The 57,671-nt window shown below is 45.6% G+C and carries 64 protein-coding genes and 8 tRNA genes (1 of these 72 running past the window's edge); 38 read left to right on the forward strand and 34 right to left on the reverse strand.

Annotated features, from left to right (window positions below; translation table 11 throughout):
• Both GF309_07025 and GF309_07030 read right to left on the reverse strand, forming a co-directional pair.
• Positions 1-277: hypothetical protein (locus GF309_07025; protein MBD3158530.1), on the reverse strand; the 277-nt coding region annotated here is incomplete at its 3' end.
• Between the two features lie 67 nt (positions 278-344).
• Positions 345-1,790, reverse strand: coding sequence for a hypothetical protein (locus GF309_07030; GenBank protein ID MBD3158531.1), 1,446 nt, complete (start codon positions 1,788-1,790; stop codon positions 345-347).
• Between the two features lie 376 nt (positions 1,791-2,166).
• Between GF309_07030 and GF309_07035 the strand changes: the two genes are divergently transcribed.
• Together GF309_07035 and GF309_07040 are read left to right on the forward strand one after the other, a co-directional pair.
• Positions 2,167-2,242, forward strand: a tRNA-Phe gene (locus GF309_07035).
• Positions 2,243-2,368: 126 nt separating this feature from the next.
• Complete coding sequence (locus GF309_07040) at positions 2,369-2,791, forward strand: hypothetical protein (GenBank protein ID MBD3158532.1); 423 nt, start codon at positions 2,369-2,371, stop codon at positions 2,789-2,791.
• Between the two features lie 93 nt (positions 2,792-2,884).
• On the opposite strand, the gene GF309_07045 is transcribed toward GF309_07040, so the two are convergent.
• Positions 2,885-4,135 carry a hypothetical protein gene (locus GF309_07045; GenBank protein MBD3158533.1) on the reverse strand — a complete coding sequence of 417 codons (1,251 nt, stop codon included), beginning with the start codon at positions 4,133-4,135 and terminating at the stop codon, positions 2,885-2,887.
• Between the two features lie 212 nt (positions 4,136-4,347).
• Here GF309_07045 and GF309_07050 point away from each other — a divergent pair, with 212 nt between their 5' ends.
• Complete coding sequence (locus GF309_07050) at positions 4,348-4,800, forward strand: dUTP diphosphatase (protein ID MBD3158534.1); 453 nt, start codon at positions 4,348-4,350, stop codon at positions 4,798-4,800.
• Positions 4,801-5,066: 266 nt separating this feature from the next.
• Here the strand turns inward: GF309_07050 and GF309_07055 are convergent, their stop codons facing one another.
• The 3 genes from GF309_07055 to GF309_07065 form a co-directional block, all read right to left on the reverse strand.
• Positions 5,067-5,921 carry a hypothetical protein gene (locus GF309_07055; GenBank protein MBD3158535.1) on the reverse strand — a complete coding sequence of 285 codons (855 nt, stop codon included), beginning with the start codon at positions 5,919-5,921 and terminating at the stop codon, positions 5,067-5,069.
• A 51-nt stretch (positions 5,922-5,972) separates the two neighbouring features.
• Positions 5,973-7,097, reverse strand: coding sequence for a hypothetical protein (locus GF309_07060; protein MBD3158536.1), 1,125 nt, complete (start codon positions 7,095-7,097; stop codon positions 5,973-5,975).
• Between the two features lie 601 nt (positions 7,098-7,698).
• Positions 7,699-8,430, reverse strand: a complete 732-nt coding sequence (locus tag GF309_07065) for a hypothetical protein (GenBank protein MBD3158537.1) — start codon at positions 8,428-8,430, stop codon at positions 7,699-7,701.
• A 131-nt stretch (positions 8,431-8,561) separates the two neighbouring features.
• On the opposite strand from GF309_07065, the gene GF309_07070 reads away from it, so the two are divergent.
• A tRNA-Val gene (locus GF309_07070) sits at positions 8,562-8,637 on the forward strand.
• 126 nt (positions 8,638-8,763) lie between these two features.
• Here GF309_07070 and GF309_07075 read toward each other — a convergent pair.
• From GF309_07075 to GF309_07095, 5 genes are all read right to left on the reverse strand, one after another.
• Positions 8,764-9,291, reverse strand: coding sequence for a hypothetical protein (locus tag GF309_07075; protein MBD3158538.1), 528 nt, complete (start codon positions 9,289-9,291; stop codon positions 8,764-8,766).
• A gap of 84 nt (positions 9,292-9,375) precedes the next feature.
• Positions 9,376-9,759, reverse strand: coding sequence for a hypothetical protein (locus GF309_07080; protein MBD3158539.1), 384 nt, complete (start codon positions 9,757-9,759; stop codon positions 9,376-9,378).
• 239 nt (positions 9,760-9,998) lie between these two features.
• Complete coding sequence (locus tag GF309_07085; GenBank protein MBD3158540.1) at positions 9,999-10,448, reverse strand: hypothetical protein; 450 nt, start codon at positions 10,446-10,448, stop codon at positions 9,999-10,001.
• 68 nt (positions 10,449-10,516) lie between these two features.
• Positions 10,517-11,215 (reverse strand): hypothetical protein, encoded by a 699-nt coding sequence (locus GF309_07090; GenBank protein MBD3158541.1) that lies wholly within the window; start codon positions 11,213-11,215, stop codon positions 10,517-10,519.
• 84 nt (positions 11,216-11,299) lie between these two features.
• Positions 11,300-12,436, reverse strand: coding sequence for an acyltransferase family protein (locus GF309_07095; protein MBD3158542.1), 1,137 nt, complete (start codon positions 12,434-12,436; stop codon positions 11,300-11,302).
• 189 nt (positions 12,437-12,625) lie between these two features.
• On the opposite strand from GF309_07095, the gene GF309_07100 reads away from it, so the two are divergent.
• Positions 12,626-12,700: transfer RNA gene (locus tag GF309_07100), tRNA-Gly, on the forward strand.
• 160 nt (positions 12,701-12,860) lie between these two features.
• The gene (locus GF309_07105; GenBank protein MBD3158543.1) at positions 12,861-13,310 is read left to right on the forward strand and encodes an arsenate reductase ArsC; all 450 of its coding nucleotides are present in this window, start codon (positions 12,861-12,863) and stop codon (positions 13,308-13,310) included.
• A 33-nt stretch (positions 13,311-13,343) separates the two neighbouring features.
• Here GF309_07105 and GF309_07110 read toward each other — a convergent pair whose 3' ends face one another.
• Both GF309_07110 and GF309_07115 read right to left on the reverse strand, forming a co-directional pair.
• The gene (locus GF309_07110; protein MBD3158544.1) at positions 13,344-15,368 is read right to left on the reverse strand and encodes a DNA topoisomerase I; all 2,025 of its coding nucleotides are present in this window, start codon (positions 15,366-15,368) and stop codon (positions 13,344-13,346) included.
• Positions 15,369-15,541: 173 nt separating this feature from the next.
• Positions 15,542-16,942, reverse strand: a complete 1,401-nt coding sequence (locus GF309_07115; protein ID MBD3158545.1) for a hypothetical protein — start codon at positions 16,940-16,942, stop codon at positions 15,542-15,544.
• A 219-nt stretch (positions 16,943-17,161) separates the two neighbouring features.
• On the opposite strand from GF309_07115, the gene GF309_07120 reads away from it, so the two are divergent.
• Positions 17,162-17,236, forward strand: a tRNA-Gly gene (locus tag GF309_07120).
• Between the two features lie 307 nt (positions 17,237-17,543).
• Here the strand turns inward: GF309_07120 and GF309_07125 are convergent.
• From GF309_07125 to GF309_07135, 3 genes are all read right to left on the reverse strand, one after another.
• Positions 17,544-18,347, reverse strand: a complete 804-nt coding sequence (locus tag GF309_07125) for a hypothetical protein (GenBank protein MBD3158546.1) — start codon at positions 18,345-18,347, stop codon at positions 17,544-17,546.
• Positions 18,348-18,446: 99 nt separating this feature from the next.
• Positions 18,447-19,457, reverse strand: a complete 1,011-nt coding sequence (locus tag GF309_07130; GenBank protein MBD3158547.1) for a hypothetical protein — start codon at positions 19,455-19,457, stop codon at positions 18,447-18,449.
• A 71-nt stretch (positions 19,458-19,528) separates the two neighbouring features.
• Positions 19,529-20,827, reverse strand: a complete 1,299-nt coding sequence (locus tag GF309_07135) for a hypothetical protein (GenBank protein ID MBD3158548.1) — start codon at positions 20,825-20,827, stop codon at positions 19,529-19,531.
• Between the two features lie 254 nt (positions 20,828-21,081).
• On the opposite strand from GF309_07135, the gene GF309_07140 reads away from it, so the two are divergent.
• Positions 21,082-21,798: a DNA alkylation repair protein gene (locus GF309_07140; protein ID MBD3158549.1), complete on the forward strand. Its 717-nt coding sequence runs from the start codon at positions 21,082-21,084 to the stop codon at positions 21,796-21,798.
• 170 nt (positions 21,799-21,968) lie between these two features.
• Here GF309_07140 and GF309_07145 read toward each other — a convergent pair whose 3' ends face one another.
• The 6 genes from GF309_07145 to GF309_07170 form a co-directional block, all read right to left on the reverse strand.
• Positions 21,969-23,069 (reverse strand): hypothetical protein, encoded by a 1,101-nt coding sequence (locus GF309_07145; GenBank protein ID MBD3158550.1) that lies wholly within the window; start codon positions 23,067-23,069, stop codon positions 21,969-21,971.
• On the reverse strand, positions 23,069-23,437 hold the full coding sequence (locus tag GF309_07150; protein ID MBD3158551.1) for a PadR family transcriptional regulator: 369 nt from the start codon (positions 23,435-23,437) through the stop codon (positions 23,069-23,071). Before GF309_07150 ends, GF309_07145 begins: the two co-directional genes overlap by 1 nt.
• A gap of 240 nt (positions 23,438-23,677) precedes the next feature.
• Complete coding sequence (locus GF309_07155) at positions 23,678-25,855, reverse strand: PAS domain S-box protein (GenBank protein ID MBD3158552.1); 2,178 nt, start codon at positions 25,853-25,855, stop codon at positions 23,678-23,680.
• Positions 25,856-26,160: 305 nt separating this feature from the next.
• Positions 26,161-26,625: a phosphohistidine phosphatase SixA gene (gene sixA / locus GF309_07160; protein ID MBD3158553.1), complete on the reverse strand. Its 465-nt coding sequence runs from the start codon at positions 26,623-26,625 to the stop codon at positions 26,161-26,163.
• Positions 26,626-26,755: 130 nt separating this feature from the next.
• Complete coding sequence (locus GF309_07165; GenBank protein ID MBD3158554.1) at positions 26,756-27,646, reverse strand: hypothetical protein; 891 nt, start codon at positions 27,644-27,646, stop codon at positions 26,756-26,758.
• A gap of 24 nt (positions 27,647-27,670) precedes the next feature.
• A complete protein-coding gene (locus GF309_07170) occupies positions 27,671-28,828 on the reverse strand; it encodes a hypothetical protein (protein ID MBD3158555.1) in 1,158 nt (385 codons plus the stop codon).
• Between the two features lie 210 nt (positions 28,829-29,038).
• Between GF309_07170 and GF309_07175 the strand changes: the two genes are divergently transcribed.
• Both GF309_07175 and GF309_07180 read left to right on the forward strand, forming a co-directional pair.
• The gene (locus tag GF309_07175; protein MBD3158556.1) at positions 29,039-29,398 is read left to right on the forward strand and encodes a hypothetical protein; all 360 of its coding nucleotides are present in this window, start codon (positions 29,039-29,041) and stop codon (positions 29,396-29,398) included.
• A gap of 27 nt (positions 29,399-29,425) precedes the next feature.
• Positions 29,426-30,436, forward strand: a complete 1,011-nt coding sequence (locus GF309_07180; protein MBD3158557.1) for a hypothetical protein — start codon at positions 29,426-29,428, stop codon at positions 30,434-30,436.
• On the opposite strand, the gene GF309_07185 is transcribed toward GF309_07180, so the two are convergent.
• The 3 genes from GF309_07185 to GF309_07195 form a co-directional block, all read right to left on the reverse strand.
• Complete coding sequence (locus GF309_07185) at positions 30,433-30,729, reverse strand: 4Fe-4S dicluster domain-containing protein (protein ID MBD3158558.1); 297 nt, start codon at positions 30,727-30,729, stop codon at positions 30,433-30,435. The two genes, GF309_07180 and GF309_07185, sit on opposite strands and share 4 nt — an antisense overlap.
• A gap of 6 nt (positions 30,730-30,735) precedes the next feature.
• Entirely contained in the window at positions 30,736-31,599 is an 864-nt protein-coding gene (locus GF309_07190; protein MBD3158559.1) for a 4Fe-4S dicluster domain-containing protein, read from the reverse strand.
• Between the two features lie 125 nt (positions 31,600-31,724).
• Positions 31,725-32,441 (reverse strand): 16S rRNA methyltransferase, encoded by a 717-nt coding sequence (locus GF309_07195; GenBank protein ID MBD3158560.1) that lies wholly within the window; start codon positions 32,439-32,441, stop codon positions 31,725-31,727.
• 75 nt (positions 32,442-32,516) lie between these two features.
• Here GF309_07195 and GF309_07200 point away from each other — a divergent pair, with 75 nt between their 5' ends.
• From GF309_07200 to GF309_07310, 23 genes are all read left to right on the forward strand, one after another.
• Positions 32,517-32,840 (forward strand): ribonuclease P, encoded by a 324-nt coding sequence (locus GF309_07200; GenBank protein ID MBD3158561.1) that lies wholly within the window; start codon positions 32,517-32,519, stop codon positions 32,838-32,840.
• 24 nt (positions 32,841-32,864) lie between these two features.
• A complete protein-coding gene (locus GF309_07205) occupies positions 32,865-33,152 on the forward strand; it encodes a hypothetical protein (GenBank protein ID MBD3158562.1) in 288 nt (95 codons plus the stop codon).
• Between the two features lie 103 nt (positions 33,153-33,255).
• Entirely contained in the window at positions 33,256-33,708 is a 453-nt protein-coding gene (locus GF309_07210) for a 30S ribosomal protein S19e (protein ID MBD3158563.1), read from the forward strand.
• A 24-nt stretch (positions 33,709-33,732) separates the two neighbouring features.
• Entirely contained in the window at positions 33,733-34,062 is a 330-nt protein-coding gene (locus GF309_07215) for a DNA-binding protein (protein MBD3158564.1), read from the forward strand.
• 22 nt (positions 34,063-34,084) lie between these two features.
• Entirely contained in the window at positions 34,085-34,240 is a 156-nt protein-coding gene (locus tag GF309_07220) for a 50S ribosomal protein L39e (GenBank protein ID MBD3158565.1), read from the forward strand.
• Between the two features lie 294 nt (positions 34,241-34,534).
• A complete protein-coding gene (locus tag GF309_07225) occupies positions 34,535-34,789 on the forward strand; it encodes a 50S ribosomal protein L31e (protein MBD3158566.1) in 255 nt (84 codons plus the stop codon).
• Positions 34,790-34,795: 6 nt separating this feature from the next.
• Positions 34,796-35,461 (forward strand): translation initiation factor IF-6, encoded by a 666-nt coding sequence (locus tag GF309_07230; protein ID MBD3158567.1) that lies wholly within the window; start codon positions 34,796-34,798, stop codon positions 35,459-35,461.
• 21 nt (positions 35,462-35,482) lie between these two features.
• Positions 35,483-35,728 (forward strand): 50S ribosomal protein L18a, encoded by a 246-nt coding sequence (locus GF309_07235; GenBank protein MBD3158568.1) that lies wholly within the window; start codon positions 35,483-35,485, stop codon positions 35,726-35,728.
• A complete protein-coding gene (gene pfdA / locus GF309_07240; GenBank protein MBD3158569.1) occupies positions 35,725-36,162 on the forward strand; it encodes a prefoldin subunit alpha in 438 nt (145 codons plus the stop codon). The genes GF309_07235 and pfdA overlap by 4 nt, the downstream gene beginning before the upstream one ends.
• Positions 36,080-37,072, forward strand: coding sequence for a signal recognition particle-docking protein FtsY (gene ftsY / locus GF309_07245; protein MBD3158570.1), 993 nt, complete (start codon positions 36,080-36,082; stop codon positions 37,070-37,072). The genes pfdA and ftsY overlap by 83 nt, the downstream gene beginning before the upstream one ends.
• 136 nt (positions 37,073-37,208) lie before the next feature.
• Entirely contained in the window at positions 37,209-38,138 is a 930-nt protein-coding gene (argF, locus tag GF309_07250; protein MBD3158571.1) for an ornithine carbamoyltransferase, read from the forward strand.
• Positions 38,139-38,150: 12 nt separating this feature from the next.
• Positions 38,151-39,086 carry a hypothetical protein gene (locus GF309_07255; GenBank protein MBD3158572.1) on the forward strand — a complete coding sequence of 312 codons (936 nt, stop codon included), beginning with the start codon at positions 38,151-38,153 and terminating at the stop codon, positions 39,084-39,086.
• 101 nt (positions 39,087-39,187) lie between these two features.
• Positions 39,188-40,321 carry a cell division protein FtsZ gene (gene ftsZ, locus GF309_07260; protein ID MBD3158573.1) on the forward strand — a complete coding sequence of 378 codons (1,134 nt, stop codon included), beginning with the start codon at positions 39,188-39,190 and terminating at the stop codon, positions 40,319-40,321.
• Between the two features lie 97 nt (positions 40,322-40,418).
• On the forward strand, positions 40,419-40,607 hold the full coding sequence (locus tag GF309_07265) for a protein translocase SEC61 complex subunit gamma (protein MBD3158574.1): 189 nt from the start codon (positions 40,419-40,421) through the stop codon (positions 40,605-40,607).
• 36 nt (positions 40,608-40,643) lie between these two features.
• Complete coding sequence (locus GF309_07270; protein ID MBD3158575.1) at positions 40,644-41,282, forward strand: transcription elongation factor Spt5; 639 nt, start codon at positions 40,644-40,646, stop codon at positions 41,280-41,282.
• A 234-nt stretch (positions 41,283-41,516) separates the two neighbouring features.
• The gene (locus GF309_07275) at positions 41,517-42,023 is read left to right on the forward strand and encodes a 50S ribosomal protein L11 (GenBank protein ID MBD3158576.1); all 507 of its coding nucleotides are present in this window, start codon (positions 41,517-41,519) and stop codon (positions 42,021-42,023) included.
• A 3-nt stretch (positions 42,024-42,026) separates the two neighbouring features.
• Complete coding sequence (locus tag GF309_07280; protein MBD3158577.1) at positions 42,027-42,683, forward strand: 50S ribosomal protein L1; 657 nt, start codon at positions 42,027-42,029, stop codon at positions 42,681-42,683.
• Positions 42,684-42,695: 12 nt separating this feature from the next.
• Entirely contained in the window at positions 42,696-43,712 is a 1,017-nt protein-coding gene (locus GF309_07285) for a 50S ribosomal protein L10 (protein MBD3158578.1), read from the forward strand.
• Positions 43,713-43,739: 27 nt separating this feature from the next.
• Positions 43,740-44,045 (forward strand): 50S ribosomal protein P1, encoded by a 306-nt coding sequence (gene rpl12p / locus GF309_07290; GenBank protein MBD3158579.1) that lies wholly within the window; start codon positions 43,740-43,742, stop codon positions 44,043-44,045.
• A gap of 160 nt (positions 44,046-44,205) precedes the next feature.
• A complete protein-coding gene (locus GF309_07295) occupies positions 44,206-44,988 on the forward strand; it encodes a histone deacetylase family protein (GenBank protein MBD3158580.1) in 783 nt (260 codons plus the stop codon).
• A 101-nt stretch (positions 44,989-45,089) separates the two neighbouring features.
• A complete protein-coding gene (locus GF309_07300) occupies positions 45,090-45,275 on the forward strand; it encodes a hypothetical protein (protein ID MBD3158581.1) in 186 nt (61 codons plus the stop codon).
• Positions 45,276-45,379: 104 nt separating this feature from the next.
• Entirely contained in the window at positions 45,380-45,625 is a 246-nt protein-coding gene (locus GF309_07305; GenBank protein ID MBD3158582.1) for a hypothetical protein, read from the forward strand.
• A gap of 122 nt (positions 45,626-45,747) precedes the next feature.
• Positions 45,748-45,879, forward strand: a tRNA-Arg gene (locus tag GF309_07310).
• A 48-nt stretch (positions 45,880-45,927) separates the two neighbouring features.
• Here GF309_07310 and GF309_07315 read toward each other — a convergent pair.
• A complete protein-coding gene (locus tag GF309_07315; protein ID MBD3158583.1) occupies positions 45,928-47,604 on the reverse strand; it encodes a radical SAM protein in 1,677 nt (558 codons plus the stop codon).
• A 53-nt stretch (positions 47,605-47,657) separates the two neighbouring features.
• Positions 47,658-48,647, reverse strand: a complete 990-nt coding sequence (thiL, locus tag GF309_07320; GenBank protein MBD3158584.1) for a thiamine-phosphate kinase — start codon at positions 48,645-48,647, stop codon at positions 47,658-47,660.
• Between the two features lie 79 nt (positions 48,648-48,726).
• Between thiL and GF309_07325 the strand changes: the two genes are divergently transcribed.
• From GF309_07325 to GF309_07335, 3 genes are all read left to right on the forward strand, one after another.
• Positions 48,727-48,832: transfer RNA gene (locus GF309_07325), tRNA-Thr, on the forward strand.
• Between the two features lie 355 nt (positions 48,833-49,187).
• Positions 49,188-49,310 (forward strand) — tRNA-Leu (locus GF309_07330).
• Between the two features lie 98 nt (positions 49,311-49,408).
• On the forward strand, positions 49,409-50,407 hold the full coding sequence (locus tag GF309_07335) for a hypothetical protein (GenBank protein MBD3158585.1): 999 nt from the start codon (positions 49,409-49,411) through the stop codon (positions 50,405-50,407).
• On the opposite strand, the gene GF309_07340 is transcribed toward GF309_07335, so the two are convergent.
• From GF309_07340 to GF309_07360, 5 genes are read right to left on the reverse strand one after another with little or no spacing between them, the layout of a single operon-like run.
• Complete coding sequence (locus GF309_07340) at positions 50,388-51,701, reverse strand: tRNA (N(6)-L-threonylcarbamoyladenosine(37)-C(2))-methylthiotransferase (protein ID MBD3158586.1); 1,314 nt, start codon at positions 51,699-51,701, stop codon at positions 50,388-50,390. The genes GF309_07335 and GF309_07340 overlap by 20 nt on opposite strands.
• Complete coding sequence (locus GF309_07345) at positions 51,686-51,988, reverse strand: MoaD family protein (protein ID MBD3158587.1); 303 nt, start codon at positions 51,986-51,988, stop codon at positions 51,686-51,688. Before GF309_07345 ends, GF309_07340 begins: the two co-directional genes overlap by 16 nt.
• 31 nt (positions 51,989-52,019) lie before the next feature.
• Positions 52,020-52,400 carry a hypothetical protein gene (locus GF309_07350; protein ID MBD3158588.1) on the reverse strand — a complete coding sequence of 127 codons (381 nt, stop codon included), beginning with the start codon at positions 52,398-52,400 and terminating at the stop codon, positions 52,020-52,022.
• Positions 52,401-52,452: 52 nt separating this feature from the next.
• Positions 52,453-54,015, reverse strand: a complete 1,563-nt coding sequence (locus GF309_07355; protein ID MBD3158589.1) for an aminotransferase class V-fold PLP-dependent enzyme — start codon at positions 54,013-54,015, stop codon at positions 52,453-52,455.
• A gap of 2 nt (positions 54,016-54,017) precedes the next feature.
• Positions 54,018-55,415: an aminomethyl-transferring glycine dehydrogenase subunit GcvPA gene (locus GF309_07360; GenBank protein MBD3158590.1), complete on the reverse strand. Its 1,398-nt coding sequence runs from the start codon at positions 55,413-55,415 to the stop codon at positions 54,018-54,020.
• Between the two features lie 146 nt (positions 55,416-55,561).
• On the opposite strand from GF309_07360, the gene GF309_07365 reads away from it, so the two are divergent.
• Together GF309_07365 and GF309_07370 are read left to right on the forward strand one after the other, a co-directional pair.
• Complete coding sequence (locus GF309_07365) at positions 55,562-55,882, forward strand: hypothetical protein (GenBank protein MBD3158591.1); 321 nt, start codon at positions 55,562-55,564, stop codon at positions 55,880-55,882.
• A gap of 179 nt (positions 55,883-56,061) precedes the next feature.
• Positions 56,062-56,137 (forward strand) — tRNA-Gln (locus GF309_07370).
• A 2-nt stretch (positions 56,138-56,139) separates the two neighbouring features.
• Here the strand turns inward: GF309_07370 and GF309_07375 are convergent.
• Together GF309_07375 and GF309_07380 are read right to left on the reverse strand one after the other, a co-directional pair.
• Positions 56,140-56,994, reverse strand: a complete 855-nt coding sequence (locus GF309_07375; protein MBD3158592.1) for an HD domain-containing protein — start codon at positions 56,992-56,994, stop codon at positions 56,140-56,142.
• A 150-nt stretch (positions 56,995-57,144) separates the two neighbouring features.
• On the reverse strand, positions 57,145-57,671 hold the end of the coding sequence (locus GF309_07380; GenBank protein MBD3158593.1) for a hypothetical protein. Its footprint extends 2,848 nt past the window's final position; only the last 527 of its 3,375 coding nucleotides appear in the window; its start codon lies off the right edge, out of view; it ends in the stop codon at positions 57,145-57,147.

Genomic DNA, 57,671 nt, shown 5'->3' on the forward strand with positions numbered 1-57,671 from the left:
GAAGGCCACCACGGTCATCAAGTTGGAGGGCAGTACACTCGTCCCTATAAGAGCCACCAACGAATCTCGATGCATTGAGGGGAGAGGGAATAGTTCGCTGCTTGATGAAAGCATTCTCATCGTTCACGCTACCGTAGAATAGTGATGGTGAAGTATCCTGAGAGGAATGATGCATGATTCTGTCGTAATAGGGAAAAAGGGGAAATGTCACCAGAAGTAGAAGAATAACTGCAGCGAGTGTTTCATTTGCTGTTTCTGAAGAGCGTTCACTACACATTTCCATCATTCACCTCTTCACATGAGAATAAAATGTTCTTCCTCTCCGGATATCTTGATGGTCTTTCTCATAGGGTAACTCCAGTGTCACCCAATATCACACAATCATCCCCTATCTCAGGATATGAGGAGTCAGCATCATTGAAAGCTTGATCGACAGTATCGCCATCTGCAAGCGCATCCCAGAACACTTCAGTGAAGTCAGTACCATCAATTGTATCTACCGCGCTATCGAAACCGATCACTGCATTTTGGTAGTAGGTTCGACCGTCTAATGTGGTCCTTTTGGAATTCCACAGGAACTGATATGACACGCAGTCTTCTTCATGGCCAGGAGATACCAATCCCGAATAGCAGTGGAGCAAATATACCAGATACCTAGATGGCGCATTGGTAATATCACTTGCGTACACGTACCTTTGATAGTCATCGTGTCCTGATATTTCGATCCGGTTCTTTGTTCCATCGACACTTCCATGCCCGGTCGAGAAGAACACGTAACTTGAGGAAGCAGAAAGCCATTCGCTCTTGGAGGGTAGATTCAGCTTGTTTGCACTTACTAGTTCATCATCCATGATTTGAAAAACATAATCCATGATATCATACATCTGATCTCCAGGGTCTTCATTCACGACATCAGTATTAGTGCTCTGTCCTTCGTACTCAACCAAGAATGGTCCAGTTCTTATGAAGGAACCATCAACCGCTGAAATCCAGAACTCACCAAAATCGTTGACAATTATCCAAGCCAAAGTAGCCGGCTTGGAACAATTATCGGAGGAAACCCATTGAAGGCCGATTGATCGTTCGGATTCAAGACTACAGGATGTATATCCGATCTCGTGCAGATTCTCGATAGCCTCACGTTGAGAAACCTCAACGACAGGTTGTGCAAATTCATCTGTCCACCGCCTTGAGAAAGAGAAGACTCTTCCTGTATTGGGATGAACCTTGATACGAATATAGTTATCATGCACATTGTAACCCTGGATCGATCTGCCAAATTCAACAAGCCAGCTATCGAAGCGTTGCTCTACTAACCGAACGCTGGTCGCAGGATGATCATCAAATATATTGTTTAACCAGTCATAGGCATAAGTAATGGCATCAGCCCTTGAAATATCCCAGTTTAACATATCTTGGTGAGATACAATTGGAGAAGTATCCAGATAGTAGACGAGCTTTAACGTAGATGCATCTACTCTAACTTTCCGTACGTAATCACCTTTATCCCATATGAACGACCAAACAAGCTCGCCTGTTCGTACGTCAGGTTTAAGCTTAACCGAGCGAAGATTCCAGAGAGAGTTGATTTCTGCAATGTCATAGGCAATTTCCGCTGCATATAGTCCCTCTGATTCAACGGTAATGCCATTAGAAAGGAGACTTTGCAAGGTGTCTCCGTCAAGTTGACCCTCGTATGTAGTAGTTCTTACATCAGGAGTCGCTGCAAGGACTAATCCTCCTAATATAAGAAAGCACAGAAATATTGAGAATTTCTGTTTGGTTTTCACGTACACGACCTCAAGTTTATGTGTAATTATATCTTTAATAGTTTTATGAAAATTTCAGTCGATTCCAGCTAGATTGGCTTGAAGACCATACCACCCCTAAGAATTCCATCTTGAACAGCTTGCCAAGTGAATCCACCACAAGGAGACCTACATCAGCACACAGTGCAGTGAGTATGTCACGATATCCAATCATATGGTCTTCATTCAGCTGACATTGCGGTTATGTTTGATATTATTACATCAAATTCGATAAATCGAAAGATAGCAGAGCCATGGTTCCAGTATTCGATAATTCTTAGACGAGTGAAAAGTCCTGCCTAGTACACTACTCCGCAATTTTTTTAACTGCGGCATTACCTCAAGAGAATGCGATTCTGCCGCGGTAGATCAGTTGGGAGATCGCACGGCTGAAGACCGTGTTGTCGTCGGTTCAAGTCCGACCCGCGGCACCATTTTCATAGTAGATTAGCCTGGGAAATCGCACGGCTGAAGACCGTGTTTTTCGCTCGTTCAAATCGGGCCCTCGGCACCATCTTCCTTATTTTGAACGAGATGAACCCGGCGAGAGGTGAAAGGCCATTCAGACGTTTCTGCCCTACGAGGATTTCGAGAAGACAGCGAAAGCGCTCGACAGGAAACGCCTTGGGAAGCAGCGGGTGGAGGCGATGCAAATCGTCAACGCGCTCACGACTGGTCGGAGTGGCTGGTACAATCACCCTGCCGTGCAGATGTGGAAGGGATACGTTGAAGCCCTGAAGCACTACTTCAACGCGATATCAAAGGAATGGATCAAGAGGGGGTATGAGCACAACATCGGCTTCTATGATGTTGAAGAGTCCGAGGTCGAGTATCCGCCGTGGTTGGGCGATGAAGAGTTCCACAAATCTCACAGAAGCAACCTGTTACGGAAGGAACCCGAGTATTACCTACAATTCGGATGGGATGTGCCGGACGACCTACCGTATGTGTGGCCCGGGCGAAAATGTGAAAGCGAGGAGTAATCCAACCTCGGATTGGCAGCCCTGCATGAGAGCTATTCCTGAGCGCCACCAAACGGAATCTGTACCTATCACGGTCGATTATCAATTTTTCAATCAATCATTTTGTGGCAGATTGATGCGCCGTAGGACTGCCAGGAGCAAGAGGGATGTAACAAGCGCAATGGCCCCTGCAACCGAGTATACGACTCGGAGACTCGAAGTGAGTTCCCAGACGACTGCTCCAAAAAACTGAGCGGCCATGCCCGTTATGCCCATAAGCAGATCATAGGTCCCCAAAGCCCTTCCCTTGGTTTCTTCTGATACAACTAGGACAAGAATGCTCCGCTCTGCACCGATCCAGAGCACAAAGGGTATTGCCCAGGCGAAATTGATGACATACAGCATCAGTGCTCCACCTCCCACGCTGAACCAGAAAAGGATGAATGCATTCCCAACCACGCCCACCAAGAGTGCTCCCTTCAGATTTCTATCCGCAGCAAGGCTCGCTGGATACATGATTATGGCACTGGTAAGAGAGAACAGACTCCAAGTCAAACCATAGGTGACAGTATCAACAGCCCAGGGGCCAATCGAGAGATTGCCAAGAAAGGGGATGGATGTGTTCCAGGCGAAAAGGAATCCAATCATTGCCGATGTCAAAAGCCAGAAGCCGCGTCCAAGGTCTCGTACAGCAATCTTGGGCCCGGCACGAGCCTTCTCGATGACCTCAGAGCTCAGTGACTCTCTGATGAGAAAGAAGGTGGAAATGCATGCAACAATGGAAGCGATTGCAGCAAGGAAATGGATATCGCCCGACCCATAACCTGAATTGAGAAGGAAAGAACCAATGATTGGTCCGAGGGCATCCACAAACCAAAGCGGCATCATGACCATCATGAGTCGCCGTGCAGGATTGAGACCCTCGTCAGCTGCAATCTCATCAGCCGGTATAGCTCGCGACATGAGCCTTGACGTACTGATGCCGAACCAGACCAGACCATACTGCATGGCAATCAGGGGCCAAAGTGGGAAATAGGACAGTGTGAAAAGGCCGATAATGACAGGCACAAAACCCAGTATGATTGTGTATCGTCTACCGACAAAGTCAGCGATGTAGCCAGAGACGACGCTCGCAATCAGCCCAGCAAATGTCGCTACGGAAAACACGAATCCAATCTGCCACGGCTGTAGGAAACCCTCGAGGAAGATACCAAACTCCCACTTCCACAGAGCTATTGAGAGCTGGGATATGCCCATCACAGCAGCTAAGCGCCACAAGTTTGGGCTCAGACCGAGACGTCCCGGACGTGAATCAGCATCAAGGGCGGCTTGATTGCTGTCAGCAGTCCACTTGTCCTCGGTCATAGGGAGATTCCCATGTGTTGTTACTTATGTTAGTGTCGTTTACTGTACTTGTCAAAGCATGACACAGGGGATTCGACTTGCTGGCTAGAGAAACAATAGAGGAGCACTCTTATCGTTGCCATGATTCTGTAGCAAGTTTTAACAGCGATGTGATTTGACGGGATGTTGAAGCCTGTTGATTTCGCCCTGCACAGGTGAGGATGTTTGTATTGATGAAAAAGGATGCAGATGATCTCGTTACAGTCCGTATCAAACTGATTTCTGAAGACGCCAATCTCCCACAAGCAGCAAAACCTGGGGACGTGGCGTTCGACCTCCATTCGGTTATCGAGACAACACTGGAACCTGGCGAACGACAAGCCATCCCAACAGGGCTTGTTATGGAGATTCCGCGTGGATACGAGGGACAGGTACGTCCACGCAGTGGACTGGCTTTGAGAAACGGGTTGAGCGTGGTCAACAGTCCGGGTACGATAGATAGTGGCTACCGGGGTGAGGTTAAGGTAATCGTCATCAATCACGGCAAGGAACCGTTTACCATCACAAAGGGTATGCGGATATGCCAGCTCGCCATCAGGTCAGTGCCCAGAGTCAGGTTCGAAGCGGCAGAGGAGCTCTCTATCTCGGATCGGGGAGAGGACGGCTTTGGCAGCACAGGACTCTAGCTAGGAAGAGAGAGGCAGAACGTGAGTTTGGTTAGGAATCGGGCGGCATCAAAACTATGGACTCGTCTGGGTATTTTACTCAGAAGAAGTATCTGGCATACCAATAGTCACCTTCAGGTACAATGTTCGGTTGTAACCACAAAACAAGCTGTGAATGCTGAGGACGGAGGTACCCCTTCTCTGAGGCTCCATCTCAAATCCTGGCAGCTCTAAGTGCGCATAATGCAATCAGTCATACCCGTTCGTCTATATGAACGATGAAATACTCACTGTTGCTTTCCTCTATGCCACAGTATGACCAAAGCTGCTACAACTCCTGCTGCGATTCCCACGTAGGGAAGAGCGCGCAACGGACTTGGTGGGATTGCACCACCCAGATCGAGATGTATTTGCGTACCATCTACTTCAGCTTGTCCACCTTCGATTTCCACGTAGTAGGTGCTATCCCAACCATCAGGTGTCCGGGTGAAATTGGCCGCTATCCTGATGATGTCGGGGCCGCACCGTATGGATTGTCCGTTTGCAAGATAGACGGTCAGGTTTTCAATCTCAACAACATCTCCTATCAGACTCAAGTTATCCCAGTCTTCAGGAGGAACCAATGAGCCCCAGCCTTCTCCCCTCGTTTCAGTCCATGCAGCATATGGGCGCCAACTCTTCCAGCCCGGCGTTCCATTCTGCCACTCATTGAACACTGGGATTGAGTCCCTGTAGGCAATTGCATAGTCCCTGAGCATACCGAAACCCAAACCTTCGATCTGTTGTGCCACAGGAGCGTTGACGATTTCGGCACGTAGGAGGCTTATTCCAAAGCCAATCATTGGACCTGATGAAGTGTCTTCAGATTCAGCGTAAATCATGGCACTGGCAGCTATGCTGGATCCAGTTGGACCATCGGTGACAATTACCTCAAACGTCACGTTTCTATGGGATGACAGGGGAAAATCTGGATTGTCCCAATCATCAGCTTCGTTGTGCGCAGGTATGGTGGCGCACTGCGTTTTTTGAGTAAACGGTATAAATATACCCGAGAGCAAGATAAGTGACAGAAAGAGTACCCTTCCCAGAATAAATAGGGGATATTTCATCGGTTTGGTAAATTGACTTGTTGTTATAGTCATTTTCATTACCTGCAATCGGGTATATTCATTTATTGATAGATGACGCTAGTTTCAGCTTCTCAGGTCGAAGGTTAAACCCCAACCATGTTGGGTTCCAGAACTCCAGCCCCAATTATAAACTGCCCATTCATGATATGCATCGTCATTTGAATAGAAGGTATATACGGCTGTGGTCTGCTCATAATGACCTTCCAAGTCCGAAAAACTTGCAAGTTCAATTTCCCCGCCCCAACCATGCCATTGTCCTGTTAACGTCACACCCACATCGAAACCAAAACCAGTCTCGTCGAAGTCCTGATACTTCTTCTGCTTCCATGCATATGCGTGAAGCGTCAGCCAATTATCATGACTACTCTTGGACCTCCCAATGTCTGGATAGGGAGCTCTGTAATCCCCTGATAAATCATAAATAGCATCTGGGTACCATTCTTCATGAGTTGAGTATACAATCCAAGGCCACCAATTATGCTGAAGTTCCCAGTATTCATATTTATACAGGAATTTGTAATAAATGGTCCACGAACCTCCGTTGGAAGCCCAATAGGGACTTATTGAGCTTGTAGAGAAGCCACCACAATCATATTTCTGAATCGGTCCCAATTCAACGCTCAAGGCTCTTTCGGTTCCTGCTGAAAACTCCAGCTCTAGTTTAACATCAAGATAGGTCTCTGAACATATTTCCCCAATCTTAACCCAACGATCAAATTCCCGTTCTTCCTTTTTAACCCAAGAAGCACCAAGCCGGTCTGGCCGAGGTTTAAGATTATTAATAGGATCTCGAGAAAGAGTAATATTTGGATCCTCAAGAGATTTTAAGAAAATACCTGCTCGTTTACAACCCATCTGTTTCTGTAATTGTCTTTGAGTAATGGGTTGGCTACGTATAAGTTTCCCATCTCTATAATAATCAAGCTTGATACCGTTCTCGAAACGCACAATATCTACTTCAGGAAGGTCATGTTCCGAATCATACGATTCATCTAATGGGATAAGTTCCGGTATATGCGGATTGTTTCGGACAGCTCCACTCAGTCTCCCTTTAGAATCATAGTATCGCTTCGCGTCCTGAGGGATTCCTAACCGCTCTTCAGTAGTCTGAGCTGCGTCAGACCGAGGAAGAGGTATTACAAATACTGCTAATAGAATTAACACGAGAATAGTGTATTTATGTCTCAATACTATTACCCCCACCTTACACACTACGTATAAGGCTTGAACTGTTATACGCATTCTCATTATATAAGTATCTTTTTTTTTAATTCAGTAAACATCGTAATAATTTGTCACTAATAGGGCACTAAATGGATAATGAGGAGGGAGACACTGATTCTCTAAGATTCCTTCTCAAATCCTGGCAATTCTAGGTGTTATCCGAGTCATATGTTCGGTCCGTTGGCATCAGACATTAGACATAAAGCAGAAGAAGCTAACGTACCTAGTTCAAGAGCGTAGCTGTTACTGGATAAAAGGCGGCTTCGGGAGTGCCGGAGTCTAGCTGGATATAGAAAGACAGAGAGTCAGAACGTCTTAACCATAGCCCAGTTCAATTCGAGTGAAGGCAGGGTATGCACGCTTTTGAATGTTGATACGGTATGATTCCTCATTATCACGGGTGTATCAAGAATATGAGTGTCCGCCCCTGTCATTCATGGTACGTTGGCTTATTGGTCCATGTCATATGCATTGCACAGAATCTTCTGTATCCTGAGACCGGGTCGGGACTTGATTGTCAGTCACCCTGGACTCCTCACATCCATAGACCTGTGTGTTCTCTGAGCTAGTTCATTAGAGTGACAGTTGCAGGATAGAAAGTAGTTATTCCCAAATCATGTTGGCTTTCATCTTCTGTTGCATACGCACTCTCACTCCGCCATATCCAGCCAACATTTTCTTCAATTGTTACATCCCCCGTATGAAAGAGGAATCCGTCCATTTCTGAAGGTAGATTTACATTCAGATAGGTGTGTGCAGCTGGGTCAATAGTGACACTACCCCGCGGACCTATTCTTACATCCATGTCGCCCCTGACCGTCACGTTCTCGGTGAAGGTGAAGTGCATGGTGCCGTAGTAAACCGAACCCTCGCGGTTGAAGACACACTCCTGCCCGTCGATGATGGCCCCATTGTCGTAGGTCACGTGGGCGGTCACGTTCTTACCAAAGATAACAAATCTACATCGTATAGCTATACCAAGGACTACATCGACCCGCTTAAGCCGGTCCCCTACGATTTCTACCCGGGCACCATCGTACTTCTCTTCGAAGCTGTAGCCGGTGGTGTCCGGATATTTCTCTACATCGATGGAATACAGCAGCGAGCTGTCGTTGACGAAACTGATATTGATGGTCATGTCGTCTGCTTGAGCGAAGATAGTAAAATCATCTTGAGTACTTACCTCTTTCTCGTAGTGTTCATGCATTCGAGGGACAAACAGCATGAAGGTGCCCACACCCACGGCTGCTGCCAGAATCACGACCACGATCATCCCTTTCTTCTGTCTCTCGTCCATGCTCCTTCTCTCCTTGTCCCTGTTGCCAGGCATCATATTTAATCCTATCAGGGGGTCAATACTAGCGATGTCGCAATGTTTTTAATCGACTACAGGGCCAGTCAGTACAGTAAGAACCAGGAGTACGATGTGGGCCGCTGGTCTAGTGGCTATGATTCCGCATTGACAGTGCGGAGATCGCTGGTTCGAATCCGGCGCGGCCCACCATTCTTTTTCGAAACAGCACTGACCGGTACAGAATGCGAGTTGCACTATATGCAGAAGTATGGAATGCAGCGTTTTTCTGAATCTACTTATGAAAGTGGAGACCAGTCATGAAACTACATCCAATAATCAGAAATACATGCCAGCGCGCCTCGGATATCGTTTCTCGAAGGTCTTCCGAGCCTGTTTCTCCAGCCGGCTCTGAACCTTTGAGATACTGTTATCCATGGATTCGAAGTTTGGCCTCCTGAGAACCGGCCCACTTAGAAGGTGTTCTGCTTTCGTCTTTTCCAAGTCAGGAGGAGCGATTGGAGATCGCTTCAATATCGACTCAAGACTTGTCCTAGATCTTTCTGGGTCACGCAGAGACTCGAGAATGTCGCTCATATCGGTTTCCGTGATTGGGCGTAGACCGAACTCCGGAATAGATTCGGCAGGCGGAAGATTCCTGTCGGGATTGGGAATTTCCAGACCTGCTCCGGTGAACTTGTTTGGCCCCAAAGAGATAAGTTTGAGCTGAAAAGCAGTTGACGGCCCGCGAATTAGCATGTCTCCTCGTGGAGTACTCAGTACTCTCCAGCCGCGTGGCTTTTGGGAGTATTGCTTCATGATCTGAGGGACTAGCTCTTCAACGGGCTTCGTTTCATCCGAAGTCATTTCGGTTCGTTGTTCTATTCGGAACTGATAATATTAATGGTGGGGCACTTCGGCAGTAGAGGTGTATGAGAAGACCGAATATGATTATGATTTGGCCACAGCAAGTCGTTTCCAGCTGTGTTGTGGAGTTTCGACAGTGCCTTTGATGAGATTGTATTCAGCTTGGAGATGTTCAAGCATTGACCGCATGCGCCTATCCGCTTCGCTAGTCTGTTCATCCCAGCCAGTCGATCCTGACATCAAATCCCCATATTCGAACACATACTTGAAAGACATTGGAAAACCATCCATCTCAACACCGACTGCATGAAGGATAAGACGCCGCAACCGCTTGGAATCATCGAGAAACGGGCTGTCGAAGTATTCTGTGCTATATGTAATAACAGCAGCTTTGCTTGCGAATTCTTTGAAATCCTCATATCGTTCCAACAGTACTGGAGCTATGAACCTAGGTTCCTTCGTATTCATCTTCTTCACCAATTCCGATATGCCCCTCACCCCTCCATTTCCCATGGAGGGTTACGGGACGGGTTATGTCTCTGGAGGCTACAATGCCTCACCATATACAGTATATACTTCACTACATATAAACATATCTATTCTATTATTTGATTCGGTTTTTATAATATATATTGCATGACAGTTAGAACACGTGTTCTAATACAGAAAACAACTGCGGGCAGTAAGAGTGGTATGAAAAGTATCTTTCAGAAGGTGGAGCATACGCGCCTGATACTCTCGATTTGAGCAGCTTTTCTAGTGGCAAAATATTCGAATAGTCGGGAAACAATGTCTGACTTGCTTCGGACAGCTAGTGAGAGGAAGAAATTATATCCCTTCACTTCTTGCTCTAACGCGCGGTTACAGACGTAGAGACGGGGATCGGTTTCAGCTCGCTGTGGATCAAAAGGTGTGGGATTAGGTTCAGCAATATCGTCGGTGGATTCAAGGGATTCTATCTCCTCCACGATACCTGTTGCAAGCATATCCTCGATGCGGTCGATGAGGTCTTCTTCTGCTTCAGCTAACACAAGAAGCAGGGCCTTGACTTCTGTGGTCCTAACCTCATCAGCAGCTCGTTGATAGTAATCAAAGTGATTGAGGGCGGTTGCTAATGCCACGCGCAGCATGTGATCGATGGTTTTCTGGGAGTTCATATGAATAGCAACATAATGTCACAACATAAGAAAGGACTTTCGGTTTTTGTGCAGTAGTGGTGATTCCCTCATTTCTCCTGCAAATACTCCATTATCGTGTGATATTCATCCTTCTTCATCAATTGTTCTATCATTGGAAGTCCCTCGTCTATCAATCGGATGAGTGAATGGAGGTGAATGCCCTCGCTAGCAGCTTTTTCCTCAGCACCTTGCTGTCTATCAACAATAACAGCTACGTGCTCACAATGAACATTCTCCAATTCTCTCCGTTCGATTTCTGCTTGAATCTGTGCTCGGGCAAGTAGCTTGCTTTCCATACCAGTAACAAGGTCGTCAACAATGCACAAAGAATCACCAGATTCTATCACTCCTTCCACGAGAGAGTGTTGACCATACTCCGACAGATACTCCTCCAAATCATCCTGATTTCGGACGCCTAGGACCTTTCTCGTATGGCAGGCAGGAATATCCGAAACCATGGAGACAGCAGTTGCAATAGGTATCCCGGCAAATGCAATACCTACGACTCTGTCAATCTCAGGTATCTCCTGTTCAATCATGGATTTCATGGCTTTCCCAACCAGGTGTAGAGTATTGGGATAGGAACTGAGTATACGGAGTTGAATGTAGAATGGGCTCCACATTCCAGAGACGAGCTCCCAGCCATCCGGGTTATCCCGTACGGAGGTGAGAAGCATCCGATTCTCGTAAATATCTTCCATGATCCGTCTCTTAATCGAATCGTACGAGTGTACCTCAGAGGACAAACACACCACCGAGGCTTCAGAATCCACTCCACTATTAACTATGACTACAGCAGACGAGACCCTAGGAATATCACAAGAGGAAGGTTACCTTCGCCCTGTAAAAATGAATCTGAGTGTGCTGTTTGCTCGAATGAAGCGAGTTGTAAAGGTAATTGAGATAGCAGTTGCAGAAATGAACCGAATGAACCAGCCTAGTGGTTCAACAGGGATGAGCCATCCGAGCAACATTCCTACAAACATGATAACAGGGGCTACGAGATAGAAAACCAGTGGATGCGCTTCATATACCTCCTGAGAGTGTTTTCCGACCCGTAAGAGAAGGCGGCGGATAGTCTCAGACGCTTCTAAGGCCATGTTGGTTGCAAGTGTTACCATGACTGTTCCCAGTGTGCCTGTTGCCAAGTACAACCATATACTGCTTCCATAGTTATCCACCGCCAAATCTACAAATCCATTCATCCGCGAGAGGACAATAAGCAGTGAAGTCCCAGCTGCAAGGGCAAGCGCGTCAAAGGCGGTTGATTCAAACGACCAGGCATCAAGCTCACGATAGTGTCTCGCCTCATTACCGATGATAATGAATGCCGCAGAAAGAAGAATCGCATTGAGATGCCATGGAACAAGCATTGGCTCGAAGGAATCTTTCAGAAAGATTGCTCCATACGATAATGCCCCCACAAGCATCCATCTGAATAATCGTGGCAAGTTTTTCGTTACATAATCCAGACCAACAAACAGAGCCATTCCGAAGTAGAGCACAGGCAAGAACCACAGGTGCAGAGTTAATTTCGGGGGGCCGCTACCATAGAAAAACCAGAATGCCAATTGGGAAGGCGTGAGGGGGAATTCGAAAACTGAAGAAAATGGTACGAATAAAAGAAGTACAACGCCATACAAGCAGAAGTATGGGACAAGTAGCTGTTTCGCTCGTGTTTTCAGAAAGCGCTTGATATTGTTACGGTGTTTGTCGGCATTGTGTGTCACACCAGAGAATATGAAGAATAGTGGAATAACGAAACTGCTCACGTGCAAGGTGATTGGATTGATGTTTGGAATGATGCTGTGAACTAGGATAACAAGTATGACACCAATACCGCGGGTGGCATCTATCCAATCCATCCGTCCGTGTTTTGGTTTTGCAGAATCGCTATTCGGGGCCGACATATGTACTTCAAACTCAAAGGCACGGACACTACTTATTATGCTAATGCATACCGACATGACCGAAACGAGATAGTATCATCCATAGAAGAGATCCAACCACCCGTTTGCCAAGCTTTTTATTTTAATCCGACGGGCAATTCTCTCGGACTCATCAGTAAGAAGCCTTCACTCGAGGTGGTTTCGGGGAAGGCTTATAATCCGTCGAAAGACCACGACTGATGATGAACGGTCCATCAGAAGAATAATGCGCTCGTTGTCTAGTGGCTATGATGGATCCCTGCCACGGATCCGGCCCGGGTTCAACTCCCGGCGAGCGCACCATTTTCTTTTCTTTGAATTGACATCACTAAGTGTGTGATTTCTACTTGACGCAGGTACAATCTACATGTGACAAACCAAGCTACCAGTCATATGCCGCTGCATGAATCATATGCAGTGATATAATGAGGGAACGTCACGAACGAGGAGGATGAAGGTGTGGATGTTGAAAAGGGTCCTTTTCTTATGCACGGGTAACTCGGCGCGAAGTCAGATGGGGGAAGCGTTACTCAAATCACTCAGTGATGAGTACGAAGTTATGAGTGCAGGGACAGATATTCAGTCTGAAGTCAATCCTTTTGCCATCAAGGTGTTAGATGAAAAGGGGATCCAGACTGATGGGCTCCACCCCAAGAAAGTTGATGGATTCACAGACAAATCGATAGATTTGGTGATAACAGTCTGCGATGAAGCAAGACAGACCTGCCCAACCTTTCCTGGAGCAAAAGCAATGGAGCACTGGTCGCTTGAGGACCCAGCAGCTTTTGAAGGAACCTATGAAGAGATGCTTATCAAGTTCAGAGAAATACGGGATGAAATAGAGAGAAGAATCCGAAAGTATCTCATAAACGGTGATTCTAGGATTTTTGGTCAAATGAAGCTCAAGTTGTAGGCGGGGCCATGTTGCCATCTTCGACGACGTACCTCAGTCCTCTGCAGCGTCTGAACAGCCCGTCTCTTCCACCCAGTCGAATTTTCTTTGCAGGACTTTGGTATAAACGTCTCGCCAGTCATAATCAACAGATTCACACCAGTCGTACACAATTTTGGGATGAATGTATGATTTGAGAGATGTATTCAGGTTCCATACGCGTGATTCTTTGGCAAGTTCATAGTCAATTTCGAGTTTGGTCTTTGCTCTTTTAGCCTTTTGAAGGCGTTTCTTAGCACGATTGAGAATCCCTTTCCTTCGCTCGATGCGTTCCTCTGCCTTTTCTTCGGCCTCTTTTCGGGAATCCTTTTTCTTCTCTAGGATTGCTTTGCTTTTCTCATATCTTTCCCTTGCATCGGCTAACCGCTTCTTTGCCTTCTCAAGCTGTTCTTTGGCCCGGTCGATTTTCTCCTGAGCCTCAACCAATCGTTCTTTTTTGGTTCGTTTGGTTTTTCGACGACTCTCTCGGATTTCGCGTTTCCGTGCTCTAGCGGTATCCCAACGTTCTTTGGCCTCATCTCGCTTCTTCCGATATTCTTTGACCTTTTCCCACCGCCGCTCTACAACATCCTCTTGGTCCTTGATGAGCTGCTTCTTCTTTTCGAGTCGCTCCTTCTCTGTTGCCTTGCGGTCTTTCAACCGTTTCCTTTTGTCTTTGACAGCTTCTTTTGCTTTCTCTATACGCTCATCTGCCTTCTCAAGACGTTCCTGGAAGCGTTCATCCCGCTTGTCCCATCCTTTGGGCTCCTGTTTTGTATGGTTCATGATTCTAGCGACTTCTAGGTTCGCCTTCGTAACTGCTTCTTTTTTGATAAAATCAGGATCTTCCTTCTCAACATCGCTTTCTGCAAGCTCTTCTTTGACGGTCTTAGAAGCATGGTAGGTCCTGAAATCCTTTGCAGAGATGTTGGGTGCAACCTCACTCAAGAACCGATTGACATGACTGCTGCTTATAGCAGGAAATAGCTGAGCGAGTTTCTTCGGATCGCCTTTTCGCTCTCCCGCTTCATAGTCCTTGATTCGTTTGACGGCATTATCATGGAGTTCCTTGAATACCTTGTAGACATCTTTGGGGGCTTCAATCTCTTTATGCCATTTGACATAGTCCTTCCCTCTGAAGTCGAATACGATAGAATCTTCGCGGAATGTGACATGTTCAGCTCGAAGAGTTGTAGCGCCTACGGTATCGGCTTCGTCAGGATCCTTTTCGTCTCCAACTCGTAAGCAAAGACGGTCAATCAAATAGCATGCTGCAGCAATCATTCGAGTCTTTGCACTGTCCGACTGTAGGCCTTTGTTGATGTGAGAACGAAACTTCTCAAGCTTCTCTCCTATCTTCAGAGCAGTGTTGAATTTCTCTTCTTCCCGCTTTTGCTTTATGGGAGTGCTATCATGTAACCAGATGTACTTCCATTTCCCCGTTAGTTTATCCTTCCATTTCGCTATCCAGATGCAATCTGGTTTCCAGACTACAGTTTTCCAGTCGCCTTCGGGTACTTCTGCATCTGGGCTCAGATTCAGGGTGATGTCTTCACAGGAAGCGCCTTCCTTCCATCTCCCCCGCAAAGGATGTTTTCCTCGCCCCATGAAGATACCAGAAGGTTCGGTCATGTAATTTGCCAGTTCCATTTTCTGACCGTTTACAATAGCATATCCGTACTGCTCTTTCAATTCTTCCCGTCGAGCCTTCCGTTTCTCCCGAGCTTCTTTCTTCTCTTCTTTTGTCATGGACTCTTTCCTAGCTTTTTCTTCTTTCACGAGTTCGATTACAGGAGAAAAGTCCACATCATCGAGCTCCAAAGGCGGATTGTGTCCAAGTGCTTTGCTAAAGTCGTTCATGAAATTTTCGACAAAAACAGGATCCTCAACATAATCGGTCCCTTGTTTTTTTGCCCATGCGATTGCCATTTGTTCTTGTTGTGCATTCAGCTCGACCTTCTTCCCTTTCACCTCAATTTCTATGCCGCGGGGTTCTGGGGGTTCGAGAACGATTATGCCATTGTGCTCAAGTGATTCCATGGAAATTCCTCATATAGAGTAAGGCGACCAATTGTAGTAGCGTTGAATAGCCGTAACTGAAATCTTCTGAAAACGTGCTCTAAAACCTGTAAACAAAAGGCTTGTGATGCTGTAGCACCCAATGTCAACAATACAGATGCATGTAGACCCCGGGAACATCTCAGTCGAAAGTTTTACTTCATACACGAATTCCTTGGTAATGCCATAATCGGCTTCCTCAATACCTGCATAACTGCGTATATCGGCAAAGGGGGAAATCTCATACCGGTGTCTAGCACCACAATACCTTGCGATGTTGTATCTGAGCATGATGATGCCTTGGAAGCAGATAGATAGCCCATACCAGTTGCATTCCAGTTGATGAATGCAGTAACAGCATAGTGATCAGATGCCGTATAAGCAGGCTCATCGTCAACAACTGTGGAATTGACAAAGCTGTCGACAAAGAAATCATTGCCAACTATGTAGTCAATTCTGAAAGATACTGCTCCATCACGATGACCATAGGTGTGCCCGGGTTTTGTTGGATTCAGAGTCCTATAAACATCAGTGAAGTTGTGCACGTTTGAAGACCGATTGCCATATACAGTGTCATTCGGATAGAGCATCATGGTCATCGGCCCATACCCAAGCTCCATTCCCTCTGGTGCCAAATCGCCAGTATCTGCTGGTGAAAATGAATTCTGATCGCTGAGGTAGAGGATTGGTACATTCCCAAGAGCGTCCATGTAGTTGATAATGCCCTCCATCTCAACCTCTCGCCGGTAGATGTTGGTTTCTCCCTCACTTGCTTTCAGATGCCCTCCAAAAACATGAACTGCTGTCCCATTGATATCGACAACTGCCTCGATGAAGTCATGAGTGACATAGTAATCATCGCCGTTATCAAGTGGTACCACGGGAATCTGATTGAACTCCAGCACGGGGAATCGACTCAGTATTGCCTCCCCAGTTGTGGAATATCGGGTGTTCTGCGCGCAGTAGGCCTCATACGGGAGTTCATCTTCGAAATACGCATTCAGTTCGCTCACTGCAGCGTTCAGACTCTCATTAGCATTGTCGTCCCAAAAGCCAGTCTCAACTACGATAAGAATATCTGGGTTCTCCTGTTTAACCACAGTCTTCCAATCGTTGTTTTTCCCGCTCTCCTTGATATTGTACTCCATGATTTTGAACAAACCATCGAATGGAGGCCGCACCTCGTCGACATTATCAACTGATACCTCGATACTCCTCGCCGCATATTTTCCCGAGCTATCGGACACACCGACACGAATGGTATGTGTTCCGTCCGGATATTCCGTCGTGTTCCACGCGTACAGATTCGATTTGGTAACATTCTTCCCATCTATGAAGATGGTCGCGGTGAGATTCTCTTCGTCAACAACGGAGATGTTAAGCTGTACAATGTCAGCTACTGTGGATCCGGGCTGTGGATTGATAATGCTGATAGCTGGCGCTTCGTTCTCCGGCTCCGGTTGTGGTTCGGAACTCAGATAGAGAAGAATCAGTACTGAAGAGGATACTAGAAGAGCCACAATCAAGACAACTATCGCAGTTCTTTTGGTTTTCATCAGGATATCCTCGAAGAGCATTCTGTTATTTGTGTTTAGAACATATGAGTCGTGTGATATTGCCAACCAATGGCCCCAAGAACTACTTTCTTCCACTATAGGAAGCCCATTTATCAGATCCAAGGATGTTTTTCGTTTCGATTGAGCAATACTCTTAAAGCATGATTTTTCTGCCGTTTACATTGATGAGGAACCAGAAACCGGTTTCCATTTAACGATGCGGCCGTTGTCAAGTGGTTAAGATTCAGGCCTTCCAAGCCTGTGACCCGGGTTCGATTCCCGGCGGCCGCACCACTACTTCTCAACAGATTAAGTCGTAATCTGGCAAGTAGTATCCATATTCACCGTAAAACATGACACCGGGTCCTGTCAAAATAGGATAGAAGCAACAAGCACCAGAAATTCGAAAGCAATGAAAAAGAAGAAGACCTTCATCATGCTAGTAATCTCTTCAAGTTGCTGTCATAGTGCCACTAGTTCAGATTCTATCATGTCGAAATTCTCAGAATCCACCATCGTGAATTACAAATGGGATATGCATTTGTACATGATATTCGCGGGGTCATTCACAATCGAGGAAGATTCTGTAATCGAAGAGGTACTAGCATCTATTGCAATTGTCAGACTTAGCGGCAATGATTTTACACTGTTCAATAATATCCCCGAAAGCTTGGTAGAAGTATCGTGCTGATTCGTCTCGTGCTCTTTTACCTGAATCGGTTAGGGTGTAGATTATTTGTCGGCCGCTTCTTTCGCCCTCGATGAATCCCTCTTCCCTCAAGTCCTTAATTGCGGGATAAATCGTTCCTGGTGTTGGTTTCGTACCACGGCGCTCTGCTATTTTCTCTGCAATCTGTTGACCATTCAGGGGTTCTTTTCCCACTTCCCATAGAATCTGGAAGGTGAGGAACCCTCTCATATCGCAACAATCAGGATTGACGAAACCCATTGCTGACATCTGGGATGTTTCGTAGATAGTAGTGGTTTCCTCTTCGGATAGAACGAAGCGGCGAAGCGCCATTTCTGATGGTGATGAGCCATCGAAGAGTAGGCTGGTGTCGTCAGGTGTCCAATCCGCCTTGAAAACACGTATCGAGTCTAAGTCTACTAATAGAGAGGTTTCATACGATTTAAGGTAAGTAACATATAGGTCATGCTTCTCGTTTCCCGCAGTCTCTCGAGGGAACAAGAATCGCGAATCATCTCCTGAAAGACTCCCAGTGGCAACTCTGTCTTCTCCCGGAGTAAGATCAACCCATTCATCCAGATTTGATAGCTGAATCTGGTATACATGTGGAACGTTGTCTTTGTTGCTTGAAACTAACAAGAATTCGCTATTATGAGACAATGAAACTAATTCAAGGTCCGGTACATCGAAGACATCAGAAATGTGAAACTTCCTCATTCAATGACACCTATATCAAAGGAGGTTCTGTACAGTCTTATCTTCTTATCGACGAGTTAGATTGAGGACTATTAGTACTCAAAAACCAGGTAATCGAATCTACTCTGACTCAATAAGATGAACCACATTCTCGCGGCCATCTTTGAATCTCCGCACTATGCCTCGCTCCTCAAGTCCATTCAGAAGCATACTGACCATAGATTGTGAGAAATCGAGTTCTTCGTATATCACTTTTTGCGGACAAATTCCACCTTTTCGTGCAATCAACCGAAGAATCCTTTTTTCGTTTTTGGACGAGCCGTCGAATGTGTAGACTTGTGGTTGCAGGCTGCGAATTACGTCAGGAATTTTCTGTATAATGAGCACAAGAGCTGCTCCGCTAAATCCAGCCAATACTAGAAACAGAATGCCATAGGACGAATTCGTGGGCGGTTGAATTGTTGTTACAGGGAGGTCATACTTGACAATGAAAGACTTAGCTTGACCAGGCGAAATATGATCTACGTTCCATATGAACCCCATTGATTTGCCATCAGTATAATTGTAGTTTGGTTCTGGGAAGAGCGGATCAGAATTCTCGCTGTTGAGTACAGCATAAGGTTGTAAGTTTACACAGAAGGTTAAGTTGTGGTGTTCATTTCTTGGTCTAAGATAGTAAATCATCTGATACTGTTCTGTCGTACCATTATCCCGTAGTCCCAATCGCTCAGTCAATGTCTCAGTTGAAAGCTCCAGTTCTATGCTTCTTGTGACATTAGGTTCAATCGGGTTCTGCACAGACAGTCGAAGGAGTGTAAAGCGCTCTTCAGGATGAAGTGTACCAGATACATTACTGTTTCCCACCATAGCTGAATGAAGCTGAAGTTCCCTAATGTCAAAACGGAATTCAAGCTGATTCAAGCTCTGATGTCCAGTGTTGGTTACCTCTGATGTGAACTCAATCATGCTGTATTCTTGGCCAAGGGTTACCTCAATTCTCGTATCCCTAGCTTCAAGAACGGCATCACCATTCTGGGAAGAAACATGTGTCTGAACGATTGGCATTGAGAAGGGGAGTATAGCAAGTGTCAGCAATGTGAGGAGGAATGGGGTTCTCACGTCCATAGCCATCGTAACCAACTATTCCGTTTAGCTAGTACCTACATAATTCAAGGGAGGATGTGAAACCCTCCCTTCTTACTTTACCGCTTACGTATAACGAGAGCTGCCACGGCGATTATACCGATAGCCAAAACACCAACAGCAACTTCGGGGGAGATGTCAGCTAAACCACCCACAGGTTGTTGAGTTGGTGATGATTCGGGCAGCAATTTCATTGACGGATCATGAACTAAAGATCCGTCATCAAAATTCGGATATGCGAGAAAGAGCAACAGAGCTTCGCCAGTGGTGAAATATGACGCTTTTACATCCACGGCGTTTGTTGTGCTATTTGGAAGATCGATTACCGCCTTATCTAACCATGAGTAGAAAGCTCGCGTGATATTGGTGGATCCCTCGACGAGAGATATATTCTGAACATCGTCATCCTCGCCATCATCATCTTCGTCAACATCATCAAAAGCCTCTCCCAGCTCATCAGATTCCCACTCATCCTCGGATTCGTATTCGTGCTCCCCGTCATCTTCATTAGTTATGAACTTATGATCTGAGTCTTCACTGGCCGCGATGTCCTCCTGTAAGAAATTCAGGACTGTCACCTTTGAGGTGTTTGATATAAATGGGAAATTACCGATTTCGATGTCTATCTTGAGCTCAGTTCCTGCGCTCACGGTGTAGTTTGCTTGTACACCCGCATCATCAGTAACGGAACCATTGTAGTCATTCAAGTAGATATGAGCGTAGAATTGCACGGTCATATCTTCGTACTTGGTCAGATTCAATTCATCGTCGTCAGAGTCTTCATCTGTAAGGGCAAAAGGTTCTTGCTCATCATCTTCGTCATCGTCATCATCAGTTTCATTCTCTTCAGTCTCAGGCATCCAATCTTCATACCAATCATCGTCCCAGTCTTCGCCTGAAATACCGCCCTTGGTATACGACGCGTAGACCTCCTCGTTCAGCCCTTCTTCATTCGTTACGGACCCAGTCTGAAGAGTCCATTCAAATGCTTGAAGAGGAACAAATGCTATAGTTTCATTCACCTGGTAAGCACCGTCTCCATTAGTATCCTCAAACTCTATGACCATCGGATATGCTACACGAAATCTTGCCAGACTTCCATTTTCATCAGCACTATACCAGTATTGATACGCCGGTTGCTGTGGGTCTAGCATCACAGTCACTACATCAGTTTGTATCCATACAGTCCCCGATTCGTCTCGCTCATGTTCGGGTTCGTTTTCTTCTTCGTAGTCATATTCATAGTCATCTTCACCGTTTTCTTCGCCGTTTTCTTGAGCGTAGACGGTAGTGGATGTAACTAGAAGGAAGAGGACAACAACCATCGCAATCTTGGTTAGCGTGCACGATTTCTTCATCATTTTTCAATTATGTTGTGTATCATCTATTTTTAACGAATCTGAATTAACGTACTAAATTATTCAGATTTAGGAGGTTTAAAAGCTTTCATTTCTTCTTTAAAGATGTATGAAAATTCAAAATGCTTCAAGAAGAGTAATGAGGTTTAATGGGAGAGAGCTATCAGTCAGAAGTAAGTATTGAAGGGAAAAAGGAAGGAATTGATTGAGTAACCCGTCAAAAGATGTAAAACATTAGAGATGAGCAAAATCTCATGATCAAAGGAGAAAACATCGTTGAAAGCATTAATTCAGAACTAGATAAAGCGGTGTATGGCAATAATACAGATGCCCAAGCAGAAATGTGGAAATATGCGAACATAAGTACACCAACAGTAAGAATTGTTGGAAAGAAAATCCTGAAGAAATTGGAGGGATATGGTTTTGATGATATGGATTCGCTACTGGAGATATGTGACGAACTCCTAGCTACCAAGGCTTGGCCACATAGAATCATAGCCTTTCAATGGAGCTTTAAATTCAGAAAAGATTTCGAACCAAGGCATTTTCCTATCTTTGAAAGGTGGGTGAAAAAACATGTTACAGGATGGGGAAGCTGTGATGATCTCTGCACCCATACAGTGGGCTACTTCATCCTTGAGTATCCACAATTCATACCAAAGGTAAAACAATGGGTCAATTCTGATAACCCATTTGTCCGACGGGCAGCAGCTGTTTCATTCATTTACGCACTTCGAAAGGGAAAGCTGTTTGAACATGTGTTTGATGTTGCGGATGCATTGTTGAACGATGAGGATAAGTATGTGCTAAAGGGGTACGGTTGGATGCTAAAAGTGTCTTCCAAGCATTACCAAGACGAGATTTTCGAGTACGTGATGGAGAATAAGGCGAGAATGCCGAGGCTTTCGCTGAGATACGCAATTGAGAAGATGCCAGAATCATTGAGGAAAAAGGCAATGGCGTCTCCATAGGTTATCACGGCTTCCGTTTCATAATTCTGTATGCTGAGTGTCGGGTATTAGAACACGTGTTCTAAACCAATGGCTATTGCAATTCAGTCCACAAATCCGTAAACTGCCGAAGTGGGGAAATTCCACAGCTAGAAAAAAAAGAGGGAGGAAATCCCCTCTGTCTGAAAATACTATTGTTCGTCACTACTATTCGGTTCAGTTCCTCGGTCTTCCTCTGTTTGTGAGCCATTCCGCAGAGAAGACAACCACGAGGGTAGTGCGGGCCTCTTTTCGGTCCACCACCACCCCTTTCCTGCCTCACGATACATGGGAATCTTCATCACAGAGATGAGTACTTCCCACATGTTGGCTATCACAATCACGAAGACTATGAAGATCCAGAAGATGTTGGATACCAACAAGAGATCGAACTCATTTCCCATCAACAAATCAAGCTCCTCGACACTCATCAGAATCCACTGATTGAGCTCACTGTCAAAGGCGTATACTTGTTCCACTGGCCATGGTACATTAATCAGGAATAGAGCCAAGAGTACCCAGCTCAAAGCAACGAGGGCTTGAACAGCGAGGTTGACGTTGTTTTCACCATACAGGAAGAACAAGAGCCCTTTGAACGCATCAAGGAGAACCAAAACGATTCCTGCGTAGAGAAAAACAAGGAAGCTCTCCGCGAAGATGAGCTGAATCGCAGGATGGAGTAGGACTATAGTAAACACTACCCCCATAACAGCTTCACCAGCTGATTCCCAACGGCTCTTAGGTTTGAAAACACCAGCTCCAATACCAAATGCCTTTTCCAAGAATGTCTTCTCGGTTGGCATCCTACCTCTATCAAGCAAGGAAAGGCCCCCGATGATAGCAAAAGCATAGATAAGGGATATGACAATCATAAGCGCTACATTGTATGGGAAAACCATGACATTTCCCAGCCCCGGTACTGCAAATCCTACGATATAGCTAGCCACTGCAAAAGCGGCACCCAGCGCAATAAGAGCCAATGCTATCCGTAACAGCGGGGGAACGTATTCCTTGGGTATGGGCCCTGCTTTTTTTCCGGTTCCAGCATATGCATTGGCAGCATCCTTTGGCTCACCAAAGCGTTCAATGGCAAGCATGGCAGATCCATGTGTTAGTTTGCCATCGCCAAGACGCTCAGCTTCCTCCATCAGATGCGTCCTCATTTCCTTTAGCGTGTCCTCGCTGCCAACGGGCAGATAAACACGAACTCGTTCCAAATACTTCTCAATCAATTCTATTGGTGTATCACCCATCAAAATTCAACTCCTTTCATCAGTGTACTCATTTCTTGGGAAAGAATAGCCCAAGTCTCCATCATCATTTCAAGGGCCTTCTGCCCTGCGGCAGTAAGCCCATAATACTTCTTCGGCTTAGAAGGTTGATCGTAGTTCCATTCACTCTCAAGCAGTCCTCGCTTCTCAAGCCTTCGAAGCAATGGGTAGACCGTACCTTGCTCCAACTGGAGGAAGGAAACCCGGTCACTGAGCTGTCGAACAATCTCATACCCATATGCCTCTTGCTCCTCGAGGACAGCCAGAATTGCAAGTGAGGCTGCGCCTCGCTTGACTTCCTTGGACCAGCGCTCAAACTCATCCAAGACCTTCTTCGGCGGCTTACTCATTGGAAACCACCTTTTGTTCCAGTCCGATATAATACATCATTATGTTTCGCCATTCACTATGCGTTATATAGTACATGGCGATATACACATATAAATATTGCTAGGTGTGCAAATATCCTCCAAGAATCGAGAAAAAAACAACGTAAGTATTGCAAAGAATAGAAAATAAGTTCCGTAAAGCACAGGATTCGTCTCAGGCGCTAGAAGTTACAACGCAGTTTGGGGAATGTTCACATAATCTTACGGTACAGGTATTTTGATTTCGAAAGTTGTGGGATCCGTACTGGTTAAATCAATACTCCAGCCATGAGCGTGTATAATTCTTTTGACAATACGAAGCCCAAAACCATGCTTTTTTGTTCCCAGCCAATTGGCATCCCTAAAGACTTCATCTTTCAAGTCTTCCGGGAAAGGTTCTCCATCATTTGAGATTTCAATGGTTATCGTGCTTCCGTTCTCATAACCTACAACCTCAATATGCTTGGCATTCCCATGTTTCAAAGCGTTGTCCATTATGTTTTGAAAGACCTGAGTCAGTTTAGTGGCATCCCCTGATACTACTGGCAGATTCTTGGATGTAAAACCAACAGAGGGGGGTAATTGTGAACCCGCCACAGCAGTAATGACACTGCTCAGGTCAACTGGTTCGGAATCCTTTATGATAACACCCGAATCTGCCAATTCTACTGAGTGAACGGTGAGCTTGTTCAATTCAGCAACAAGCTCTTTGATTTTCGTTGCATATTCGCCATTTCCATATTGTTCCCACAATTCAACATTGGCTGCTATTTTATGGAGATAGTTTTTGATATCATGGCTCATATGATGTGCGAAACGACTCAGTTCCTCTCTCTGCCGCTGGATGCGCTCAGTAGCATCTTTTTCTTCAGTGATATCAATCATGACAGCTTCAACAAATCCTTCATCATGATATGCACGGAAGAAAAAACGCCCCCAGAACTGTGAACCATCTTCTCGTGCCACGGGTAGGTCCACGACTGTCCTTTCTTTGGTTTCTAGAAGAGCAAGGACTCTTTTGCGATCCTCAGGATTAGCGTAAAATGCGTTCGTTGTAGTTTGATTTGCGAGGACTTCTTCACGATTAATATAGCCAATCATTCTTGCGGCTCGTTCATTACACTCAAGAATTCTTCCTGTCCCCAATTCGGATCGGAATAGTCCAACAAGTGCATTGTTGTAAAGACGTTGATATCTTGTCCTGCTCCGTTCAAGGGCCTTCTCAAATCGTACAAGGTCGGTGATATCAATGATTTGATTGAGATAACCCTTGATTTCATCCCGGGAGTGTTTCTTCAGGGGTGTCGCTATGGCTTCCAAATGGATTGTGCCTGTCTTACTGGTTTTAGATAAATTGGGCTCGTCGGTTATGTCGAAATCGAAGCTCGTAGAAAACCTGACTGTATCTCCTTGTTTCAACGCTTGTTTGGCTCGCTCAGGTGTATTCTCATCTTCGAAGATGTTGAAATCGAGTAGTATGTCAAATGAATCTAGTCCAAACAAATCCAGGGTGGCTTGATTGGCACGGACAAGTTTCCCAGACGCATCGAAGATTTCAATGGCTATCGGTGAGCTGTCAAAAATTCCTCTGAATAGGGCTTCGCTTTCACGAAGAGCCTGTTCAGCACGCTTTCGCTCATCTATGTCCTCAACGAAACCAATATCGTACTTGAATTCGCCATGCTCATCATAGACAAGAGATACTGTCAAGCGTCCCCAGAAGATACTTCCATCTTTCTTGATGAAACGTTTCTTCATTTGGTAAGAGTTTTTGTTGTTCTCAATGGCCTTCTCAGCTAGCTTCTTGTCTTTCTCCCAATCATCAGGATGGGAGAAATCTATGACATTGAGCTCCAGAAGCTCATCCAATTCGTACCCAAGCATATCAGCCAATGCCCTGTTTGCTTGCAACATGTTGTCATTTTTGTCAACTACTGTCATGCCAATGGCACATTGCTCAAAGACTGTCCTGAACCGCTCTTCACTGGCATCAAGGTCCGCCTCAAGCTGCCTCTTGGCGGCCAGCTTTCGGATATGATGGGCAACTTCAGTATATACACCCTTAATTTTCACAGGATCTTTTCGTATGTAGTGATCAGCACCAAGATTCAGTGCCTTAACTACTGTTTCCTCCCTGCCGCAGCCTGTAAGGATAATGATTGGAGTTTCGATTCCTCTTGCTCTTGCTTCACCGAGAAAATCAAGTCCAGAATCCGCTTTCGGTCCAAGGTCAACTCCGCTAACTACAACATCGATGTCCTTCTCTGCTAAGATTTCCAATGCTTCTTGAGAAGAAGCAGATAATGTGAACTGAAAATCCGGGTTATCCCGTTCAAGGAGCTCCTTTGCTAGTAATTGAGTCTCGTGGTCGTCGCTCAGAAGAAGCACATCTATGCTCATTATTCAGTTTCCACCAACAACTGCCGCAGGTCTGGTATTACTGACGATAATGGTACGAATATTATTGTTATTCAGCTCTAGTACCAAAGAAATAGTAACATGAAACAAAAAATTCACTCTTGAATCGTAAGAATCTCCACCACAATCCACTTATGCAATAAGGATTTCTTCTGGAATATCGTGTAGGTTATGGCGTGCTAATCGAACGTTTTTCTTGGGATGGTGCGATTCGGATTCGTACTCGGGGCGACGCGACTTGTTCGGTAGATTACTGGAACTAATAGAATCAGTCATCTCTTACTGTTTTAGGGAACCATCTCCGGAGTAATTACGAAACGAATTGACCAAGCTCCATCCTCCTCTTCCAAACAATTGATTCCAGCGTTTCGTACTGACAGAATTTGCTCATCCTCATCACCGGTTACCAAGAAACTGGCCAGGCGACTCATATATGGCAAGTGACCAACAAGCATTAGAACGCGATCAGTTTCATCTATGTGTTCACCCCATTTATGTGGATCATCAAGCGGACGTAGTCCCTCAGCCTGTTCAACACCCCCAGAAGGTGTTAGTTCATCTGCTAAGACCTCAGCTGTCTGTTTTGCTCTCGTTTTCCCGCTGTGGAGAATCTGGTCAACTGAAATGTTCAACTGCTGCGCTGCATACTTAGCCATTCGAAAAATGTTATGCCGGCCTTCTTTCGAAAGCGGACGATCTTCATCCTCGTCCTCGGATAGTGCTTCTGCATGTTGAACTAGGTAGACCCTCATTTTCTATACACCATTCTTAGATAAAGGACCGCGACGAATTTGTAGTTGGTCATTTCCGAAATAGAGATGGATGAGAGGGCTGCAACACAGCAAGATTTGAGGCTACTGAAAGGTTTCAAACCCGTGATGACTAGGTTGGATGAGTAAACAGCCATTCTAAGAGGCCAGTACCTTCTTCGTTAGTTTCTGTGTTCCTGTGAAGTGCCATATTTTCAAATAGTTCAGTCCGCCCCTTACCAAAATCTCTTTCAAAGCGAATGAAGCTATTCTGTGAAAGAGTACGGGATTCAATTTCATAGGTGCTACCATCAGACCCATGCACTATCGTAACCGCTCCAAACGGTATTTCCTCCATATCCTCGAGATATTCTGTTTCAAGCTCGATTTCTTCGATGGGAACATGACCATCCTTATTCGAAATTGCCCCGGATGGGAAAAACTCTCCGTCAACGAAATCCCTCCTAAGGCCAATAGAGAAGTCCTTGAATTGGGCATGAAATGCATACCAAGCATCAATATGCCAATTACGATAACCCCAGCTTTTGTCGCGCTCACCATAGCCTTCGAAGTTCATTTCACGCCCATCGGGTAGATGGATATGTCCACGTACTATTCCGGACTGTTCAAAGTGACCTTCCCACGAGGTCCCACTTCCCTTACCAAAATCATAGCAAGAGAAGCGCCCTTCCCAGGAGAGTTCAACAGAAATGCCCCCTCGTTTGTATGACAGAATCCATTCTTTCAGTGGATTAACAAGTTCATACGACAACACCGAATCGCCAATATCATCAAGCTCGTTTACAATCTCTCCATCGGGTTCCAAAAAGTACACTTCTCGTTTGTCATCATAGAAAAGAACAAACACAAGCTCTCGTTTCTGTTGATTCGGAAGAAGACCAATTGTAGTGAACCCTGATACTTCCAATTCGGGGTCCACCCAGTTGAAGTAGTAACTTTCTCGCCAATCTCTTCGCTCACCAGGTTCATGCAGAAATTCATCATCTTTAGTAATTGACGTCATATCATTAGCACTCCGTCTCAAACATCATTCAGGGAGGAGGTAGAGTGTAGGATCTTCCTCCATTTCTTCATCGAACCTGCCAAATCGTATGAAGGCAGGATCGGCATCATTTTCCATAAAGAAGGGGATGTATTTCTCTTGGACTTCTTCGGATATGGTCCATTCAAATTCGTCCGTAATTCCCACAGCATCAGTGTACCTCGCCAGACCTCTCCAATATGCCATAGCACCAGCAAGCATAAGCTCCTGCTTATCCCACTGAGCAAATTTCATGTATAGTTCTGCTTGTGCAGCATCAGCAGCTTCAGCATACTCAGATAGGTCGCCTATATCTAGTAGAACTATCTTACCATTCTCCCGGGTATAAGTGGTTATGCCAGTTACAAGGCCGGAATAGTTGCTTGGTTCAATCGTCATTGTACCGACATCGTTGAAGGTTGCATCTACGTCTTCGAGAGTCATTGCAACTCCAAGAGATGAAGTGGGAAGCTCAGTCTCTGTATCAGACCAAGGCAGCCAAGGCCTTCCTTTGCCATCATGAAGGCGGGTGTATTCTGATACGACAAGGACCTCATGATCATTGACAGGATAGGGGCCATGATCGATAATCTTTGCCCTGGCATCGCATTCATCTATGAACGCATACAAATCCACAGAGCCAAGAGCTCTTCGCACAGATTTTGTTTGTTGTTCATTGGTCGATTGTCGGTTCTTCAGCAACCAATCAATTGTGTCTTGTTCGAATGCAAGATTACGATAGCCAGACTTTGCGACTGTAGGCTCTTCAGTATTGAAATGACTGGTAGCAAGGCGATACCAAATATCTAGCATCCATTTCCATTGATTCCTTTTCTCCTCTGGTTCTTGCAATGGATTACTATCATATTCATTGAAAATCATGCCCATTCGACCGAGAGACCAGTACAGCCAGCAGTAGGTAATACTGAGAGCGTGAATATCTGAAAGGAGTTTCTTGCTTCTACTTGCGAGCTCTTCTGGAGAGACTTCAGAAAACACGCGTTTCATGAGATCATACTGATTATAGTAGCAATGATAACAAGAGAGACTGATATATTCAGATATGGGGAAGAGTTTCGATTCTAACAGGCCGCGTTCGGCTAAAACATCACCGAAGACCTTGGAGATGTGTCGAATTAGGGAATTCGTCTTTTGGAGATTCACGGTCTTTCACCTAAGAGCTGAAGTCCTACGTAGGATTTAGAAGCGCTCGCTCCCAGCTATTAAAGATTACACGGAATGTTCTGCACTAGTTCGTCAAGATTCTATTATGTCACATAGTCTTAGTGTTTGAGCGAGTCTGCTCAGAATTTGAGTCATCACTCTTTTTAGTGAATAATAACCGAAAATCGGGAAGCCGATACTCAGGATGGAGTGCTAGCAGTGAAGAAAATCGGAACAGGTCAGATATCACTTGACGTTCGAGCCGAAGGCGAAATCAGGTACATCACGTCTGTGCAAGAAGTTGTTGAGCTTTGGAAAGAAGGAGCAGAAGGGAAAATCGCTCTTGTGGATGATGCAGGAACTACGACACTATCACCTGTCCTTTCAAAACTTGCTGGCGTTGTGTGTACATCAGGTGGGCTTGGCTCTCATCTCGCTATAGTGACAAGGGAATTTGATATACCAGCATTGATGGGGTTAGAACTAGAAAATCCAGAGTTGTTGGACAAATCGCGCGTTGCAATTGAGCCAGATGGTGGTACATCAGGTACATTGATTTCATTGGAATGAGGGCTGGGTTGTATATCATTACCATACATGAAAGAGTTGCAGAACACAATGGGAAACTTGGATAGAGTAAGAGAATCTGGCATTGTTCCAATCAGCGGAATTCCCCAATCCGAAAGCGAAAGATATGGTGGGAAAGCCGCAAATCTTGCTCGTCTTCAGAGAATGGGCATAAATGTACCAGAGGGTTTCTCAGTTCCGAGTAGTGTATTCACTGATGTGGTCATATCGAATCTTGAAGCTCAAAACCTAATCAGAACCATAAGCGATTCTAATGACATTGATGCAATCCTCACGTATACTGCTAATTTGCGGAGAATTATAGAGAATATTGAGATCCCAGAGGGGGCACGCTCAGAGATTCTGGGAGCATATAGGAAGCTGAGGGAGAAATCTAACTTAGAAGAGCCAAAATTTGCCATTCGTTCTTCCGCTACCGTCGAAGACAGGGATGATTTTTCTTTCGCGGGGCAAGCACGGAGTTTTCTCTGTGTCTCAAAAGAGGAGGATATTCTTGAGTGCATCAAAGGAGTTTGGGCATCAGCGTTCACACCAGAAGCCGTTTTCTATTTGCGTGATAATAATGTGTCTCTATCAAAAGCAAGAATGGCTACGGTAGTTCAGGAAGTAATTCCAGCAGAAGTATCAGGGGTGATGTTTACGGTGAATGTAATTTCGAAGAATACTGAGCAACTTCTACTGAACGCTACATGGGGGCTTGGTGAAACGCTGGTTTCAGGGAAGGTAGTCCCCGATACGTACGTGGTTGGAAAAAAGAATCTAAATCTAGTGGAGCAAAGAATGGGGTCCAAAAAGAGAATGTGTATTCCCGAAGGGTCCGAAAATGGTGAGTATACCAAGATTGTTGAAACACCACAATCAAAGAGAGATAGATATTCACTGTCCCACAGGGAAATCAAGAATATTTCTCAAATCGGGCTTCAAATCGAACGGTATTTCGAATCAGCTCAGGACATAGAGTGGTGTCTCATCGATGGCGATATAGCCATCGTTCAAAGCCGGCCGATAACCACAATCTAATACTCTTGTGTCATCATGTGAAGTGATTCGCCGGGCTTGACTGTAATCGCATTCTCGGGGCAAACTTCAACACATTTCATACAACCCATACACAGTGAAGGCCAGACAGGGGTAATCTTCCACCGCTCCGGATTATAGGGATCGGGGTGGTCTTCAAGTGTGGGATGCATCAGGAATACTGCAGGATCGCATATTTGGAGGCACTTCTTACATTCCCGCGGGTCAACATTCACACCCTCTTCGTAGCCACATTTGCTGTAGTCTATTGTGATTTCTGTCCTTGCCATATTCATTCCTCCTTAGTAGTTACCTGCCTGACCAGGAACCTCTTCCCGAGGAACCAGTTTGAGCGCATCGAAGTTACAGGCGTGTCTACATACTCCGCAACCAAAGCATTTGTCCAAATCGACAATGACTCGATCTATGGAAGGTAAGTATCGAAGAGCGTTGAACTGACACATCTTGACGCATTCACCGCATCCCTCACACAAGTCAGGATCAATACTGATGACATACTCAGCTTTGTAGACCGTCTTGAGCCCGAAGTCATTTCGGAGACGCAAGCCACCACATTCAGGGCTTTCACAAGAACAAATTGCATTGATATACGGTACTGGCTGGAACCAAACTGATGCCACGTATCCCTTTTTGTTGTGCTCTTCAAGAGCTTCGATGGCTTCTTCACGATCCAACTGCCATTTCTCATCAACCGGGATATATCGTTCCAATTTCGGAATAATCTCACTCAAGGAACCGAAATTGATGCATACAGAATCTTTTACCCCTCGCTGCATGTACCTACAAAGACAGTAGTTCTTGATAATGGTCGGAGCAGCCAAGTTTCCAAGAATATGCTGTGCGTCTTCCATGGGAATGACCTGTCCGAAGTGCCCATCTCCACGAATCGGGTTTCGGCTGTGTGATTCATTGTGAATCTGTCGTTCAGCTGCAGCCCGTACAATACGGCCTATTATGGGCATCTGCATTTTGTATCCGAGTCCTACAGAGTTGAAACCCATAATCTTGCGAATGAATAATTGTTCCATGTATTTCCATTGTTCTTCGAGATACGGCTTCATTTGTTCGCCCAGTTTCTCAGAGTAGTTAGCGGCGTTCAGGTACCACTTTTTTCCCGCGCCGTGTTTGAAGCACCATTGGCACACTGTGGTTCAAATCTCCTTAGTAGAAGTAGTAGGCCTAGAAGGGGGATATAAGCATCCCGAGTATGTAGTGAATTTCTTCGACAAAATGCGAAGTTCTACTGGAGACTATCAGAAAGGGCAAGGATTCAGAGGGGAGTGGATCCGAAGCGACGATCTGCAACTGCGACGTGTTCGCTGTACAACCAAAGCATCATTGAAGAGACATGCCATGCCATCATGACGTCCATATCCAATCGAACTACTTCATCGAATAATTCTACTGTTTCTCTAGCCAAATCCCCGTGTGGGAATGCTCCCACACCGAATATTACAGATTTGGATGAATCTTCTGGAATCATGGCCTTCAGTCGGCGGGGGGTAATCTTCGTTCCCTCTTCCTCAGCCAGAATCGACATAGAGGAATCACCCTTCAAATCAGCGAGAAGTCCTTCAAGATCCAATTGTGTTATCCTCAACAATGGATCGCCCCGTGGAGGGACTTGTCCTTCGACCAGTAGCTGCTCCATCAACCCAATGAATCGGTCGTAGTTACGCGGAAGGCGAACCTCTGGGTTTACCTCTATAATCCGTCCATCCTGTAGATGGATATATACTGAGAGAAGTCCTTCCTTGCACAACGGGGTCTCAAGTACTGAAATAAGGGTGAGGAAGGTGATATCTGGACGACCCCGCTTCTCATGATTTGGCAATCGAGTCATAACCCGGCCATGATAACTCTGATCTAGCAAAACCTCGTCCGGTTTTTTTCCTCTCTTTCCAGCATAGCTTTGAACATCCTTTAGTGCAGTAAGCCGACCCGGTACAAGTTCAATTGCACTCTCCAACAGTATCAGGTGAAGCATCGTTACTCGATGTTGTGTACATTAGGAATGTTTTAAGCGATAGCAAAGACAACTCCTCCGTGGAGTAAACTCTTGATGGGAAGACGAATATCTAGGGGTCAACTGAGAAGGCTTGCGGAGAGCAGAATCCAAATTCTTTGGAAACAAGCCAAGGATGTAGCTAAAGAGAACCCAGACTTGGCAAGAGATTATGTTAGCACTGCCAAAAAAATCGCCCAAAAGGCGCGAATAAGTCTTCCACAAAGAATCACCAGACGTATCTGTAAGGAATGTAATTCGGTGCTTGTGCCAGGTAGAACTGTACGGTTCCGCGTCAGAAACAATCGCAGTACGCATCTGACAGTAACCTGTTTACATTGTGGGGCTGTTAGGCGTCTTCCTGTCACAAACCAAACTTAATCAGGACGCAGGCACGCAGGTTATATGATGGTAATGACGCACCAGAAGGAACCAGATGAATATTCCATAGGTCTTGCATGGCAAGAACCTGCCCTCCTTCAAATAGGAAAATCAGGACTGTCAGAAGGAGTAGTAAAGGAAGCAAAAAGGCTACTGAAGAGCCATGAGTATGTCAAGCTACGATTGCTTCGAAGTGCACGCGCACAAGCTGACTCTCAAAAAGAAATACTCAAGAGCCTATGCGAAGAAACTGGTGCTACCCTCATAGGTACCAGAGGGCATACGGGCCTGATTTACAAGAGTCGAAAGTAAAAGCTTTTATTTGCACTCTAAAGTTGCGATTTCAGGCTTTTGAGTTAGCCCATCGGCCCAGTTAGGATGCGGTGCCCCTCAAACAAAATGGAGAGAAACAAAATTGCCTACAGTCTACGATATTCCCGCAAATATCCTCATAGAGAGACTCTCGGAGGAACTCAAATCAAGAGACGAAATTGGACCTCCAGAGTGGTCGTACTATGTCAAGACGGGGGTACATAAAGAGAGATCTCCCGATGACCCAGATTGGTGGTACACACGCTGTGCGGCCGTACTACGAAAAGTCTACCTAGACGGACCTATAGGCACTGAAAAACTTAGAATCCATTTTGGTGGAAAAAGGAGAAACGGAAGCAGACCTAACAAATTCAGTAAAGGTAGTGGTTCAATCATCAGGAACGTACTTCAACAGCTTGAGAAAGCTGATTTGGTTGAAAAAGAGAAAGGAGAAGGAAGGGTCGTAACCAGCATGGGTCACTCGTACTTAGATCGGCTTTCGGCGGTTATAAAGAAAGAATTGGAGAAAGCCATTCCTGAACTAGAGAACTATTAATCCTTGTATTGGTGTTGATAAACAATGAGTGATGATGAGCTTGAGGAAATTAGGCAGAAGAAGCTCGAAGCTCTAAAGGAGCAGGCTTCGCAAGAACAGGTACGCGAAGAACAAATGGCTGAGGCTGAAGCGAAGAAACAGGCAATCCTTCGGCAAATCCTTACTCCAAAAGCCAGACAACGGCTCTCCAATATCAAACTGGTTAAACCTCAATTCGCTGAGCAAATCGAGCTTCAGTTGATTCAAATTGCGAGCTCAGGTAGGCTTAGAGGGAGAGTAGACGACGAAAAACTCAAATCGCTTCTGAAGCAGCTCCAAGGCAAAGGAAGAGAGAGAAAAATCAAATTCAGATGAATGTAAAATCAAGGTGTTTCAAATGGCAAGAAACAAACCACTCGGAAAGAAACTGAGAATGGCAAAGGCAATGAAGTCCAATAGCTCGGTTCCTACATGGGTAATCCTCAAGACTGACGGAAAGGTACGAAGAACGCCCTCTCAAAGGAACTGGCGACGGACTAAACTGAAACCGTAACAGGGGATGTAGATATTGAGTCCACCGGAAGAAGCTTCAGGAGATGAATCTCCAGCAGAAGAAGAATTAGAAATCGAGGAAACAGAAGAACTCGAAGACGAAGAGCTGGAAGATTTCGAAGACCTAGATTTGGAAGATGAAGATCTCGAAGATTTGGGCCTAGAAGACGAAGAAATGGGCGATCTCGATGAGATTGAAGGGTTAGAAGATATTGAAGCCCCAGTTGAAGAAATCGAGGGCGAGATAGAAGAAGAACTCGAACCAACGGAAGAAGTGCTTCCGGAAGAAGAGATTATCGATGAGCGAATTTACACTGTTCCCCTCCGGAAAGTGTACTGGACTGGTAGTAAACGCAAGAGAGCAAATAGAGCGGTTAAGGAAGTCAAGCAGTTTGTAGACCGACATATGAAACCTGACTTTCTGCTCATTGAACAAGAGGTAAACCAGAAGATTTGGTCTCGTGGAATCGAGAAACCACCTAGGAAACTCAGGATAAGAGCAACAAAAAATGCAGAGAATCTTGTTAGAGTATATCTTGCAGAGGGGTAAACCAAAATGATCGCCCGGCTTAATTTTGAGGGCGATCCTAACGTAGGCGCATTCGCACTGACAACGGATAGGATGGTTTTCACATCACCGAATATGTCACCCAAATCATTGGATGCCATTGAACGTATCTTCAATTTGCCTTTGATTCAATCAACTGTTTCCACAACTGATGCTGTGGGTTTCTTTACAGCTGCGAATTCATCTGGTATCCTATTACCATATACTATTACAGATGAAGAACTGGAGACGATTAAGGACTCTACAGATCTCCCTGTGGAGTGGATTGATAGCAAAATGACAGCCCTAGGTAATATCATTCTCTGTAATGACAAAGGTGCAATTTGTCATCCAGGCTTTGATGATTCAGCAAGACAAACCATGGAAGATATACTGGATGTGGAAGTAGTTCCAAGTGAGATTGCTAACCTTCCAATTGTCGGAGCTACTACAGTTGCAACAAATGTAGGAGCAGTAACTCATCCTTTGGCCACTGAAGAAGAGGTTCAGCAAATATCCGAGATATTAAAAGTGCAATGTGAAGTGGCGACAGTAAACAGAGGAAGCCCTTACACAAGTCTAGGTGTTTTGGCAAACTCGGACAGCATGATTACAGGCTCCGATACAACAGGTGTCGAGCTAGCGCATCTAAGTCAGGTATTAGGTTTCGTGTAAGCATAAAACAAGGTGATTTTAGTGAGTCCAAAAGTTTGGCGCATAAAAGGAAAGTACAACAAGAAAGGTAGGACATTTCGCTTTGAGAAAGAAATGATAGCACCAAAGCCGTCTCATGTTGAGGAGAAGCTTCTCTCCGAATTAGGTAGTCGGCACAGAGTAAAAAGAAGGAGTATCGATATTTCTGAAATCGAAGAAGTCGAACCAGAGGAAGTCACTGATTTGGAAATTAGAAGGATACTGGGCGTAGAGAGTGAATTCGAATGAGTCAACAGGATAAGCAGGAACAACTTCAGCAATTATATGTGCAACAGCAGATGGCCGAGTCCAATGCCAACGCACTCCAAGAGCGTATCGAGTTGCTTCAGGCATATATGCAAGATTACAGATCAGGCCTTGAGGTTCTCAAAAAGATAGAAGATAAGGATGCAGGCGAAGATATGCTGATGAATATCGGAGGCAATATTTTCGTTCGAGCTCGGTTATTGGATGCTGAAACGGTTATCCGTGAGGTTGGTAGCGGTGTTCGAATAGAGCAGGACGCTCAAGAAGCAAAAGCATCCGTTGAGGATTCATTGTCTCAGCTGCAGGAGCGGTCTGGTTCCCTATCCGCTCAATATGAGCAGCTGGTCACTCAAGCCCAAGCACTTAACGCCCAAATCAGACAAATGGTTGCTCAAATGCAGCAACTGGGGGAATAGATGTTTGTTTGACAAGCTCCGCAGCGCAATTGATACTGCAGTTACCAAGGCTACTACGAAAGAGCTAGATGAAGAGAACCTTTCTGACGCTGTGTGGGAGTTGCAGTTAGTACTCATACAGAATGATGTTGCTGTGGAGGTTGCTGAACGCATTTGTGAATTAACAAAAAAAGAATTACTGGGAAAAAGAACTGGCAGACTCGAGAACCTCACGAAACTGTTCCAGGAAGCAGTCTATGATTCGGTGCTCGAAGTACTCGAACCTGAAGAGCAACTTGATGTTTTGGAAGTCGTCAAGAAGCGAAAAGAAGAGGGAAAAAGTACAACGATTCTTTTCGTCGGTGTCAATGGTACAGGCAAAACAACCACCCTTGCGAAGATGGGGCATTTCTTGAAAGAACGGGGTTTTTCCATTGTGATTGCAGCTGCCGATACATTTCGAGCCGGCAGTATAGAGCAGCTCCAAAGACATGCTGACCGGCTGGGAGTAAGAGTCATTAAGCAGGATTATGGAAGTGATGCTGCAGCAATTGCGTATGATGCTGTTGCACACGCTAAGGCAAAAGGTCTAGATGTAGTGCTTGTTGATACGGCTGGCCGAATGCAGAGTAACAAGAACCTGCTTGAAGAGATGAAGAAAATAGCCAGAGTCTCGGAACCAGACTTGAAACTTTTTGTCGGTGACGCTCTGGCAGGAAACGATGCAGCATCGCAAGCAAAGAAGTTCCACGAAGCAATCGGAATAGATGGTGCAATTCTAACTAAAATCGACGCAGACCCATCGGGTGGGGCTGCATTATCAATTACATATGTTACTGGAAGACCGATTGTTTACGTCGGCGTTGGTCAAGAATACGAAGATTTGAGAAGATTCAATCCGGAATGGTTTGCAGAGAGACTTGTTGGCTAGAACCGGATATGGACTCGTTGTTAAGGCAACCTAATTTCCCGCTTGGTACGAACAATGTCACTGAAATTGACGATGTGAACATGTTTATTACTTTCTTGAAAGTTCATCCTGATTAGACGAAATTACTTCCGAGGTAATAACCGTGAGTCTGAAAGGTAGGCACTTCGTTGATCTCTACGATTGGCAGAGAGACGAATTAAGAAAGATACTAGACAAGAGCTATGAGCTTAAAGAGAAGCTCAAGAATGGAGAGCCCCACCGTGTGTTAGAGAACAAATCTCTAGCAATGATTTTCATGAAGTCAAGCACACGAACTAGAACTTCATTTGAAGTAGGTATGACCCAGCTTGGTGGCCACGCATTGTACCTAGGCAAGAGTGGAACACAGCTGGCACGTGGAGAAACAATCGGTGATACGGCAAAGGTCCTAAGCAGATACTGTGATGGGATCATGGCACGTGTATATGCGCACAGTGACATTACTGGACTTGCTGAGCATGCCACCGTTCCCGTAATTAATGGTCTCACTGATTTCCTTCACCCATGTCAAATAGCCGCAGATTTGTTCACAATAGAAGAGAACAAAGATGATCTGGAAGGGCTGAAAATTACGTATGTCGGTGATTCGAACAACGTCAGCAACTCCATCATGCAAGGCGGCACCATCATGGGAATGGACGTCACAATTGGCTCTCCCAAGGGCCACACACCAGAAGAAGAAATAATGGGCAGAGCTGAGGAGCTCAGTGAGAAACATGGTACAGATCTTCAGATTGTCAATGATCCTGTCGAAGCAGTCAAGGACACGGATGTCATCTATACTGACACGTTCTTCAGTATGGGAGAAGAAAGAAGCAAGGAAGAGACTGACAGGCTGATGCCGTACCAAGTTAACAAGGAACTGGTGAGTCATGCTAAACCAGACGTGATAGTCATGCATTGCTTGCCAGCTCATCGCGAAGAAGAAATCACAAGCGAGGTAATGGACGGACCCCATTCAGTTGTTTTCGACCAAGCTGAGAACAGAATGCACGTTCAGAAAGCGATTCTTGCATTGTTGATGTAAGAGGCTGATTGTTTGGGCGTAGAAGTTGTAGCATGCGGCAAAATCAATATCGACATCTTGATGGATGTTGATGAGATTCCGAAAGGATTTCAACACATCATGGCAAATTCCAGCAGTATATCTGTTGGGGGATCAGCTGCAAACTTCGCAGTGCATTCCGCACGTCTTGGAGTGAAAACCAAACTGGTTGCTTGCGTTGGAGATGACTTCTACGGCCGAGACGCAACCAAGAGAATCTCTGAGAAGGGGGTTGATACTAGCATGGTTCAAACCATAGCAGATCAACCCACCGGCCTCTTTTTTCTTGTAAAAAAGGGCGAACAACCAAGCTTCATCATTGCTGAAACAGGAGCCAATGAGCAACTTGAAGAAGTCACCCTCCGAAGGAAGAAAGTTGCAACCGCAAGGACAATTCACATTGCCGGTGGTTTTCCAAAGACTATATCGGAGGCTGCAAGAATAACAACCTCAGAAGGAATTGTACTCTCCCTAGATCCAGGTCGTAAAGCTGAGAATGTTGACTTCTCGACTATTCTGCGCCATGTAGATCTTCTTTTCCTAAACGAGGAAGAACTTCGCAGTTACTTCAGCATGGAACCGACAGAAAAAAATCTGAAGGAACTTGGTAAAAAGTTGCCGGGTATTGTTGTCGTCAAACGGGGAGGAAAAGGCACTATGGCAACAAACGGATTCGAGTTCTATGAATCTAAAGCATTCGAAGTAGCAGTAGCAGATACCCTTGGTGCGGGTGATGCCTTTGCAGCAGGATTCATCACGGCATGGACCAGATCTGAAGATATAGAGCTAGCATTGCATATGGGTAATGCAGTTGCTGCGTTAACAATTGGAGAGGTAGGAGCACAAAACGGACCAACTCTGAAACAAACGCATGAGCTTCTCTCTCAATATGGAGTCAATACAGACCCTATTCTTAGAACGTTTAGGTAACGCCTTGACGAAATTACCCGCAGGGGTATATTACCCCGAGAATATTCTGGTTTTTGTTTCAATGTCATCTGGATAATCATAGTCCGAAATAGGTGACAGTGATGCATCCGCTTGTTGAAGGAGTTCTAAATGAAACGCCGAGTAGTGAAGACCCAAGAAGAGCGAGGGCAAAGAGGACACATACTCGATCTTCTACTAGTGATGATGAGCTTGCAGATTTACTTGAGACAGCCAGCGCAAGAATACTCGTAGTTGGTGTAGGAGGCGCAGGCAACAATGCAGTCACTAGATTGATGGAGGTAGGAGTAGAAGGGGCAGAAACTATGGCGGTCAATACTGACGCCCAAGACCTCTACTTCTCTAATTCGCATCACAAGCTTCTCCTAGGTAAGGAAACATGTGGAGGACTAGGTGCAGGAAATGATCCCGATTTAGGTGAAGCTGCCGCTGTTGAAACGTATGATGTTATAGAAGAAGTTGTTGGCGGAGATCTCGTTTTCATCACAGCGGGAATGGGCGGAGGAACGGGAACGGGCGCGGCCCCCCATATTGCAAAGGCAGCAAAGGAAAACGGTGCACTAACTGTCGCCATTGTATGTCTTCCCTTTGAAGTGGAAGGACGAACTCGGAAGAAGAATGCTCAGCGCGGACTTAATGGATTGATGGAACATGTCGATACCCTGATAGCGATACCAAACGAGAAGCTATTGGAAATCGCACCGGATTTGTCATTGCCTGAAGCATTCATGGTCGCTGACGAGATACTTGTTAGGGCGGTAAAAGGAATAGCTGAACTGATATCTCGACCGGGACTTGTCAACCTTGATTTCGCGGATGTTCGTACAACTATGAAGAATGGAGGGGTCTCTATTATCGCTTTAGGAGAGGGGGAAGGAGAGGACAGAGCTGAAGAAGCAGTCTTCAATGCCCTGCGCAACCCCTTGATTGATGTATCAATAGAAAATGCCAGGAATATACTCATCAATGTAAGTGGTAGCACCGACCTCCAGCTACAAGAAGCGAAACATGTTGTGGAACTGATTACAGAGCAGGTCAATCCAGACGCTGAGGTTATCTATGGAGCGCTTATTCAACCCGAGTTGGAGAACAAACTCCGAGTCACGGTAATAGCTTCGGGGGTTAAATCACCCTGGATTATCAATTCACGCTCTGAACCGGTAACACCGCTTGCTGAAGATCTGAAGGACGAGCTCGACCTTCCCAAAGTCGAGTGAATCATAGACCGTTGCTCAGAAAGCATTAAAAGAGAACCTTGAGTGGCAACGATGGATGTCACCGACCGAGAAGCATTTGCTAACAACGACGTGAATTATGATGGGTATAGCAGATTTCATTCGTGAAGCGAGACGGATCCTGAAGCTAGCTACAAAACCATCCAAAGATGAGATTTGGTTGAGTGCAAGAATCAGTCTCCTAGCCATGGTTCTTGTGGGCATATTAGCATTCATAATCCAAACTCTGATGGCAATCATAACTCAAAACTGGCAACAATCTGGCTAATCGGTATCACGTCATATATCTCTGGAGGTCTTGTATATGCAATCCACGGGCAACATTTATGCAGTACGAACTACAATTGGACAGGAAAAGAGCGTTGGAGATTTAATTAGAACAGCCGTGACCAGTGCAAATGATATCTGGGTATGTCCATTTTGTGAAAAGGAGTTTGACTTCAAGGATGATGCTCAGGAGCATATAAAGGAATGCCAGATGGCCGAAGGGGAAGATTCTCCTGAACGTGTATCGGAAAACAAGCTATTAGGACGGGTTAAAGCAGTTCTTGTGCCCGGTACTCTGAGAGGGTATATATTCCTTGAAACCATGGAATTTAGAGATGTGGAATTGGCAATCCAAGGAATTCCCCATGTACGAGGGCGTGTTGGGGGAAAGGTGACACTTGAAGAAATTGACAAGTTTCTTGTACCTCCACCCGCCGCTGAGGGTATTTCAGTTGGCGATCTCGTTGAGATTATTTCTGGAGCATTCAAGGGTGAACGGGCTAAGGTAGTCAGAGTCGAATCAGCAAAAGGAGAATTGATCTTAGAACTGCTTGACAGTCCTCATACGATTCCAATAAGAGTACATGCAGATTTTGCCAAGCTTGTTGAAAAAGCTGAACCAGAAGAGGATGAAGAAGAGGAAGGAGAGGAAGAAAGCGGGTTCTGGGCGAAGTAGATTGAAGCAAGTATACAACAACTAGTCCACAACGCTTAAAAACTGAATTCAAGGCAACCTCCTTGTAACTCCTTAATCTGACATGAACGCATAGACGTCATGTCTGGGGTGATGAAAAGTGACAACCGATGCAGTAGACTTTGCCAAATGTGAATCTAATTTTCAATGGCAGGTCGAGCGATTTCTCAGACAGCTATGTCTGATGTTACAACTGCATAAGGAGTCTTGTTTGAAATGAGTGAAGCGAACAAAATAACTGTAGATGCCATGGTGGAAGGCGGAAAAGCCTCTGGTGGGCCTCCAATAGGTCCTGCTCTAGGTCCAACGGGTGTCAATATCTACCAAGTAGTACAGAAGATTAACGAAGTGACCCAACCGTACGAAGGACTGAAGGTACCTGTTACCATCATTGTGGATCCATCTTCCAAGGAATTTGAAGTCGATGTAGGAACCCCTCCAACAAGTGCGCTCATACTCAAAGAAGTAGGAGCGCCACAAGGTTCTGGCGAACCAAACCTGTCTAAAGTTGGAGACATAAGTATTGAACAGCTGAAGAAAGTTGCAAAGGGTAAAGCAAACGACTTGACTGCCCTAGATATGAAAGCTGCTGTTCTAACTGTAGCCGGTACTTGTGTATCGATGGGTGTTACGATTGAGGGAAAAGAGCCCAAGGTGTTCCAGAAAGAAGTAGCCAACGGTGAGTGGGATGATGAGCTTGATGAGCCGTTCAGGGAGGGATAAAGGGTGGCTTACGAATTCCCGGACATAAAAGAGGCAGTATCCGAGGCCAGAAAGAAAGGAGTGGCCCGAGATATCAATTTCGAACAGAGCTTCGATACCGCTGTTAACTTCCGGACAAAAGAAATTGACATGTCAGATCCGGAAAACCGATTTAACGAAGAGCTGATTCTACCGAATGATTTGTATCCACCATCCAAAGTAGCTGCTTTTGGGGATGGAGAATTCGCTGAAAATGCAAAGGCTGCAGGCGTATCTAGAGTCATCTCCAAAGACGAGATAGCAGAAATAGGGGAGGACAAAAGCAAGCAGAAAGCAGTGGTGAAAGAATTTGATTTCTTTATTGCTGCCCGAGACGCCATGCCCCTTGTTGGAAGATATTTGGGACAGCTACTAGGTCCACGTGGGAAGATGCCCAAGCCGTACCCACCTGAAGCTGATCTTGGTGGTGTTGTCGAACAGTATCAAAGAACCGTAAGAATCAGAATGAGAAATACCCCAACCTTCCATGTCAAGGTCGGCCATGAGCGAATGGGTGACGAGCAGATTGCCGAAAACACGGATGCCGTAATCGATTTCGTGAGAGACAAGGGGTTGGCACGGAGAATAGATAGCGTTTATGTGAAAACAACAATGGGCCCAGCAATTGAGGTACCACGGTAAGAGGTGAGATGAGTGACTGTATATGAACACGATGTTCCACAATGGAAGAAAGACACCGTAAAGAAGCTAAGTGACATGATCGAAGACAGTGAGATGGTTGGTCTTGTAAATGTTGAAGGCGTTGGTGCCAAACAAATGCATGGTATTCGAGAGAGCCTCAGAGGCTCAGCGGTTATCAAAATGGCACGAAATACCCTCATGAAAAGGGCCATCGACAAGGTGGATAAAGAGGGTATCCAGAAACTGGAGAATCATGTAAAAGGACCAGTCGCTTTCGTCTTTAGTGACCAAAACCCGTTCAATCTTAGTCAGTTCCTAAGAGAGAACAAAGCTGCAGCACCGGCAAAGGGTGGGCAGGTTACACCAAAAGATATCATTGTACCATCAATGAATACAGGTGTTGCACCAGGCCCCTTCATCAGTGAGTTAGCAGCCCTTGATATTCCCTCACGTGTGAAAGGCGGTGTTATTCATATCACCGAAGAAACCGTTGCAGTTGAGGCAGGTGAAATTGTCTCCAATGCCATGGCACAGATGCTTGGAAGACTGGGCATAGAACCCATGGAACTTCAGCTGAAACTCATTGCTGCATATGCTGACGGCACGCTTCTGACAGAGAACGTACTTGAAACTGATCTTCAGGATATATTCAAGGAAGTCATTATTGGTCACCAATTCGCAGTTAATCTGTCAATTAATGCAGGTTATCCAACGGCTGATACCATTCCGATGGTTATAGCCAAGGCGGATAGAGAAGCCAAGAGCCTAGCTCTGAGCACCGGTTTCGTGGTGCCAGATATGATAGGCGAGTTCCTTGCGAAAGCCAATGCAGAATCACTAGCACTAGCAAAGCAATTAGCTAACGAGAACCCAGACGCAATACCCTCAGAAATCATTGATGAGATCAGTTCTGTCCCAGCTGCATCTCCAGCACAGCAACCTCAGGAAGAAGAGGTTGCTGAGAGCGAAGACGAAGAGGAGGACGAAGAAGTAGAGGCAACCGAAGGCCTAGGATCAATGTTCGGATGATAGCATAACTTAGAGAGGTATCAAGAGATGGAATATGTATACGCAGCATTACTGCTTCACAAAGCAGGCAAGAAGATAGATTCAGAAAACATGGAGGCCGTCCTTAGTGCGGCTGACGTAGAAGCTGACCAGGGTAGAATTAAAGCCCTGATTGCAGCTCTCGAGGGTGTCGATATTGAAGATGCACTGAAGAGTGCGGCAATGCCAGCTGCACCTGCTGCAGGTGCTGGCGAAGCCCCAACTGAAGAGCCTGCTGAAGAAGAGGAAGAAGAGGAAGAGGAAGAAGAAGACGAAGATGAAGCTACTGAAGGATTGGGCAGCCTATTTGGCTAGAACAGTTCTAAAAGCTCATCTACTTCCCAATTTCAATGGGCAGAGGCCGCAAGCTTTCTGCCCAACACCCTAATTTTTTTCCAGAGCAATTTTCAAGTACGCTAAAGTAGAATAGAGGTACGCTATATGATTCTCAAAAGACAATAATGGTGAACTGAAATTGCAGATTGTATATCATCCTGATATGGCGAAAACCTACGATAGAACACCGGCAGGGGCGCCCGGAAGATTAGATACGGCAGTGCAGGTTCTTAGCAAAAGCGAGGATTATGAATTCGTGGAACCCAAGCCTGCAACGAAGAAACAAATACGGTATGCACATGATCCAACTCATGTCGAGAATGTAGCAAAGGAAGGCTATGGGGGTTCCAATGGGGTGGTGTATCGACTCGCGGCACTGGCCGCGGGAGGTGCAATCAAAGCCGGACACATCGCAGCAGAAGGTGATCCCTCATTTGCTCTTGTCAGGCCACCTGGCCATCATGCTTCACGACGGGGATATTGGGGCTTCTGCTACTTCAATAATGTAGCAATATCATTGTTGGATTTGAGGGCAGAAGGAATCATAGACTCAGCGTTCATTCTTGACTTCGATCTCCACACGGGAGATGGCACCATCAATATTCTTGGAAATGATGATGCTTTTGTGATAGTCAATCCTAGTAGCAAAGGAAATGAGGCTTATCTTCAGGAGGTGAAAGAGACACTCTCAAGCAGTCCCTCCGTTGATATCATCGTTGCATCTGCAGGTTTCGACCAGTACGAAGGTGATTGGGGAGGGAATCTCTCAACCGATGCCTTTCACAAACTCGGACATCTCATGAGCGAGTTCGCACAGGAAGAATGCAACGGACGTCGATACGGAGTACTTGAAGGCGGTTACAACCATGAAGACCTAGGACGAAATGTTGACGCCTTCTGTAGCGGATTAATGACGAACTAGACATTCTAAGAATCTCGCCCCCTCGTTTGTTTGTTACAAAAGCAGTATCCTTAAACCCAGAGGATTTACGTTGCGAGCTAGGGATTTGTACGATGAGTAACTTGTCCAAGAGAAAAGGAATGTATGTGGGTCTAGGGATTATACTTGGTGCAGCTGCAGGAGTTTTACTGTTTATTCTAGCAAATCAAGCATGGTACATTGGAGCCGGGGTAGGAATAGGGTTGGTTCTTGGGGCAATCTTAGAGGGACTTCAGAGCGAAGAATCAGAATCAGCCGAAGTCGAATAGATATCTGCTCTATGTCCAAGAAGCTCAAGCACCTTATACAGTTTCTACAAACGAATTTCACGACCTTAAATCTTCAATCACGGTATCAAATCCTGTGAGATACGATGTATTTCCCATTACTGAGCCCGCTTACAAACTTCGCTGAGATGATTACGATGTATTTCGCTGAGATTTGGGACTTTCTTATCTTCATTGGATACTCATCTGCAGTCATAGTCGTTCTAACAGGCGCAATCCTGTGGTTTACCGAAGCGAACCCAAAGAGGGGGAAAGGTCTCGTCTTTGGAGGTATTGTGCTTGCCATCGTTGTGCAGTATTTCGTTACGTATCCGCCTTCTTTTGTCGCATAGTGATTAGCCCATTCCCAAGCCCATGAGAGGTACCTGCACACGCATTTGAAATCATAGTATAGTAAGAATTCATTACTAGGCGGAAAGCTTTATGACGATATAGAGTTCAGTTGGATTTGAATGGGCCGGTTGCCTAGCCCGGATAGGGCACCAGCCTTCTATAGGTCGTCATCTGGCCTGAAGAAAGTTGGACTTCGAGGGTTCTTGGCCTTTGATTTCCAAAGGCCAGCCCAAAAGTCCCTCCCGGCCCGCCACTTCAACCATAGTTCATTCTGAGAATCAGCTACCGAAGCCTGAGACCTTCAAGAAGCCCTTGTTGATAGTGAATTTACCAGCCACTCTGGTAGTTCAATGCCCACGGAATCGTACAGGTCTTCTTCTGTCTTTGAACCGGAGGCTATTTTGAGACGGGCTGCTCGCTTAGAACCAATCCCAGGAATAGCGCGCCACTGCCTCAGACTTAATTCTTCAGGATTGATAGGATATGGAAGGACTGTAAGGCTTCTGGGGCCATGATCTACCACTAAGAGGTCCATTTGGCGCGCATGGTGGCTTCCATTTGGCATATGGCATAGGAGCGGATACGTCCCGAGAGGGCGCAAAAGTAGGTTCTTCCCTCGTTGGGCCTCAACAAAAGCTGAACGGATGACTGTGCCCTGTGGTGCAATACGCTGAATCATGGGAAGATCGATTCGTTCGCGAACCTCTGCCTTATGGCGGTAAAATTCGTGATGTTCTAAGCTAGTTTCTCCCATATCATATGCTCGGGTGCCGGGGACGTGAATCACTTGGCGGATATTGATTCTTCGAAGCATCAGGCCTTCCTGTAGTATCCTATCGAGATAATCCATATTGTGCTTGATAGTTTGACTGGTCTCTCCCGGTAGACCATATAACAAATTGATTCCAGGTAGCAAATGTGGCAAACCACGAGCTACGCGTTTGGCACCAACTTCATTCAGTATCCGGATAGCCTGAATGATTTCTTCACCTGAAGCTTTGAGATTGTTTTCTTTGGCAACTTTTGGATCAAAAGATTCGACACCAAACGCAGCCACATCTCCCGGGGTATGGTATTTCACGAGGATTTCAGCAACTTCTGTGCTTTCTTCAGGATGATGTGCTATTGTTCCCGGGTTCACATTGTCAATATGAAGTACGTCTAAATCCGGGGCAATCGAACGGATTCCAGAAAAAAGGCGCTCAATCGTATGTGGACACGGAGTTGGGAATTCTTCTATGCCCATCTCCTTGGAACCATATGTGAAAAGATCTGGTTGGTTTCCTATACGAAAAGCACGAACACCTTGCTGATATAAGGATTCAACTTCTCGTAGTACTGCATCCACTGATCGCTGTCGAGGTGGTCCTTGGAGGGGCTCAATGCAGAATGAGCAACCCCCAGTCAGGTATCTGGGGCAGCCTGAATATGTTTCAATTTCACAAATTAGATGATTATTCGAATGGTCTGGATGCTGGCTTACGATGTGTGTTCCCTTGATTACGGAGTCCTCAAATTTCTTGTAGTTGTCTCGCTCCAATGAGCAGTCCAAGTCCTTTGGATGCTTGTTTCCTGTTATATATTCATCCAAGACTGCCTGCACATCGCCATCCACAATACAATCAAAGGGGGGAGAAAGAGCATCAGGGCTTAGTGCACGTTTTCCCCCCTCAAAGCCGCAACCGAATCGTGCCCAAGGACCAACCAGCATTTTCGGTACCGTTGCCACTAAAGGTGAAGAGAAAACATCCTTTGCTTCTTGAATTGATATCGGATTTCCACCGAGATACTTTCCAGGAACAATCATGCCAGCAATGAGAACAAGCAAATCAGCTGATGTCCAATTCCTAATGGAATCTCTCTGATTGTTTCGCACATCATCGATGGTTTGATAGATAATATCAATATCAGGAGAGTGAGCCCAAATGGCACCTGCTACATATCGGGGATAGGTTGCTAGGTAAGGCGGAACACCCAAGCATGTCGGTTCGTCAACATACCCATCAATAATGAAAACCCGTTCCAGTCAGTTCACCCCTTTTTCAAAACATCATAGCCTTTTGTGGGAATCATTCTTTCATGAGAGTCCCCCATATATCTAACTCCAGAACCTTCTTCGACGTGACCAATGGGCATCAGTTTTGCATGTTCACGTTTTGCAATTTCAACAGCCTTGTCCCACCCCTCTGTTGAGATTGTAAGCACAAGACTGAATTCCTCACCACCCTGCATAATGACTTCGACGAGATCGAGATTGTGTTTCTTCGTAAATTCCTCCACACCAGCTGCAACAGGCAATTCATCGATCAAAAAGAGGTGTCCACTTCGTTCTGCGAGGGTATTCAAGGTGATACCAAGACCATCGCTGCTGTCCATAGAAGAGTGTACAACGGAAGCTTTCGAAAGCTCTGAAACTATGGAAAGATGGATATCAGGTTTGTATGCAGCCTTGATGGCCCGATTCCGCAGTTTCTTTTCGGCAGAGTAGCCCTCGAGTAATATATTGAAGGCAACAGAACTAAGGCCAAATGTATCAGTAACCGCTATAATATCACCAGGTTGCGCGCCAGTTCTCGTTACGATTCGTGGCGGCGAGGCAGTCCCAATGCCAACCCCTGTTAGAACAATCTCCTTTGAATATCCCAAATCGCCGCCAAGGAATGGTACATCAGACTTGAGACAATACTGTGAGAATCCACGGATACATTCATGCATGGATTCGGTTTGGGAATCATCACCAACACATGCTGACAAAAGCATTCCTCGTGGAGAAGCACCTTTTGCAGCCAAATCACTGAGTGTCATCACTGCCGTTTTTCTTCCGGATTGAGCGTAACTCATCCCTGGAAGCTTGTCAGTACTTGTTACGAAGGTGTCTACATTGATGACTATGCTTTCGTTTTCATGCAGGGGAATATCCGATGCGTCATCGTCGAAATCAAGTCGTGATCCCGGGATTTTTCGTACGAGATATTTGATTTGTGATAGGAATTCCCGTTCACCTATATCGTTATTTTCCATTGTTGGGCTCCACAACTGGCTCCATGAAGTCTAATGATAAATGTTTATAACCACACTATCGGCACACGGCATCAGACGGGCCTCGGTGGCCAAGTGGTTGAAGGCGTCTGCTTCGTAAGCAGAAAACCGCGGGTTCGAAGTCCATTGCAATTTCTGTGTGGACGAAATTCCCGCCCGGGGCTCCATCCTTTTCTGCTTTGGACCTAGAGAACGATGTACATTTCATAGATATTATCAGTGCAAATTCCCTAGTATACAGAAATAGGAGGTGAATAGTTTGAAAGATACTAAATGTAAGAAAGAGAAGAAAGAAGAAGAACACCAACTTCCACCATTAGAGTGGTTTGCGGCTATCACGAGATAGACAACAGTGTTCCTAGTTTACCCAGATTAGTGTCTGTTGGCGAAGCGTTGCTTCGCTTCTCTCGGGGTTTTTCCCCGTCTCATATCGTTTCTGTTTCTTCAGTCCATTGCCATCCCGAAAAGGTAAAAAGTATCACTTGCCCCGCTAGGTCTGCGAACCCACTACTACTCTCATATGCGGAGGTTACCAAGCCTGGCCAAAGGTGCTAGGTTGAGGGCCTAGAGCGTGTCGGAAGCCATTTTCGATTGCGTGGGCACTCTCGTAGGAGTCCGCGAGTTCAAATCTCGCCCTCCGCACCATTTTTCATTCTATTGATATTGGTGAAGAGGGCTTTACAATGATGAAAAGCTATAAAGGCAGTTTTCATGGCTCTCCACCGTAAGCGGAGTAAGGAAGAATGAAGGCTCCACAGATTGGAATCATCGGCGCTGGCAACATGGGAAAGATCCACGCCAGAGTGCTACACAATGTACGCGCGCTTTCCGGGGTTGCTGATATCGACAAGGAGAAGGCGGCCCAGATAGCCAGTAAATACGGTGTCGACGCCTTCGAAAGTTATGAAGCAATGATAGAAAGCAAAGGAATTGATGGAGTGATAATCTCAACTCCAACGTCTACTCATGCTGAGATAGCACAATCTATTGCCGAGAAATTTGATAGTGTCAGGGGCATCCTGATTGAAAAACCGCTTGCCAGCACCCTTGCGGACGCAAATAGAGTGGCAAAGGTTCTGAAAGAAAAGGGGATAGGAGTTGTCGTCTCACACTCCGAAATATACAATCCTGTGGTCGATAGAGCACTAGATTTGATTAACAATGGTACTATTGGAGATCCCAGGACAATCATACATGATCGGAGGGGGCATGTCCAACCAAGTAGAATTCCATCACTTGGCGATGTGTTTCAAGACATCGGGGTACATGATTTTGATATAATGGCCCGGATTAGCCATGGAGAGGGAACCCTGTATGCGCAAGGGCACAAGAAGGAGGGTGTGTTCAATTCTGCAACAGTTATGGTTGAATTCGAAAACGGTACAGAGCATGTATTCCATCTTTCACGCCAGTATGCAGGCAGAAGGCGAAGCATGGACGTTTCCGGCGAGAAAGGAAATCTTATTCTCGATCTGTTTGGTCAGATAATCAAATTGCAGGATCTGGATGAAGAGCCCTCAGCTGATAGCCAGATGATTCATTTACCAGAAAGGGGTGCCACAATCAAAGTCTACGGTGAACCAGTACAAGAGGTCATAAACGATTTTCTCAGCAGCATAGAAACCGGAAAAGCGCCACGAGTCGGCCTTGATGATGGTGTTGCAGCCCTGAAGATTGTAGAAGCTGCAAGAGAAAGTGCAAACACAGGCAAGATAGTGGATGTCAATATTGAGCCGAGGTAATAACTTCTCCTGATAGATATGTCCTATGAGCCTTGGTAATTTTCGCGGTCACAGTCTCACCTATAGCAATATCCTCATCATGTAGAATGACGGGTACATAAGAAGGGTTGCGACCCATAAGTCCACTTTTTGAGCCATATCGAGTTACAACAACAGGACCAATCCAATCAACCCATGCTCTATGATTGGCGAGGTTCAGTTTGGTTACTAGATTCGTTAGCTTCCTGCTTCTCTGCTTTTTTACCCGAGTGTCAACTTTCTGACTAGACTTGGATGCCTCTGTATCAGGCCGATCGCCATATTTTGATATGTTGACCAAAGCGGGTCTGTATTGTTTGAGTGCCGTCACGGTCTCATGAAAATCATTCTCTGTTTCACCGGGAAAACCAGCTATTACATCTGTAGCGATAGTTGCGCGTGGAATTTCTTCGCGGATACGCTCTACTGCATTACCCCACTCTTCAACAGTGTATCGACGATTCATTCTGGCCAGAATCTCATTACTTCCTGACTGAAGAGGCATGTGGAAGAAGTTGAAATAATGCTCAGAAGACATAACGTGCACCATATCATCCAAGAACGGCGAGACGAGATTCGGATTGAACATGCCCAGTCTGAAGCGATGATTTCCAGCGAGTGTGTCAAGTTTCTGTAACAGCTGAAGAAGGTTCGTGCCCCTGTCATGACCATATACACCCGAATCCTGTGAGGTAAGCCGAATCTCGCGATAGCCGCTCTTGATACACTCTAGTACGAGTTTGATGATTCTGTCAATGCTATAGCTTCTTACATTTCCTCTGGCAAACTTCACAGCACAATATGCACAAGAACCAAGACAACCTTCACAAATCGGAATTGTGCAAATGACCGAATCAGGAGGAAGACGTAGGGAATCAATCTTGGGGGCGTCCTCGAAGGAGTCGAGTTTCACGATGCCTCTTTCATCATTCATGATAGCCCGCAGGGAAGAAGGAAGAGAATGGATTGATTGAGGAGTGTGTATTGCTGCGAAATTGGGAATAGCTCGTTTGATTCTCTTCAAGGAGATTCTGGGAAGGCAACCGGCTACAATAACAGGTTTGTTGATCTGAGAGAGTTCTTTCAGCCGATGAATGACCCGATCCTCAGTTGGTTCCTTGACACCACAAGTGTTGACCACTATCACTTCGGCATCTTCTTGATTGAAGACTTGTTGTGCCCCCACGCTGTTAAGCACACCCGCTATGATATCGGAATCAGCATCATTAAGAGAACAACCGTAAGTTTCAATGTAGTATTTCATGTCCAGTTGCAATCACCTTCACCCCCTTGGATATGAGGGAGCAATACGATTTCGTCTCCATCATGAAGCTTTGTATCCTCGCCCTCAAGATTTTCTACACTTGTCTTGTTGAGCATCAAAATGAGGTTGCCACTGAGTTCCCCCTCGGTCATGACAATATGGCGTACCTCCTCCTCACTGTTCTCCAGAACTGCATCCAAGGCATCCCCAACAGTTGCTCCTTCATTCAAGTCTAGAACCATTTCGTTTTTCCCTATTTTTCTTCTGAGGGTGCCAAGGGGTTTGAAACGGACTTGCATACGCCTATCAGACAGAGCTTGAAACGGTAGGCTATTCAGCCTTTTGATAGTGCCGAATCATATCTTCAACGAGATGATCAGCCACATCAACAATCTGAGTAATCTCAGCCTTTGTCACATCATCATAATGGATACCAGCTGTTACAACCGCTGAGGTGTGCAATGCTTCGCATATCTTCTCAGCTGCAGAGTTTGCAATGAGATAGTCTTTGTGTCCAGGAAGAGCCATAGTATTCACACTCGTAGTTGAAGCATCACGGTAGTGACTACGCGTTTGATATGCAGTGGCTACTCCCCCAATGTGGTGTTCATCTCCACCATATATGCACACGAGGTAATCATTCCCGATTCTCTTAGCATCGAGAAAGATCATATGGCGTCCGGCCTCTTTTCTCAGGGTTAGTTGGGCCATCTTACCGTCATCTCTAGCAAGTACGATATAAACAGAAGACTAGATAAATTATTCAGTCTTCATCGTTGTCTTTGGAGAGCCGTTCCTGAAACATCCTCCAGGAGAGTGTGAGGGTCCTTGGATGAGCGGCACGATACTCGTCTAGCTTTCTAAATGCAGTCGAGTGTGGTGCGTTCTTAACTTTCTCAGGCGTTTCATAGGCTTCTTCCGAAATGGTTTCCAGAGCAGAGATGAAGGTATCAAGCTCTTCTTTGGATTCAGTTTCGGTTGGCTCAATCATAAGAGCCTCATCAACAATCTGAGGGAAATATACGGTAGGCGCATGCACGCCAAAGTCAAGAAGTCGCTTCGCGATGTGCATAGCTGTGACGCCGGTATCTTCCTTCATTTGTTGTGCGGAAATCACGCACTCGTGTTTTCGAGGCGCATCTTGAGAATACGGCAGTTTGAAACCTTGGATTTCCTCAATGTGTCTCGCACAGTAGTTAGCATTGAGAACAGCAAGTTTCGATGCTTCTTTCAGTCCATCAGCACCAAGTGCATAGATATACGAATAGGCTCGTACAAGAACACCGAAATTTCCGAAGAAACCATGAACTTTCCCAATCGAGTTAGGATAATTATATTTCAAATCAAAGCTTTCGTCCGCTTTCCTCACGATACGCGGAATGGGTAAGAATTCAGCTAGTTTGTCCTTCACACCAACTGGCCCCGCACCCGGCCCGCCACCTCCATGAGGTGTAGACATCGTCTTGTGGAGGTTCATATGAACAATGTCAAATCCCATATCGCCAGGTCTTGTCATCCCCATGATTGCATTCAGGTTAGCACCATCATAGTACAATAACCCACCTTCATCATGAACTGTAGCTGCTATTTCTTCGATATCTTTCTCAAACACGCCGATAGTATTGGGATTCGTTAGCATCAAGCCTGCGGTCTTGGGGCCCACAGCATCTTTCACTGCTTCCGTATCAACCAACCCTTCATCACTCGAAGGCAGTACAACTACATCAAATCCAGCCATAGCAGCTGAAGCTGGGTTTGTTCCATGAGCAGAATCGGGTATGAGCATTTCTGACCGTTGCTCACATTCCTTTGTTATACAACGGTGATATTCCCTGATAAGCAGCACACCCGTTAGTTCGCCTTGAGCTCCTGCCGCTGGTTGTAGTGTAACAGCATCCATGCCAGAAAGCTCACCCAACCACTTCTCAAGCTCCCACATCAGTTCCAAGGCACCCTGGATAGTTGATGTATCCTGGAATGGATGGATATTGGTGAATCCATTTAGCGAAGCGCAACGATTGTTGACAACAGGATTGTATTTCATAGTACAGCTGCCCAGTGGATAGGTGCCCTGAGTTACCGAGTAGTTCATCTGTGAGAGACGAATGAAATGCCTAACTATCTGAGGCTCCGAGATTTCGGGAAGGTCGGGATGCTTTTTCCGTTGCATGTTCTCAGGAACCAGTTCATCAACGGATCCTACTTCTTGAACAATCGCATCTTCTGGGACGGGAAACCAGTGACCTATTTGACCGGGTGTGGACTTCTCAAAAAGAAGAGGAACGTCCCATTTTGCTTGTTTGTAACGTTGTTCATCTTTCGTCAATACTACTCAACCTCCTTTGTAAGATGTTCTTCAACGCTCTGAACAAACTTATCGATTTCCTGTTTTTCATGCAGTTCAGTAACGCAAACCAGAAGAGATTCACCAAGATCTGGAAAGCTATCAGAAAGAATTGTACCTGCGTGAATGCCCCGATCTAACAATCCTTCACGTATCTCTTGCGCCGGAGTATCCTCAAACCTGACAGCGAATTCCTTCCAAATTGATGAGCCAGCCGCTGGAGCTACGACCCCATCCAGTTCATTCAGCTTCTTCGCAGCATACATTGATTTGTATGCAATAGTTTTGCTCATTTGTTCCAAACCGGACGGCGTAAGAAGTGAAAGGTATACTGCTGCAGTTACTGCCATGAGTGCTTGGTTAGAACAGATGTTACTCGTTGCTTTTTCTCTTCGGATATGCTGCTCCCTAGGAACCAGTGTTAGGACGTATCCACGTTCATAAGGTTCCTCTTTGGTCCGGGTTAGACCAACAAGGCGGCCAGGCATCTGACGTATCACCCTCGTTCCCCCTTTGCAGCCAAAAATCCCAAGCAACGGCCCCCCACATGAAACAGGTGAGCCAAGTGGCTGGCCTTCTGCAATCACTATATCGGCACCATAGTCTCCCGGAGGGCGAATAAGACCTAGTGAAAGAACATCCACACCTGCAACAAGTAGTGATCCCGCGTCGTGAACTAATCTATTAATCTGGTCCACCTGCTCTTCGATAACACCCAGGTATGATGGATTTTCTATGTAGACCCCGGCAACATCATCATCAAGCTTGGATTCCAAATCATCAAGCATCAGCAGCCCACTTCTGGGATCTTGTTTGACTTTCTCAACTTCAATATCAGCAGATTCACAATATGTTTCAAGAACGGTGAGGTGGTTTGGATTCATATAATGTGGAACAAGAAAACGGGCACACTTGCGCTTTATTCGAGAGGCCATCCTCGCAGCTTCACCAAGTGCACTGGCCATATCATACATACTACTGTTGACAACATCGATTTGTAGAATCTCCGCGAGAAGACTTTGATATTCAAAGAGAGTTTGCAACATACCTTGGCTTACTTCTGCTTGGTAGCTTGTATAGGAAGTGACAAACTCCGAACGGTTTGCCAAAGCAGGAACAGCTGCTGGTATGTAATGCATATCTACGCCAGCTCCAAGAAAATTCTTACCCGCTGTTAGTTCTACATTCTTAGATGCAAGCGCCTTCAATCTACGGCTTACTTCTTCTTCAGTATGTGATGTAGGCAAGTCCAACTCTTTATCGAGCCTGAATTTCTCAGGTATATCACTGAAAAGACTTTCAATATTCTCCGCACCGATAGATTCTAGCATCTCTTTCTTGTTTTCTGTAGTTATAGGAAGGTATGGATGCTTTCGTTTCATTCAGCTTCCTCCGGAGAGGTTTGTCCCAGTTTCGCCAACTTGATTATGACAAATTAGCTTTCCCATCTAACAAGGGATAGTCGGTCATGTATCTACATCATTCTTAAATTGTGATACCATGAAGACTTCTTATAGGAGAATCCAAGGTGAAGCGGTGGCTTATGGACATCTTAGCATGTCCAGTCAAAGAGTGTAGAAGCAGTCTCGACCTCGAGGTACTTGAATCCCATATGGTGCAAACCGATGATGGGGAGGTCGAGGAAATCGATGCCGCACTCATAACGTGCCCTAAGTGTGGGCGTTGGTATCCAGTTATCGATGGGATAGCATGTATGCTCCCTGACAATCTTAGACAAGAGGGGAAACAGAAAACTGAGGAAACCGCATTTCTGAAGGAATGGGAGGAGAAAATCCCTGCTGAAATCATTGCTGAGGGAATACCATTTGGATTAGAGAGAGAAGAGTGAAGAATCAAACTGCAGCAAGAATCGTTCAAAATGCTTAGTTCAAATCGTAACTCACCGCTAAAGCCTTAGATGTGCAACATATCATTCAGAAACAGTAATATTGAAAGCAGTCGTGGACTCGAAACGAGATAGATGATTTGCCTACTTCATCACGAGGAGACATCATCTAAATATAGCCTAGCCCTGTAGTGTAGCGGTCAATCATTTCGGGTTTTGGTCCCGGAGACCCAGGTTCGAATCCTGGCAGGGCTACCATCTTACCCTTTTTCATGTACGCTGAGGTCTGTGGGTTCTTTCATCTGGACCTTGAACAATCGCTTCACTTCTGTAAGGACCAATCGGTCACCATTAACAACCACGTCTATGGAAACCTGATTCTGTAAGCCCGATGTGGTTAGTTTCTTCTCAAGTATAGTCTGGACCTGAAAAACCCCGGCAGGATTGTCCATATGAACAGTGATGAGTAAAGGCCGATTCTCACCATGGTCAAGAATAACATCTTTGATGGCAAGCGCGCTGACACTGTGTATGTCCACTTTCCCTTTCTGGAATGGCACTATGGTACGGCCTTTCGTCATATCGCACCCATCGCCAATTTTCGTGATGCCGGCCTCTAGTGTCAGGCACTGGGTATCATCATCATGGGCGTAAATCCCATGGAGAATGAAACTTAGAATATCGGCAGCCTTGGCGGGATCTTCATACATCTTGTCAAGTTTGGGCCCAAGAATAGGACTCGCAAGTTGCATGGCAGAAATTGCGTGTTCTTGCCGGTGGACAACCATGCCAATGTCATGCAAATACGCAGAAGCAAGAACAATCATGCGTGCGTCATCGGTATCGCCCAGATTTTCAGCAACGATGTTTGGCTTGAAAGTGTCATCAAGAATATCAAAAACTCTTAGGGCGTTCCATGTTGCTACTTCTGCATGTACCGGACCATGGTCAGTGTATCCCAGACGCGATACTGCCATTCGATTGGCAGCACGAAGATACGATTGAATCTTAGGTGATGTTTTCAGATAATTGTACATTTCATAGGCCTTTGTGCTTGAAGAAAGAAGGTCACCCGCCGAAATAGCGTCACGGTCTAATGATTTATCATTGTTCATCGATATGCCACCTCCAAAGAGGGGCATCAACCCACGGAATGGTGCCAATTAAACATTTCACAATGTAATTTACGAGGAGATATCTTTTTAGCTGGATAGAGAGTCTTCCGCGTTCATTGGAAGTCCCTCCCGCAGTTTAGGCTCGTTTCATTAGAGCTCTCCTGCTTCTTCTTCAATAGATAGGAGAATCCGATCTATCGCGCTCGTGGCTTCCTTTATTGTATTCAAGTAGTCTTGTCGCGACTTCTCAAATGCAGCTCTGCTAATCCGTTGTTTCTTCTTTCTTCGAAGTAGTTGTCGCAATCCAGCTTTGGCCCCTTCAACTTTCTCATTTTCCATCTCCAGTTGTGCAATCATATCACGATACTTGGAGCCATAGGAAATCAACTCATCCTTAACCGAAGGAAGCTCACTATCTATGTCCTCAAGCTTAGACTTGATGTCTTTCTCGCGAATCATGTATTCTTTCTTAGAGACCTTCCCTCTTCGTCTCGAGGCTTGCAGCTTCTCCAAGTCCATCTCAAGCGCCGTCTTCCTGGAATACATATCCGCAAACTCTCTGAGAAGTTCTGGTGGAGCTCCAACTTGCCTGCGTACTTCTTCAGTTGATTTGCCTACCACCGGAGCCGGGCCCTTGGGTCGTATCTTGCGATAAGATACATAGACTGTGGCAACCA

The sequence above is a fragment of the Candidatus Lokiarchaeota archaeon genome (assembly GCA_014730275.1).
In the GTDB taxonomy this organism is placed as follows: domain Archaea; phylum Asgardarchaeota; class Thorarchaeia; order Thorarchaeales; family Thorarchaeaceae; genus WJIL01.

Bases quoted from the DNA above. Each gene is read 5' to 3' on its own strand.
- GF309_07130 (MBD3158547.1), bottom strand. From the start codon at position 19,457: ATGGCTATGGACGTGAGAACCCCATTCCTCCTCACATTGCTGACACTT.
- GF309_07080 (MBD3158539.1), bottom strand. From the start codon at position 9,759: ATGAATACGAAGGAACCTAGGTTCATAGCTCCAGTACTGTTGGAACGA.
- GF309_07335 (MBD3158585.1), top strand. From the start codon at position 49,409: ATGAAGGCTCCACAGATTGGAATCATCGGCGCTGGCAACATGGGAAAG.
- GF309_07270 (MBD3158575.1), top strand. From the start codon at position 40,644: ATGCAATCCACGGGCAACATTTATGCAGTACGAACTACAATTGGACAG.
- GF309_07205 (MBD3158562.1), top strand. From the start codon at position 32,865: ATGATGGTAATGACGCACCAGAAGGAACCAGATGAATATTCCATAGGT.
- GF309_07055 (MBD3158535.1), bottom strand. From the start codon at position 5,921: ATGACTATAACAACAAGTCAATTTACCAAACCGATGAAATATCCCCTA.
- GF309_07110 (MBD3158544.1), bottom strand. From the start codon at position 15,368: ATGGAATCACTTGAGCACAATGGCATAATCGTTCTCGAACCCCCAGAA.
- GF309_07045 (MBD3158533.1), bottom strand. From the start codon at position 4,135: ATGACCGAGGACAAGTGGACTGCTGACAGCAATCAAGCCGCCCTTGAT.
- GF309_07220 (MBD3158565.1), top strand. From the start codon at position 34,085: ATGGCAAGAAACAAACCACTCGGAAAGAAACTGAGAATGGCAAAGGCA.
- GF309_07095 (MBD3158542.1), bottom strand. From the start codon at position 12,436: ATGTCGGTATGCATTAGCATAATAAGTAGTGTCCGTGCCTTTGAGTTT.
- GF309_07230 (MBD3158567.1), top strand. From the start codon at position 34,796: ATGATCGCCCGGCTTAATTTTGAGGGCGATCCTAACGTAGGCGCATTC.
- GF309_07180 (MBD3158557.1), top strand. From the start codon at position 29,426: ATGAAAGAGTTGCAGAACACAATGGGAAACTTGGATAGAGTAAGAGAA.
- thiL (MBD3158584.1), bottom strand. From the start codon at position 48,647: ATGGAAAATAACGATATAGGTGAACGGGAATTCCTATCACAAATCAAA.
- GF309_07265 (MBD3158574.1), top strand. From the start codon at position 40,419: ATGATGGGTATAGCAGATTTCATTCGTGAAGCGAGACGGATCCTGAAG.
- GF309_07360 (MBD3158590.1), bottom strand. From the start codon at position 55,415: ATGAAACGAAAGCATCCATACCTTCCTATAACTACAGAAAACAAGAAA.
- GF309_07350 (MBD3158588.1), bottom strand. From the start codon at position 52,400: ATGGCCCAACTAACCCTGAGAAAAGAGGCCGGACGCCATATGATCTTT.
- sixA (MBD3158553.1), bottom strand. From the start codon at position 26,625: ATGAGGGTCTACCTAGTTCAACATGCAGAAGCACTATCCGAGGACGAG.
- GF309_07115 (MBD3158545.1), bottom strand. From the start codon at position 16,942: ATGAAAACCAAAAGAACTGCGATAGTTGTCTTGATTGTGGCTCTTCTA.
- GF309_07305 (MBD3158582.1), top strand. From the start codon at position 45,380: ATGTATTTCCCATTACTGAGCCCGCTTACAAACTTCGCTGAGATGATT.
- ftsZ (MBD3158573.1), top strand. From the start codon at position 39,188: ATGCATCCGCTTGTTGAAGGAGTTCTAAATGAAACGCCGAGTAGTGAA.
- GF309_07105 (MBD3158543.1), top strand. From the start codon at position 12,861: ATGTTGAAAAGGGTCCTTTTCTTATGCACGGGTAACTCGGCGCGAAGT.
- GF309_07375 (MBD3158592.1), bottom strand. From the start codon at position 56,994: ATGAACAATGATAAATCATTAGACCGTGACGCTATTTCGGCGGGTGAC.
- ftsY (MBD3158570.1), top strand. From the start codon at position 36,080: ATGAGCAGCTGGTCACTCAAGCCCAAGCACTTAACGCCCAAATCAGAC.
- GF309_07125 (MBD3158546.1), bottom strand. From the start codon at position 18,347: ATGAGGAAGTTTCACATTTCTGATGTCTTCGATGTACCGGACCTTGAA.
- GF309_07185 (MBD3158558.1), bottom strand. From the start codon at position 30,729: ATGAATATGGCAAGGACAGAAATCACAATAGACTACAGCAAATGTGGC.
- GF309_07065 (MBD3158537.1), bottom strand. From the start codon at position 8,430: ATGGACGAGAGACAGAAGAAAGGGATGATCGTGGTCGTGATTCTGGCA.
- GF309_07085 (MBD3158540.1), bottom strand. From the start codon at position 10,448: ATGAACTCCCAGAAAACCATCGATCACATGCTGCGCGTGGCATTAGCA.
- GF309_07165 (MBD3158554.1), bottom strand. From the start codon at position 27,646: ATGACGTCAATTACTAAAGATGATGAATTTCTGCATGAACCTGGTGAG.
- GF309_07145 (MBD3158550.1), bottom strand. From the start codon at position 23,069: ATGGGTGATACACCAATAGAATTGATTGAGAAGTATTTGGAACGAGTT.
- GF309_07275 (MBD3158576.1), top strand. From the start codon at position 41,517: ATGAGTGAAGCGAACAAAATAACTGTAGATGCCATGGTGGAAGGCGGA.
- GF309_07150 (MBD3158551.1), bottom strand. From the start codon at position 23,437: ATGAGTAAGCCGCCGAAGAAGGTCTTGGATGAGTTTGAGCGCTGGTCC.
- GF309_07200 (MBD3158561.1), top strand. From the start codon at position 32,517: ATGGGAAGACGAATATCTAGGGGTCAACTGAGAAGGCTTGCGGAGAGC.
- GF309_07155 (MBD3158552.1), bottom strand. From the start codon at position 25,855: ATGAGCATAGATGTGCTTCTTCTGAGCGACGACCACGAGACTCAATTA.
- GF309_07345 (MBD3158587.1), bottom strand. From the start codon at position 51,988: ATGCAAGTCCGTTTCAAACCCCTTGGCACCCTCAGAAGAAAAATAGGG.
- GF309_07140 (MBD3158549.1), top strand. From the start codon at position 21,082: ATGATCAAAGGAGAAAACATCGTTGAAAGCATTAATTCAGAACTAGAT.
- GF309_07135 (MBD3158548.1), bottom strand. From the start codon at position 20,827: ATGAAGAAATCGTGCACGCTAACCAAGATTGCGATGGTTGTTGTCCTC.
- GF309_07215 (MBD3158564.1), top strand. From the start codon at position 33,733: ATGAGTGATGATGAGCTTGAGGAAATTAGGCAGAAGAAGCTCGAAGCT.
- pfdA (MBD3158569.1), top strand. From the start codon at position 35,725: ATGAGTCAACAGGATAAGCAGGAACAACTTCAGCAATTATATGTGCAA.
- GF309_07195 (MBD3158560.1), bottom strand. From the start codon at position 32,441: ATGCTTCACCTGATACTGTTGGAGAGTGCAATTGAACTTGTACCGGGT.
- rpl12p (MBD3158579.1), top strand. From the start codon at position 43,740: ATGGAATATGTATACGCAGCATTACTGCTTCACAAAGCAGGCAAGAAG.
- GF309_07050 (MBD3158534.1), top strand. From the start codon at position 4,348: ATGAAAAAGGATGCAGATGATCTCGTTACAGTCCGTATCAAACTGATT.
- GF309_07075 (MBD3158538.1), bottom strand. From the start codon at position 9,291: ATGACTTCGGATGAAACGAAGCCCGTTGAAGAGCTAGTCCCTCAGATC.